Source organism: Campylobacter sp. BCW_4338, from assembly GCF_001763255.1.
GTDB classification, from domain to species: Bacteria; Campylobacterota; Campylobacteria; order Campylobacterales; family Campylobacteraceae; genus Campylobacter_D; species Campylobacter_D jejuni.
The window spans coordinates 1-57,671 of sequence record NZ_MJYJ01000055.1 but is presented as its reverse complement, the minus strand read 5'-3'; the positions used below and the strand labels follow the sequence as shown (position 1 = coordinate 57,671).

Sequence of the window (57,671 nt, the reverse complement as noted above, 5' to 3'; positions counted from 1 at the left end):
ACTAGAATTTATAAAAGCTTCATTTGCTTCAATACCTGAATTTTGCATCAATCCTCGAAAAATAATCCCACTTTGAGAAGTCATAAAATTTGCCCCTCCCAAAGCACCATAGTTTATAGCCATAGCTCCGGCAATTTTACTTAAGCCGATTTTATCGCAAAGTAAAAAAGTAAGTGGTGCCATAAAAGCTAAAACCGTATAAAAACCTGCTCCTAAAGCGGCTATAATAGCACTAACCACAAAAATAACAAAAGGGAGCAAATAAGGATGATTAGCAAAGCGATACATCAAATGTCCAGCTAATTTTTCAAGAGTTCCATTTACGGTTGCAAAATTATAAAACAACGAAACAGCAAAAATAACAAAAAATATAGAAATAGGCCAAAAAGCTATGATTTTTTTAGGAGCTAAATCCATAAAAAAAGCTCCTATAATATAAGCAAAAATCATAGCAAAAATTCCAACATTATGTCTAGTAATATAGCCTAAAATGATGGCTACTATAATACTAGAGATGATTAAAAAAACCATTATCATCCTTTAAAATATTATAGGGCTTATGATATCAAAAAATATATTTTTCAAAGCATAAAAACAAAATCTAAAATTTAAAAAATATCTATTTAGTAACAAATTTACTCATCTTATAAAATATTTTACAGAATATCTTGAATTATAACAAGCAAAAACCCCTTTTAGGCAAAAAACAATACCATAATCCCATCTAAAAATATTTGAAAATAGAAAGAATATTCTCATAAGCTCATCTTTATAATATAGAATTAAAACACTACAGAAAAGTCAAGTTTAAAAATTTAAAAAATGTCTTGAAGAATAAAATAAAGAAAATAAAAAATTGTATAAATTTAAAAAGCTTTGGAATACTCCAAAAGCTTTTTTTATATTATTTGTTCGCTCTTTCTATATACTCACCACGCACAGTATCAACGCGTATAACTTCACCTTCTAGCACATGAAAAGGAATTTGCACTACTGCGCCTGTTTCTAAAGTAGCTGGTTTTTTATTTGATCCTTGAGTATCGCCTTTGAAATTTGGAGCCGTTTCGATGATTTTGAGTTCAACAACTTGTGGAACTTCTACGCCGATAGCCTTGCCATTATGAAAAAGTACATCTACCATCATACCATCAAGCATCCATTTTTTTGCCTCACCCACATCATCATCACTGATAGCTACTTGTTCATATGTTTGTGTATCCATAAATTGGCAATTTTCACCATCATCATAAAGATACTGCATAGTTTTATCTTCTAAATTTGGAGCTTCACATTTATCGCCTGCATGGAAAGTTTTTTCAAGTACTTTACCATCAATAAAAGATTTGATTTTAATACGCACAAAAGCAGGACCTTTACCTGGTTTTACATGCTGATACTCAACTATTTTAAAAGGAATTCCATCGATTTCTATTTTAAGTCCCTTTTTTAAATCACCCATTGAATAAGATGCCATAAATTTCCTTTGTTAAAAAATAAAAAATGATTTTATCAAATTTTGATTGATATCACAATAAAATTATTTTATTTGATAAAAAAATAAGTAAAATTACGCTAAAATTTAAATTTAAAGCATAGTAAATGCTCGCTTCTTTTTAGAAGAGGAAAGTCCGAGCTGCTAAAGACAAGCATTCCATCTAACAGATGGCTAGGGCAACCTAAGGGATAGTGCAACAGAAAGAAAACTACCACACAAGTGGAAAAGGTGAAACGGTGGGGTAAAAGCCTACCAGCGATTTTGGTAACAATTTCGGCTATGTAAACCCAATGTGCAGCAAGAAGGGATGGTTAGCGTCTTTGTTTTAACCCTTCGCTTGATTTTGTTTGTAAAAACAAAACTAGATAAATGAGCATTCAAGACAGAACTCGGCTTATCGCTATGCTTTTTAAGATCTAACATAGGTCAAAGCTTTTTGAAATTTTTGAATTTCAACAGCCTTTGCTTTTTTCTTTTGTTCAATTAGTGCAACAGCTTCTTGCAAAAGAGCTTGAATTTGATAAAATATATCATTTATATTTTCTTTTATAAAGTCTTCTGAGGGCGATCTTTTAGCTAAATTTTTAATAAAAGCTTTCATATCAAGTTTATCAAGCAAATTTTCAAGCTTATTAATATCTTCTTGAATTAACGCGAGTTTAAAATCATTGATCCACTGTTTCATTACTATGCACTTCTCTCCAAGCTTCTAGTAAACCTTTGGTTACATTTATAACTTCATTAATTCTTTCTTCGTTATTTTCTAAATTTGCCAAAGATAAAAGTTGAATTTCTCTTGTATAAAGCCCACTTAAATAATGCGCCACATCTCCACCTTTTTCATAATCTAAAGTATTAATAAGCTCTATAAAAATAGCTGTTGTTCTTTTTACAAAGTATACTCTTTGCTCTATATCCTCGTTTCTTATCGCCACTTTAGCCCTTGCACAAAAACGCAAAATTCCCTCATAGAGCATTTCGATAAGTTTTTGCGGAGATTCTATCCCCGCTTGATTTTGAGAATAAGCATTATAAGCTAAACTATTTTGCATCTTTTTTATCCTTAATTATTAGAATTATTTGCTGCATTGATCATATTAGTCACAGTTGTTAATTGCTGATTAAGTTTATTTAAGATGCTCTCATATTGCAACCATTGATTTGCCATTGTATCATACCTTGTATCAATCAAAGTTTGAGTTGATTCTTTGGTTTGGGTTAAAGACTTAGTATCATTTGTTAAACTCTCATCATATTTTGTTAAAGAGCCATCTTTGCCTGTTATACCTTGTAAAGTTGTTTTAAGTTGTGCAAAAACACCCACACCTTCAACTGCCTCAGCAGCAATGCTCGTTTGGCTTAAGCCAAATTGTTTAAGAAATTCGCTATCTCCTTTTATGGCAAAATCAGAACTTCCGTCGGTTTTAAAATTAAGCTTATATCCTTTTTCTCCACCTTTTTCATAAGTTTCAACTTTAACTGTTAAACCTTCAATACCTTTGCTATTGATGTGATTAGCCAAATTTTGAAGCATTTCTTGTTCTGTACTACCTGTTAGTTTAAAAGTGGTTCCATCGGCATTTTTGGATAAATCATAAGTTTCAAAATTTGTAACAATTTGAAATTTTCCAGATTCAAAACTTATGCCTTTACCTTCTTCATCTTTGCCCCCTAAATACTCATCAAGACTGCCATTTTTAATTAAATCACCAGTATAGTTTATATCCTTGTATTGAGTAATGCCTGAAAAAAAGCTTTCAGTTAAATCAGGATTTTCTTTCATCTTGCTTTCAAAAGTGGAAGAGTCAAAATTTAGAGTTCCTGACTCAGTCATACTTAAACCATAGTCTTGTAAAGAAAGCATTACCTTAGCACTTACTTTATTTCCATTAGTATCTTCTACAGTACCATCAACTGATTGGGTTTTAAAAAGCGCAGAAATAATACTTGAGCGTATAGAGTTTACTTCGGTTACGCCTTGTAAAGAACCTTTGGTTCCTGTTTCGCTGTTATAGTCTGTAGCGGCATTAAGATTTAACACTAAATCATTATAGGCATCAACCATATCTTGCATAGCTTTGGTAACAGACTCACTATCTTGCTGAACATCAAAATTAATTTCACCTGTTTTATTTAAAGTCAAAGTAATACCTACACCAAGATCGGTTATAGTATTGCTCGATCTTGTCATCTTTATGCCATCCATGGTAAATTTAGCATCCTGAGCTTTTTGAATATGCAAAGGATTATCTTCGCTATCAATAATGCCAACACCTTTTTTACTTTTAGCAGGATCAAAATCTTCAGCTTTTAAAGCATCTTCATCGAGTTTCCAACCAAGACTTTCAAAAACACTTTTAGCATTTTCATCAACTTTGTATTTACCATTAGAATCTTTTGCACCCGGATAAAAGCTTATAGCACTATCTTCACCTGTCTCCTTACTCGTTAAGGTTAAGCGATAAGGTGCGTCTTTTTCTCCTGTATTTACCATCTTAGCTACAATTTCTCCACCCGTAGCAGTATTAATCTTATCAACTAAATCACTATAGGTTGTATTTTTATCTATAGTAACGCTATATTCTTTTCCATTAGAAAAAAAAGTTAAATTTGTAGGTTCTCTTAAACTTGCATTGATAATTCCTGTATCATTTACCAAACCCTTGCTTTGATAAACATCTTTTTGGGCAAGTTGAGTTACATTGATATTCATGCTTTGCAAAGCAACACCTGAAGTCACACTAAGGCTTGCAGGAGGATTATCAGTGATACTTGCTATAACCTTTCTTTTTGCAAAAGCCGTAGAGTCTCCTAAAGACGATACAGCTGCTTGAAAAGCAGAAAGCTTGGTTTTAAGCTCGGTTAAATCTTTTTGTTTGGTTGTATTTTCTTCGATTTTTTTAGTATAAGGATCAATACGAGCTTTTTGTTCTGCTTCTTTTAACTTGTCTAAGGTTTCTTGAGTTAAAACCCCAGAACCAAATCCTAAACTAGATAAACTACCAAATGCCATTTTTAACTCTCCTTATCAAATATCATTCCTATCACATCTCTAAAATACTCAGCTAATCTCATAGCTTCTTCGCTAGGAATTTTACGAATTTCCCTTCCAGTACTTTTTTCAGTCACGCTAATATACATAGAATTAATTTTATCACTATAACCAAAACGAACATTAGTATCTAAAGAATCCATTTGTTCATTTAACTTTTTTGTAATATCAGCTAACTTTTCATTCACACCTTGCTGTTGTCCATCATCGCCTCCTTGGCTTTGACTTCTATCGGTTTGAATGTTTGAACTAGCCTGTGTCTCGCTTGTTCTTTGGCTAATGTTTGCCAAAGCTGTATCCATTTGCCCATTTGCCTTCGATATTTCCATTTTAAAATCCTTTTTAAAATTTCTTATTTGCTTATTGCTAGTTACAAGCTTATATCGACAAATTTATAAAATTATGAACACCCTATAAAGAAAAATTTATTTTTCAATATAAAAAACAGTAAGCAAAAACTGTGCCAAAATTTTAAAAATATCTCAACTATCTTAAAAAATTTCAAATTTATTAAAAAGATCTGGATTATTTTCTAAGATATTACGCAAGATTAAATCTTCTATCACGCTTTTAGTGCAATCTGTTTGCTTAGGCCAAGTTCTTAAATAGCCCTCAGCTTCACCCTTAGCACTTGCATCCACTCCAAGTCTTTCTTCTTTGATAAAAATATCTCTTTTAGCATCAATATTATTTACCACACGCCAAACAAGCATATAAGGGTTTTCAAGCTTATTTTCGGTATCCAAAAATACTAAAATCCTAAAATGTTTTTTAAATTCTAAAAGTTTATTAAAACTTTGTTCGATTTTTTCTTTTTTATCAAGCAAAATGCAAACTATAGGACTTTTGCTTTCTTTATAAAATTGCTTTAAATTTAAAAGCTCTACCTTGGTTTTAAAAAGTTCTAACAATTTTTCATCTTCTAAAATTTCAAGCTCTTCTACTTGCGTTTCCTTACAAGCATCAAGTCCTGCTTTACCCCCAAAACAAGCATTAGGCGAAGCATGATCTAATTGATCGCAAATTCCTTCTGAAATTAAAATTTTCTTTGTATCAAAACGATTTAAGATATAAGGAATTAAAGCATCATAATCTTTCAAAGAAGGTGCATTTTTATCTACAAAAATCGCATGTTTAACAAAACTCATTTGCCCTACTCCCCAAAATGCATGCATAATTTGTTGCGCATGAGCGGGATATTTTGCATCGATTTTTGCTAAGATAAGATTATGAAAAACTCCATTTTCAGGCATATTATAATCAATTAAATCAGGTACTGAAGTTTGAAGCAAGGGTAAAAAAATTCTTTCGGTACCAAGTCCCATAATCTTATCTTCTAAAGGAGGCTTTCCTACAACCGTTGCTTGATAGATCGCATCTTTTTTAGTATAAATTTTTTCTACTTTCATCACAGGAAAAAGTTCAGCAGGAGTGTAAAAACCCGTATGATCTCCAAAAGGACCTTCGATTTTAAACTCTTCTAAATCCACATAACCTTCAATAACTACATCGCTATCATAAGGTACAAAAATACCATTTTCACAAGGGGTAAGTTTTGCAGGAGTTTTTTTAATAAAACCATAAAGCAAAAGTTCAAAAATTCCCTTAGGTAAAGGTGCTTGAGAACACCAAATATAAAGTGGATCTCCACCTATAGCTATACTTACAGGCATTTTTTTAAAACCAGCATTTTTGTATTCGTGATAAAAATTTGCCCCATCTTTATGAATTTGCCAATGCATTAAAAGTTCATTTTTATCACTCATTTGCAAACGATACATTCCAAGATTATTTTGAGTTTTATCTAAATTTTGCGTATAAACTTGCCCCATGGTGATAAATTTACCCGCATCATCTTCCCAAGTTCTAAGCACTGGAAGTTCTTCAAGAGAGTTTAAAATTTCATAATCATACAAGGCTTTATTTTTTTTCAGTCTTTTAGGAGGAACATTTTTAAAACTTAACAAATTCATAAAAAAATCCATTTTTGCTTTAAAACTCGTAGGAATATGAAGCTTGGTGAGTTTTGAAATTTCTTCAGCCACCTCTTCATAATCACGCCCAAAAGCTAAATTTAAAGCCTTTTCATTGCAAAAAGTATTCATCAAAACAGGAAATTTATATTGTTTATTTAATTTTTTATCTATAGGATTTTTAAACAATAAAGCCTTACCTTTTTCTCCTTTTTTAGCTTCTATATAGGCTAAATGAGCGATTTCAAGATCTACATCTACAGGCTCTTCAATTACCCTTAAAAGATCATTTTCTTTTAAAATTTGAATAAATTCTTTCATAGCATGCTCTCAGCTTTTTTTAAAAGTTCTTTAGCACCTTTAGCAATAAACTCCTTAGCCAAACTCTCTCCAAAACCTTTAAAATCATCTTTTTTAATCATTCTTTTATCTTTTAAAATTTCTCTTCCATCGGGTAGTCCAAGCACTGCACGCACACAAATTTCATTTCCTAAAAGCTCTGCGTTAATACCTATAGGAACTTGACAACCCCCTTCTAAAGTAGCAATAAATTCTCTTTCAATGCTTGTTTCAATCAAAGCATTTTCATCATTTAAACATTTTAAAAGTTCTAAAATTTTTTCATCATTTATACTTTCTATACCTAAAGCTCCTTGAGAGGCTGCAGGGATTAGTTCATCCTTGCTAAATTCATAAACAAAATTCACTTGCTTATCTAAGTTTAAGCGTTTAATTCCCGCCATTGCCAAAATAATCGCATCAAAATCATTATTTTTTAATTTCTCTATACGAGAATTAACATTACCACGCAAAGAAATAATCTCTAAATCAGGTCTTAACAATAAAAGCTGCATTTTACGTCTAAGACTAGTAGTGCCTATTTTTGCACCTTTTGGCAAAGAAAGAAAATCTTTATAATTTTGACTTAGCATGGCATCATTACTTTGCTCTCTTTTACTTACCGCTGCCAAAACTAAACCTTGAGGAAAAAAACTAGGCACATCTTTTAAACTATGCACCGCCAAATGTGCTTCTTTTCTTAGCATACTTTCTTCAAGTTCTTTTGTAAAAAGTCCTTTGCCGCCAATTTTTGCCAAAGGAGAATCTAGCAAAACATCACCTTTTGTTTTAAAACCTTCTAAAAGCACTTCAATTTGATGTGTATTTTTTAAAATTTGGGCTACATGTTCACTTTGCCAAAGAGCTAATTGACTTTTTCTTGTTGCGATAATAAGCTTCATTTTCTATCCTCTATAATTTCAACATCAATGATTTCTTCATTAGAATTTTGATACTCTTGCTTAGTGTATTGATATTTTGATTTAGTCATTATTTTCAAAGCAATACCAAAGAAAAATACAAAAATTCCAAAAACACTTGTAATAATCCCTGGAACAACAAGTAAAAACCCTGCGATAACAAAAGAAAATTGTGTTAACATACCCTTTAAGCCACCCATTTGAAATTCAAGCATATTTTTCCAAAAAATTCCCAATAAAACCGCACCAAAAATCATACTCAAAAGTATGAAAAACAAAAAATTACCAAAACCAAAAAACACTATAAAAAATATACTTGCAATAATTTCAAGTACAAATAAAGGGCTTAAACTTAATTTATAATTCATAACACTTTCTTTTTAAGAATTTCCATAAGTTCATCAGTTTTTATAAGTTCCTTTACTAAACCTTCTCTTTGGATAAACTCTATTTCATTATTTTCTAATCCTTTACCAATAACTAACGCATAAGGAAAACCCATAAGTTCAAAATCATTCATTTTGACCCCAAAACGCTCATTTCTATCATCAAGCAATACTTCTAATCCAAGATTGGTTAAATCCTCATAAAGCTTATTAGCAAATTCTAAAGCCTTTTCATCTTTGAGATTTGAAACAATAATTTCAAGCACAAAAGGAGCTAAAGTTTTATTCCAAATACATCCTTTTTCATCATGACTTGCTTCAATAGCTACAGCCAACAAGCGTGAAACACCTATGCCGTAACATCCCATATAAAAAGGCTGACTTTTGCCATTTTCATCTAAAAAATTTGCATTCATCGCTTTGGAATATTTTTGCCCTAGTTTAAAAACATGCCCTACTTCTATACCTTTGCTTTGTTTTAATTTTGCTCCACATTTAGCACAGCAATCCCCTTCTTTAACTTCAATCAAATCTTTAAAACGATCTTTGTTTAAATTTACAACATCAATACCGATTAAATGATAATCTTTTTCATTTGCACCTATAATCATTTGCTTTTCGTTTTCAAGCTCAAAATCTATATAAAAATCTATATCTTTTAATCCCACAAAACCTATAAAACCGGCTACCAAACCAGCTTTTTCTAATTCTTCTTCGCTCGCATCAACTAGTTCAAGAGCACTACAAGCATTTTGTGCCTTGATTTCTTGCAAATCATCACTTCCTCTTATAAAAAACACAACTAATTTGCTTTCATTTTCGTAAATAGCTTTTTTTACCACTGCTTTAATCGTATAAAAAGCATTGATTTTAAAAAATTGTGCTAAAGAATCTATAGTTTTAATATTTGGAGTGTGAAATTTACTTGCATAATTTGCTTCAGGACGCTCATCTTGACAAGTTTTTTTAGCTCTTTTTGCAGCTTCAACATTAGCCGCATAATCACAATTTTCACAAATTAAAATATCATCTTCCCCATTTTTTGCTAAAACCATAAATTCCTTAGAACCACTTCCACCAATAGCCCCACTATCAGCTTCAACTGCTCTAAAATCAAGCCCCATTCTTTGTAAAATTTGAGAATAAGTTTTATACATAAGCTCAAACTCACGCCCTAAATCTTCTTCATTAGCATGAAAACTGTATCCATCTTTCATTAAAAATTCACGACATCTTAAAAGCCCAAATCTAGGTCTTGCTTCATCACGAAATTTAAGTCCAATTTGATATAAATGCAAAGGAAGTTGTTTATAGCTTGTGATTTTGTTTTTTACCAAAGAAAGCATAGCTTCTTCATGTGTTGGACCTAAAACAAATTCATTTTCTTTTCTGTCTTTAAAACGCAAAAGCTCTTTTCCAAAAACATTATAACGCCCACTTTCTTGCCACAAACTTGCAGGAGTGATAAAACTAAGATTTACTTCTTGTGCTCCAGCCTTATCCATTTCTTCTTTAACTATATTTTTAATCTTGTCTAAAACTCTTTTTCCCAAAGGCAAGAAATTATAAAGTCCGCTACCAATTTGTTCTACAAAACCTGCACGCGTTAAAAAAATATGACTAGGTAAACTCGCATCTTTTGGCGCTTCTTTTAAGCTTGGTGCATAAAATTTAGTAAATCTCATCATTATTCTCCATATCAAATTCACATTTATATTGATTTAAACCTTCAAGATTATTTTGCAAATCAAAAACATAACGCATAGCTTTAATCACTGTATCGCTTTGCATTTTACCTTGTAAATGCTTCAAATTTACAGTAGGTGTGTGTAAAAAAGCCTTAAAAACTTGATGAATCAACTTTCTAGCCTCTTCTTTGTCGGATTTTTTCAAGTATCCTTTTTTTAACGCAATTTCAAGTTGTTTATCTGCATATTCTTTAGCTTGCAAGCGTATAGCTTTGATAATAGGCATCAAAGCCAAATCGTTTAAATACCTAAAAAATTCACTTGTTTCACGGCCTATTATCCCATAAGCCATGCGAGCTTCTTGTTCTCTTAGTGCTAAATTTTTTTGAACTACAATCTCAAGATCATCTACAGCAAAAACAGATATATTTTCATTTTCATTAATATCAATATCCCTTGGAACTGCAATATCAAAAAAATACCTTTTGTAAGGAAGTTCTTCTATTAAAGAATTTGTAATAATAGCATTTGGTGCATTAGTAGCTGAGAAAAAAAACTCATATTGATTTAAATATTTTTTTAAATTTTCTAAACTATCATATTCGCTTAAAACACCAAGTCTCTCACACAAATCTTTAGCTTTTTGCAAGTCACGATTTAAAATAATCACTTTAGCACCAGCAGCAATTAAATGTTTTGCCGCAAGTTCTCCCATCTCTCCAGCTCCAATAACAACAGCTTTTTTTTGCGTTAAATCTGCAAGTTCTTTTGCTTTTGCTACGGCAACGCTAGCTACAGAAATAGGATTTTTAGAAATTTGAGTTTCATTGCGTACCTTAGCAGCACATTTAAAAGCACTATGTACCGCTCTTGAAAGATGTACTCCGCAAAAATTATTTTTTACAGCAAAAGCAAAGGCATCTTTTAATTGCCCCGCTATCTGAGTTTCTCCAACCACCAAACTATCCAAAGAACTTGCTACGGAAAAAAGATGGTGGATTGCTCCACTATCTTCAAAAATATCAGCTTTTTCAAGTAAAATATCTTTATCCACATCACAAAGCAAAGCCAAAGATTTAACAATAAACTCCGCACAGGCCATTTTTACAAAAGCAACAATTTCAACACGATTGCAAGTGCTTATAACCAAACATTCTTCAATATTTTCATGAGTACTAATGACTTTTAAAAACTCACTTTTTTTAGCTTCATTGGAAAAGCTTAACTTTTCTCTTAAGGTAATATCTGTATTTTTATGAGTAAAAGATATACAATAATACATTAAAATTCCCTATCTATCATAGCTTTAATAATATCATTAAGCTTGTTATTATCATATTTTTCAATCGCTTTACTAGCCTTTTTTGCATAAGTTTTAGCTTTCAAAATAGCTTTTTCCAAAGCTTTTTGTTCTTCAAATTTAGTTTTTAACCATTCTTTTTCATTTTCATTTAAATCTTTTTTAAATAAAGTCTGCAAATATGTCCTATCTTGTTCTTGCAAATTTTCATAAAGATAAATATAGGGTAAGGTAGTTTTACCCTCTTTAAAATCATTCATAGCAGGTTTTCCAAGAATTTTTTCATCGCTCTTAATATCTAAAATATCATCAATCATCTGAAAAGCGAGTCCTAAATTTTTACCATATTCTGCAAAATCTTTTTCATATAATCCAGCCAAAATAGCTCCGCATCTCGCACTTGCTTCGATCAAAACAGCTGTTTTATTATAAATCATTTTCAAATAAGCTTCTTTATTGATATTAAATTTCTCTCCCAAATCAACATCCATAAGTTCGCCTATAGCAAGCTTTACAACAGCATCTGAAATAATACTTGCAAATCTAGCATCCATTTTGCTTAATTCATAAAAGGCTTTGGAATACAAAATATCGCCCAACATAAGAGCATTTTTTGTACCAAATTCAGCATTAACAGATCTTGCTCCACGTCTTAACTCACTCTCATCAATAATATCATCATGTAACAAACTAGCAAGATGTATCAATTCTATAGCTGCGCAAATTTTAAAAGCAATCTCACTCTCATCTGCGATAGCTAATAATAATTTAGAACGTAATTTTTTTCCTGATTTTACATTTGAAAGCATATTTAAAATAGGTTCATAGCCAAGCTCTTGTAAAAACTGTTTTATTAATTCATCTATTTTTTGCACTATCTTTTCCTTGTTAATTACTATTATTATTTTCTTTGCTTGTTAATGGTTTTACCTGAGGTTCGTTAAAATTAATCATAGGAACAACCTGATTATTTTGCGGTGGATTTTGTAAAGCTTTTTTTCTTGGATCTAAAAATTCTACCATTAAGCGAGATTCCTTATCTTCTATATAAACCGTAAAAGTTGCCAAACCTTTATTATAAGCACTAAATTCTAAAATCAGTCTTGCTCTATCAATATGTGGATTAGTATAATCAGGTATTAAAGTTTGAGTTACCCAATCAAAATTTCTTCTTAAACTCATCACAAATTGACGCGGATATTTGCGAAATTTCGAATGTACGATGATATTAGTATTATCAAACAAAGTCCAATAAAAATCAAAATTTTGCACCTTATCTTCATAGCCTATTTCTTTAATCTGCACACTAGCTCTCTCATCTTTTTTAAGTATAAATTTATAAGTATAATCAAAAGTTGGTTCAGATGCTAAAACATTGCTAAAAATAAAAAAAATACAAATTAAACAAGGGCTTATTTTAAACAATTTTAGCCTTCGTGTCCTAAAATTTTTGCGCCTAATTCTATATAAATATCATTTTGCCTTTCTTCTATAAAATCACCATTTTCTAATATGAAATTTTTTACATCCATTTCTGTTAAACCTTGTTTTTCTAAAAGTTCTACCATGGCAATATGATCAGCAAAAAATTCCTCAAAAACTTTTTCTAAGGCTCCTAAATTTCCATTTTGTATAATTTCTATAAATTTTTCTTTTGGAGTTTTATTAAACATTTCATCAAAAAAATCCATTAATTTTCCTTGAAAATATAAGTTTTTGATTATAAAATTTTAATCGTTAAAAGTAGCTAAATTAAAATAATTAAAATTTAAATTTTATTTGCAATATGTAAAATTTTAGAAGTTAAATTCCGCATGGTGCGGAATTTATTATGAATGTGGTTTTGCTTGAGTGGCGTATTTTACACCCAAATCAAAAGCTTTAGCATTTGCATCACGAGTTTTTGCAGGAACCATATGAAGCATAGTTTCCTTTAAAACATCTAAATCTATACATTTGCTCATATAAGCAGCAATTGCAAGTGCTACAACTGATTGAGTAGCCACATTTCCTACCTCATCTTTAGCTATGGTAATAATAGGAATTTCAAAAATTTGCCATTTTTTATAATCTTCACTTTCAGGATGCACCAAATTTGGCTCTACAACTATGATGCCTCCTTCTTTTACACCGCCACGAAAACCTTTATAGCCCTTATCTGCAGTCGAAAGCATAAAGTCTATCTCCCCTTCTACAGCATAAGGAAATAAAATTTCTTTATCATCAATGATAATATCCACTTTAGTAGGACCGCCACGTACTTGTGAAGTATAAGTTGAAGCCTTAAAAGCTTGACGGCCTTCTTTAATGGCTGCTTCTGCTAAAATTTCTCCTGCAGTGATAACACCTTGTCCGCCTTCACCGCCAAATCTTAATTGATATTTCATTTTAAAGCTCCTAAATCCACCATTCTTTTTTCTTTGGCTGCACGACGTACTTCTTCATAAGCGCGGCAGTATTCTGGCTGAGAATTATCTTCATGTAAAATTCCTGTTGGAAATTTATCTTTTCTTTCTTCAAAATCCATGCTTTCAAATTTAGCTTTATCCACAACGCGATTTTTAATCCAATCAAGCATAGCTACAGCTTCGCCCATTTTGTTTTTTCTACCTAGATTGATATGACAATTTGAAAAAACATCTACAAAACTATAACCCTTATGCGCTAAAGCCTTATAAATTAAATTTTCAAGCTTATTAGCTTCGATCACATTACCCCTTGCCACAAAAGAAGCTCCTGCAGCTTTAGTTAATTCACACGCATCAAAATTTGGATCAATATTTCCAAATTGAGCTGTTACTGTATAAAAACCTTTTGGAGTAGTTGGACTTGTTTGAGAATTCGTAAGTCCATAGATAAAATTATTGATCACAATATGTGTTAAATCGATATTTCTACGACAACCATGTATGGTATGATTTCCACCAATTGCCAAAGTATCCCCATCTCCACTTACTACAATAACATGTTTACTAGGATTGGCTAATTTAATACCTGTTGCATAAGCTATGGCTCTACCATGAGTTGTATGAACTGTATTGCAATTTACATAAGAACTCATTCTACCACTACAACCTATACCCGAAACAAGACAAACATCATCCATATTCCAACCAAGTTTTTCTATTGCACGGATAATACATTTTAAAACAACACCATCGCCACATCCCCAGCACCACTGAGTAGGCATTTTATCTACTCTTAGATATTCATCATAATTAAAAGCCATTTATATACTCTCCTTTACCTTAGCAATAATTTCACTTGGAGTGATAGGACGACCATTTGCACGGTGCAAGCTAATAAAATCGCGACGCGAAGTTACTCTTTCAATCTCTTCAAGATATTGCCCCATATTAAGCTCGCTTACCATTACTTTTTTAAATTTGCTTACAACTTCAGCGATTTTTTTCTCAGCCACTGGATAAAGAGTAATTGGACGGAAAAGTCCCACTTTAATCCCTTGTTCTCTTAATCTTTGTATAGCTTCTTTTGCTGAACGACTCACGCTTCCATAAGCAATGATTAAAAATTCAGCATCATCAAGCATATACTCTTCATAAGAACAAATATCTTCTTGATTGTTTTTAATTTTACCTATGAGTCTTTCCATATTTTTTTTCACTATGACTCCATCTTCAGTTGGAAAACCTATATCTCCATGATGAAGTCCTGTAACATGATAACGATAACCTGTAAAGAAAGGATTTAAAGTTGCAGGCTCATTTTCTCCTGCTGCATAAGGTTTATAATCCTTTTTATCTCCTTCAAATTTTTTACGGTTATAAACTTTAATATCTTTTAAATCAGGTAAAACCGCTTTACCATTCATGTGCCCTACAGTTTCATCCATAAGCAAAAATACTGGAGTCATATATTTTTCAGCTAAATTAAACGCTCTAATGGTTTCTATATAAGCTTCTTCAAGACTTGCAGGAGCAATAGCAATACTTGCAAAATCCCCATGAGTTGGTGCTTTAGCTTGAAACAAATCTCCTTGTGCTACACGAGTTGGAAGACCTGTCGAAGGACCACCTCTCATAACATTTACAATCACAAGTGGAATTTCAGCAATAAATGCAAGTCCTATTTGCTCTGCTTTTAAAGAAATTCCTGGACCGCTACTTGCAGTCATGGATTTTACTCCACTCATTGCCGCACCAATAGCCACGCTAATACCTGAAATTTCATCTTCCATTTGTATAAAAGTTCCATCATTTGCAGGAAGCATATGACTTAGCTCGTGAGCTATCTCACTACTAGGGGTAATAGGATAGCCTCCAAAAAATTTACATCCACAATCAATCGCAGCTTTGGCGATTAAAACATTACCTGTTGCTATAACTTCTCTCATTATTTTTCCTATGTTAATTTTTTGTATTTGTTATTTTTTACGGCTACAGCTCTATCTTTAGCCTCAGCAGTAAGTTTGGCAAATTTAAATTCATCTCTTTTTGCCACCATAATAGCAAAATCAGGGCAATGTGTCTCACACTCGGTACAGCCTATACAGGATTCAGGGTGTACCACCTCTATCATTTGTCCTAAAACCGCATGCACATCATCGCGCATAGCTAAAACCCCAGCGGGGCAATAGCTAACACAAATATTACATGCTTTGCATCTATGCTCATCTACCCAAACAGGGGTATCTTTTGGAGCTGTCATACTCATGTTTTTCCTTTATCAACCTAATATTTTTTGAATTTCTTCACCAATTAAAGCCGGAGAATCCACCACATGAATTCCGTAACTTTTCAAAGCTTCTTTTTTAGCCGCAGCACTTTCATCAGCACTTCCTACTATGGCACCTGCATGCCCCATTCTTTTACCTTTTGGAGCAGTTGCGCCTGCAATGAATGCTACCACAGGTTTGCTAATATTTTCTTTAATAAATTTAGCTGCTTCCACTTCCAAACTACCACCAATTTCACCTATCATTACAATAGCTTTAGTTTCATCATCTTTTTGGAATTCACTTAAAAGTTCTTTATAAGCAAGACCTATGATAGGATCACCACCAATTCCTACTGCAGTAGAAATTCCATAACCACCTTGAACTACCTGATTAGCAGCTTCATAAGTTAAAGTTCCACTTTTTGAAATAAGCCCCACGCAACCTTTTTTAAAAATAAAACCTGGCATAATACCTAATTTGCATTCTTCAGAAGTGATAATACCTGGACAATTTGGTCCAATGATTTTCATACCCTTTTTATTGGCATATTGCTTAGCAAACATCATATCTTTTACAGGCGTATGCTCGGTGATTACAACTGCAAGCTTAATACCCGCATCAGCTGCTTCAATCACGCTATCACCCACAGCAAAAGCAGGTACAAAGATCAAGCTCACATCAGCCTTTGTTGCTTTAACCGCATCTACAACGGTATCAAAAACTGGTTTACCTAAATGAGTTTGTCCGCCTTTATGAGGGGTGACACCTCCAACTATATTTGTACCATAAGCCATGCATTGCTCAGCGTGAAAAGTTGCTTCTTTACCTGTAAAACCTTGAACTATTACTTTTGTATTTTTATTAACCAATATACTCATTTTCTATCCTTATCCTACTAAACTTTTTACAAGCTCTGCACCATTTTTAAGATTGGTTGCTGCTTTGATATTTTTAAGATTTGAATTATCTAAAATTGTCTTTGCTTCTGCTGCGTTAGTGCCATCAAGACGCACTACAATTGGAATATTTACCTCAACATTCTTAGTAGCTTCTAAAATTCCATTTGCTATCCTATCACAACGAACAATACCACCAAAGATATTGATAAATATAACTTTTACATTCTTATCTCTTAAAATGATTTCAAAAGCCTTTGCAACAGTTTCAGGAGAAGCTCCCCCGCCTACATCTAAGAAATTTGCAGGTTTTGCACCACTATAATTAATAATATCCATAGTTGCCATTGCTAGACCCGCACCATTTACCATACAAGCTACATCTCCATCTAATTTCACATAGCTTAAGCCAAATTCAGCCGCTTCTCTTTCAGCAGGATTTTCTTCAGTAATATCTCTAAGTTCAGCAATTTCAGGATGACGATAAAGCGCACTATCATCAAAACTGCATTTTGCATCAAGGGCATAAAAATCCCCTTCTGCAGTTTTAATTAAAGGATTGATTTCAAGCATATTCATATCTTTATCCATGTAAAGCTTATAAAGTTTAGCTATCATAGAAATGAGTTTTTTGCCTTCATCTTTATCAAGTCCTAAAACTCTCGCTACTTCAAGTCCATGAAACATTTTAAAACCAATTTGTGGATCAATGCCTACTTTTGCAATTTTTTCAGGACTTTCTTTGGCTACTTTTTCTATATCCATCCCTCCTTCACTTGAAGCGATAATGGTAATTTGCTCTGCCATTCTATTAAATAAAATAGCCAAATAATACTCTTTTACTATATTAGCGCCACTTTCTATATAAAGTTTTTGCACGAGCTTACCTTCAGGTCCTGTTTGATGAGTTACTAAATTCATTCCTAAAATTTTACTTGCATAATCTTTTACCTCATCTAAATTTTTAGCGATTTTAACACCACCACCAAGACCACGGCCTCCTGCATGAATTTGAGCTTTAACCGCCCAAACACTACCGCCTAATTCTTTAGCATTAGCCACAGCTTCATCTACGCTAAATGCAACTTTTCCCTTTAAGGTAGGGATACCATTATCCGCAAAAATTGCTTTTGCTTGATACTCATGTATGTTCATTTATTCTCCTTTATATTGATATTTGATTAAAGATTTTTCCAATTTGTCTTTTTCTTGTGAACTAAGATCTAATCTCATGATTTCAATCACACCTTCAAGTCCTAATCTTGCCATAACTCCCAAGGCTTTGTTTTGCACTCCAAATTCTCCATGTAAAATCACACTCATGGGTAAAAACTCGCCACTTCTTATGGACTCAAGCATTCTTATGCAAGCACTAGCAGGGGCTAAATAAGCTGAAGTTTTAAGATGTTTGATTACTTTAGCTCCACCTGTTTTAACTTCATTTTCCAAATCATCAAATTCTTCTTCATTTAAAAATTCGCTTATATTTTTATTTTTAACACTTGCGTAAGATTTTACCAAAACCATATCATCATTATGAAAACCAATAAGTCTTGTATCCACGCTTGACATTTTGACATTAAGTTTTTTGGCAAGCTCATACTTAAATCTTGCATTGTCTAAAACTCCCGCCATGGCTATAATTTTCTTTGATGAAAAAATTCCGCTTTCATAAAGAGTATTAAGTAGAAAATCCACAGGATTAGTTAAAATAATAAAAAGCGGATCTTCTGTAAAATCTTTAATTTTTTTAGCGCAATCAAGCATAATGTTTGTATTCAACTGAAGCAATTCTTCTCTACTTTGCCCATCTTTTCTAGCAAAACCTGCACTAAAAAGCACTATATCTGAATTTTTGGTATGAGTATAATCTTTAGTGCAAAGTAAATCTATATTTAAATTTAAAGCAGCTATGCTTTGAGTAAGTTCTAGTTCTTTTGCATAAAGTAAATCCTCATTGATATCTACTAAAACAATTTCATTTGCTATTTCTCTTAAAATCAAAGCATAAGCTACGCTTGAGCCCACATTACCAGCCCCTATAACAGTAATTTTCATCTTTGTCCTATTTTTTCTAAAATAGCGTTAAAAGTTGCACTTGGACGCATGATTTTATTTGCTTTTTCATCATCAAATTTATAATATCCACCCAAATCCACTTTCACACCTTGTGCATCATTAAATTCGGCTCTGATTTTTTCTTCATTAGAAGAAAGCTCTAGGGCAATATCTTTAAAAAAGCTTTGAAGCTCCATATCACTTGCTTGTCTTGCTAAATGATTTGCAAAATACATTGCTAAGTAAAAATGACTTGTTCTATTGTCATCTTCTTTAACTTTTCTTGATGGAGCTTTATTATTTTCAAGCCATTCGCCTATAGCCTCATCAAGACATTCTGCTAAAACCTTAGCTTTATGATTACTACACTTATTTGCATAAAATTCCAAACTTGCTTGCAAAGCCAAAAATTCACCCAAACTATCCCAACGCAGATGATTTTCTTCGACTAATTGTTCTACTTGTTTAGGTGCTGAACCCCCTGCTCCTGTTTCAAACATAGCTCCACCCTTTAACATAGGCACAACAGAAAGCATTTTTGCACTTGTTCCAAGCTCTAAAATAGGAAAAAGATCGGTTAAATAATCCCTTAAAACATTACCCGTGATAGAAATAACATCTTTACCTTCTCGGATTAACTCTAAACTTCTTAAACAAGCTTCTTTTGGAGCTAAAATGGCTATATTTCTACCCTTTTCTTTTAAACGATTTTGTACCAAAGTTATCATGATTTTATTACTAGCTCTTTTGCTATCTAACCAAAAAATAGCTTCGGCTCCACTAAGTTCTGATCTTTCTATACCTAAATCAATCCAATTTAGCACCGCATCAAATTTAGCCTGATTGACTCTATAAATATCACCTTTTCTAACCTTATGCTCTAATAAAACTTTACCGTTAGAAACTATTTTAAAAGTTCCTTCTTCTTTAGCCACAAAGGTTTTATCGTGCGAGCCATATTCTTGAGCCTTTTTAGCCATTAAACCTACATTAGATACACTGCCAAGTTTTGAAGGATTTAAAGTACCATTTTTATGCAAATCTTCAATAACCGCCTCATAAATAGTTGCGTAAGTTTGATCAGGAATTACGGCATTTGTGTCCTTTTCCTTACCTTCCTTATCCCACAATCTTGCGCCATTTTTAAGCATTGCAGGCATAGAAGCATCAACAATAACATCGCTTGGAACATGAAGATTTGTAATACCTTTATCTGAATTTACCATAGAAATATCTGCAGATTTAGCTAAAATTTCATTGTATTTTTGTAAAATTTCATCTTTTTTGCTTGAATTTTCGATCTTACTTAAAAGCTCACTTAAACCATTATTTGGATTAATACCTAATTTTTCAAATTCATCTTGAAATTCGATAAATAATTCTTTAAAAAATACTTTTACCGCATAGCCAAAAAGTATAGGATCACTTACTTTCATCATTGTAGCTTTTAAATGCAAAGAAAAAAGCACATCATCATCTTTGCTTGCTTTAATTTCTTTTGCATAAAATTCCTGAAGTTTTTGCACATCCATAAAAGTAGCGTCTAAAATTTCATTTTTTTCAAGTTTTAAGCCCTCTTTTAAAATTTCATTTTTACCATCAACGCTTGTAAATTCTATATTAGCCACACAATCTTGATCGATTAAAACCGCTTTTTCATTAGAGAAAAAATCCCCTTCTTTCATGCAAGAAACACGAGTTTTTGAGTTTGGATTAAACTCAACCACACGATAAGGATTGTTTTTTGCATAGTCTTTTACCGCTTTTGTTGAACGACGATCTGAATTTCCTTGTCTTAATACAGGATTAACCGCTGAACCTAAAACTTTTTGATATTTTGTTTTAATTTGCAATTCTTCATCATTTTTTGGCTCATCTGGGTAATTTGGTAACATGTAACCCTTATCTTGCAATTCTTTAATCGCCGCCTTAAGCTGAGGAATAGAAGCTGAAATATTTGGGGTTTTAATAAGATTTGCATCCGATCTTTTGACAAGCTCGCCTAAAAGCTCTAAAGCATCTTCACATCTTTGCTCCTCTTTTAAATACTCACTAAAAGTAGCTAAAATCCTTCCAGACAAAGAAATATCCGAGGTTTTTACTCCTATATGTGCCCTACTTAAAAAAGCTTTCACTATAGGCAAAAACGAATAAGTCGCAAGAGCTGGAGACTCATCTGTTAAGGTATAAGTAATTTGCATTTTTAGTCCTTTAAAATACTTATTTTATTTTCATTTTTAAGTATATTACAAATAAAAAAAAATGCAAGAGTAAGTTTAAAGTTTGTTTTAGTTTTCAAACAAACTTTAAATATTTTTAATTAAGTAAATTAGCAGGAAGTTGTATGATATTTTTAATAAGATTAAAAGGGGTTTTTAGGGTATCTGTTAAAATTTCGGTATGAAATTTAGGGTCATCTATACTTCCATCTATTTTTAAGTTTGTGCTAATTTCCTGATTTTTGCCTAAAATTACATAATTTAAAATTGGAACCTTGGATATAGCTTCTGAAGCTGATTTTAAAGTTTTAAGCTCTAAACTAAAATCCACTGTATTTAATCTTAAATTTGCCGATCCTAAACCATATATATCTACACTATCGCCATTTAAATTAATAGCCGAAACACTTAAAAGATCTTTTTTTCTATTAAAAATAATCTTTCCATCATGTAAGCTTAAACCTTTTTGATTAAAAGTTGGAGATTTAAACATCAATAAACTTGGTACAGTATCGATAAAGGAAATAAGCTGATTTACACCTTTTAAATCCTTCACATAAGTATTTTTAAAATCGATCTGCCCATCAAAATACTCCAATCCACTTCCTTTTATGCTTAAGTTAAACACTCCATCTTGAACAGCTTGTTTTTGTAAAAACTCATTTAAATAATTATCATCAATATTGCTAACGTTTAAATTTAAATCATTAGAAGAATAATAAAGATCAAATTTTGCATTTCCTCTAGAACCTTTAAGATCCAAAGCATTGCCTTTTAAATCAGCCTCTACCCTATCAAAAGCCAAAGTTTTATTAGAATCTGGCAAAATTAAAGCTACATTTGCTCCACCAAAACTAATATTTTGGGTATTAGTAGAAATATCAAATGTTGAATTTGAAGAGTTGGAATCTTTTCTATAAATATAACTTAAATTTTTCAAATGAATTTCTTTATTATCAGAACTTATTTTAGCACTTGCTGTATCACTTTGAGTATGAATTTCCATAATGCCCTTATTTTTTACAATATCAAAGCTATCATTTTCATAAGGAGTTTGACCGTTGATAAGTAAATTATTTTTAAAATAAGCATCATTAACGCTTGCATTAAAATCTTCGAAATTTAAAGTTTTATAATAAACATTTTTAGCATCGATAAACCCAAACTTTTTAAGCAATGGAGAAAATGAAAATAAAATCTTAGGATTACTAAGATTAGCCTCAAGTCCATCTTTAAAATTTAAAATCAAATTCCACTGAGGAATGCTAATGTTAACATTTTGCGAATAATCTAATTTTACTTCTACATTTTGATTTTTTAAATCTAAAAGCTCCCCATTGTCAAAATAAAGCCTTGAAATCTGAGTATTGAAATTTCCTTGCTGTTTTTGCAAGTCAAATTTAGCATTAAAATCAGCTTTTAAAAAGCCATTTTCAACACTAGCATTTTCTATATTTAAATTATTTTGATTTAATTTGACAAATGCTTTTGTAATATTAAAATCAGTCAAAGAAATACTAGCATTCTCTAAAGCTAAAATACCACTATAAGAAATTTCACCCTTATCATGAAAATCAATTTTAAGCTCTAAATCACTTTTAATTTTTCCGCTTTTTTGATAAAAAGGTAATGAAAAATGATAATCTTCTAAAGCTTTAGCAAGTTTTTCATCAAATTTTAGATTATTAGACTTAATGCGCAAATAAATCCCAGCTTTTTTTTCATCAAATAAATCATATAGATAAACCTTACTAGAACTTAAATCAGCACCATTATAGAAAGCTTTATTAAAGACAAAATCAAGCTTTTGTTTGTTTAAATTTAAATCGAGTTTTGGAATTTCAATAGCATTCATTTTATCATCCAAACGAACTTTGACATTATTAACATAACCTGATGCGCTAATATTGTCTAAATAATAATTATTTTTAGTAAAATCTATAAAGCCCTGCAAATAATCTAAATGATAAAATTCTCCCTTAGCCCTATATGCCATCCAAAGATTTAAACTCTGTGGAAGTTCTATTCTTTTATTAACTCTTTTAAAAATTTCCGTAATATTTCTAATATTTAAATCTTCTATTTTATAAGCTAAATTTTTATCTTTGTAAGAGATACTTGCGTTAAAGTCAAGCAATTCTCCGGTTGCTCTACCTTGAAAATAATAAAACTCGCTCTTAGTATTGATACTTAAATTTCCATCAATATTTAAATCATAATCTTTTAATAAAAGTTTTTTAATACCAGCTATAAGTTCTTTATTTTGACGCTGTAATGTTAATTTTAAAAACAATAAATCATTATCTATAAAAAATTCATTATCTTTAAATAAAATACGCACATGATTATCTTTTATATTTAAATTTTGTATATCAATCTCTTCAACAAAAGTATATAGATATTTTAAATTTTTTGTTATTTTTAAAATCTCTGTTGAAGCATTATCAGAAGAGTGAGTTTGTGATGAAATTTCGGAATTTTGAGTCTCATTTATAGTGATATTTTTTGCTCGTACAATTAATTTTTTATCTAATTTAATATATAATTGTTCTAATTTTAAAAAATCAAATTGGATACTAGAGATGACAATCCCATTTTTAAGCACTATAAACAAAGCTAATATAAGCACAACAAAAAATACAACAATATATAAAATTTTCTTTTTCATACGCAACTTCTTTTTGATATTTATTTTGGGGATTTTTTATTATCTAACTCAGCCTTTAAAAAGCAATTCTGTGGTATTTATTCCCCAAGGTTCAATTTCTCAAATTATAACATATTTAAAGCAAAATAAATATCAGATGAGTAGTATTGATAAATATATTTTATTTTTTTTAGGACACCCTCAATCAGGCTGGATCAACATAGGTACAAAAGATTTAAATAGAGCTGAATTTCTACATAAACTCACTATTGCTAAAGCAGCACTTCAAACCATTACTCTTATCCCAGGGGAAACAAGTGTAATCTTTTTAGAACAAGCAGCCAAACAACTTGGACTTGATAAAGATATACTTTTAAAAGAATTTCAAGCTCAAGCTCCTTATGATGAAGGAGTTTTTTTACCAGAAACTTATAAAATCCCAAAAGGTATTACAGAAAATCTACTCATTCAAATGCTTTTAAACCATGCTGAAATTTCCAATAAAAAAACTTCTGAGAAAATTTTTGGTGATTATAATCCAAAAAAATGGCACCAATATATCATCATCGCTTCTGTAATACAAAAAGAAGCTGCTAATGACAATGAAATGCCTATAGTTGCAAGCGTAATTTATAATCGACTTAAAAAAGGTATGAAGCTTCAAATGGATGGAACTTTAAATTATGGAATTTACTCCCATGTAAAAGTTACCCCACAAAGAATAAGACAAGATAATAGCTCTTATAATACCTATAAATTTACAGGATTGCCTAAAGAAGCGGTTTGTAATGTTTCTTTAGCTGCTATTCGCGCAGCTATTTTTCCTTTAAAGACAGATTATTTATATTTTGTGCGTGATAAAAATACTGGAGTTCATATTTTTAGCACAAATATAGATGATCACAATAAAGCCATAAATTTACAAAAAGGAAAATAATTTTGATATTTTTATACAAAATAGTTAAATTGGAACAGTATTTGCTTGTTAATATTAAAAATTATAAAAAGGATAAAAAATGATTAACCCATTTAAATCAAAAGAACTAGTCACTGGTGCTTTAGCGGGTAGAAATCTAAGAAATCAACTTATCAATGCCAATCTTGCAAATGTTGATACTCCTTTTTATAAAGCAAGAGATATTGAATTTGAAACAGCTTTGGTAAATCGTGCAAATGAAATTTTTAAAAAAAATGATAATAAAGAATTGCAATTAGCTGTAACTGAAGAAGGACATCAAAAACCTTGGAAATTTCCAGATCCTAGTAAATCTACTATTTACTTAAGAGACGGACATTTAGCAAGAAATGATGCAAATACTGTTGATCTAGATGTGGAAACCACAGAAATGAGTAAAAATACAGTTATGATAACAGCTCTTGATGGAGTTTTAAGAAGACAAAGCAATATCTTTAGTTCTATACTTGATGCAAGCTCTAAATTAAGTTAAAGGTAAATTATGGCATACTTAAGTGATTTTGATATTAGTGGTTATGGTTTAAGTGCTCAACGTTTTAGAATGAATGTTATTAGCTCTAATATAGCTAATGCAAACACTACAAGAACAGCTGAGGGTGGGCCTTATAGAAGACGCGAAGTGATCTTTAAAGCAACAGATTTTGATAAGCTTTTAAATGAGCAAATTAACAAAAATAATAATTTTTTAAAATATGAAAATCCTTTAAATGATCCAAGTTCACCAGAACAAGCTAAACCTGCTATTCAAAGTGTTGTAGTGGATAAAGTGGTTAGAGATGATAAAGATTTTCGCATGAAGTATGATCCAAGCCATCCTGATGCAAATGCTGAAGGTTATGTAGCGTATCCAAATGTAAATCCTGTTATTGAAATGGCAGATTTGATTGAAGCTACAAGAGCTTATCAAGCCAATGTAAGTGCTTTTACAAGTGCAAAAACTATAGCTCAAAGTGCGATTGATTTATTAAGAGGATAATAAAAAATGAACAATATTAATGATTTAAGATTAAATAATAATATTTCAAATACCAACAAAAGTCAAAATTCCACAGGAATTGGTGATGAATTTGCCAAGATGCTTAAAAATGAAATCGATGATTTAAATAAAACACAAGAAAGTGGAGAAGCTGCAATGACAGACATTGCCACAGGACAAGTAAAAGATTTACATCAAGCAGCTATAGCTATCACTAAAGCTGAAAGCAGTATGAAATTTATGCTAGAAGTAAGAAATAAAGCGATCAGTGCTTATAAAGAAATCACAAGAACTCAAATTTAAACCCTAATGCAAGAATATAAAAAAAATAGGGTTTCAAAAGTTGCCTTTGCCTACTGCATGGCACTTTTGTTTATGATTATTTTTATCAGCTCTACTTTTTTTCTTACATCAAAACGTCATATACCTAACACTGAAAAAGATCAATACGCTCTTGCTCTAAGAGGATCGATTATAACTAAAGATAATTTTACTATCACAAGTTCTAAACAAATTTATCGCGCTGAAATTGATCTTAGAAGTGTCAACAAAGATAAATTTGATCTATTTTTAAAGCTTTTTCAAATTTATAGTGGGATAAGTAACGATCAAATAGCAGATATTAAAAAAAGAATGCAAAATCAAAAAAAACGCTCTTATAATTTTGTTCTTTTACAAAACTTAGATTCCAAGCAAGCAAGCTACCTTAAAGACCTTGCTAAAAAACTTTATATACAAGGCTTTTTCAAAGCTTTTACAAATAATTCTGGAAGAGTTGAAACAAGAGGATTAAATATCATCGAACATGAAGAAGATAGAATTTACATGTCAAAAGATTCTTTTACTCCTATTATCGGTTATACTAAAATGATATTAGATCCAGAAAGTGGAATTTTAAAAAATATAGGAGTTAAAGGTTTAGAAAAATACTACAATGAATGTCTAAGTCCTGTTCAAAATGAAAAAATTCAAGGACTTAAAGATATAGGTGGAAATATTATTTTAAATCTAAATTCACTACAACAAAAAAAGATCAATGGTTGTGATTTATATTTAAATCTTTCTTTGAAACTACAAAAAAGCATAGAAAAAGCCATAGATCAAAGAAATGAGGATTTAAAAGCCAATGAAATCATCGTTGGGGTAATGGAAAGCAAAACAGGAAGAATTTTAGCTTTAGCAAGCTCAAGGCGCTATGACCCGCAAAATCGTGGAAAAGATCTATCAGTTCTTAATGCAAGCGCTATAGAATACGGCTATGAAGCAGGTTCTGTTATCAAACCTTTTATCTTTACAACAGCCTTAAGACTTGGTAAAATAAAAATGGATGAAGTAATTAATACTTATGGCGGTTCTTATAAGCTAGGACGTTTCACCATCAAAGACGATCACAAAATGGACAAAATGACTATGGAGGAAGTTATAAGATATTCTTCAAATATAGGCATGATACAAATTGCTAAAAGACTTAACAATATAGAAATCGTATCAGGACTTAAAATATTTAAATTTGGCGAAAAAAGTGGTATTGACCTACCCTATGAACAAAAAGGAGAAATTCCAAATCCTAAGCGCTTAAGAGATATAGAAAAATCTGTTTTAAGTTATGGTTATGGACTTAAAACAACCTTTATACAACTCCTTGCAGCTTATAATGTTTTCAACAATGATGGGTTTTATATCACACCGCGTTTAGCTGAAAAATTCTATCAAAATGGACGCTTTACAAATCTTGATAATGATGTAAAAAAAGAAAAAATTCTTTCTAGTGAAGCTGCTAAAACGATGCAAAATGTTCTTATAAATGTTATAGAAAAAGGAACAGGAAAAAAGGCAATTACACAAGGTATTATTGCAGGAGGTAAAACAGGAACGGCAAGAATAGCCGAAAGACAAGGTTACACCTCAAATCGCTACAATGCATCCTTTTTTGGTTTTGCAAATGATTTAAATCACGCCTATACCATAGGAGTTCTCGTAAGACATCCTACTAAACCTTATAGTTATTATGCTGCACAAAGCGCTTTGCCTATGTTTAAAGATGTTGTTGATATTTTAATCAATGAAGAATTTCTAACGCCTATACAAGACAATAACCAAACTAGCACAAACAACTAGTTTGATATATCTTTAGAAAATATCACCTCAACAGCACCTATAAGTTCTTCAGCAATCTTAGCAGCAAAAGTTGTATCATTAAGTATTGAAATTCCTTCAGCTGTTGTGATTTTTCTTACTGAAATAAGATGTTCAACATTGCTCAAGGTTAAAGTATCGATTTCTTTTAAAATTTCTTTTCCTTTTTGAAGATTTTTAATAATCAAATAAAGCTTTTCACGATCTTCAACCACTCTAAGCTCTTCGATACTTCTTAAAAGCTCTCCTAAATTCGATCTAATTTTATTATACTCTAAAGCCAAAAATTCATTAGAAGAACTAGAATATTTCTTAATATTTGCTTGGATAATTTTTAAATTTTTAGTTGTTTCGGCTAAATTTTTAGCTGCCATCTTAAAGGTAAAAATTTTATGATTCTTTGTTTCATCGTTAATATAAACTTGTGCTTTAGTTGAAAAATCAATAATAGCTTCAAAAAGAACCTTTATCCTAGTTTGATACAAATAGTCCAAATCCACATTTTTACTAAACCACCTTTTATTTTCTAAAATTTCTTTAAAACTTTTATCACTTTGTATATCTTTACGACTAAAACCTATAGCATGAGCAACAATTGCATAGGTATTGTTATAAAGATGCTCGCTTTCTTTCCTTAAAGCTTCGATGGCTGTGTCACTAAACTTAACCAAACTACTATCAAGATATAAAGGTTTGTCTTTATTCTTATCTTTAGGAGCTTTTACCAACTTATTTAAAAAAAGAACAATTTGAGGAGTAAAGAATGAAAAAAACACAACACCAATTAAATTGAACAAAGTGTGAAATAATGCTACTTTCAAAGCTATATCTTCTATGTTTAATGCAATGGATAAAAAATTAAGAAAATGTATAAAATAAGGAAAAATAAGCACTATTAAAAAAGCTATACCAAAATTAAAAATACAATTTGCAAACGCTAATTTCTTTCCTTCAATATTGGTACTTAAAGAAGCTAAAACAGCCGTTACAACCCCTCCAACACTAGTACCTAAAGTTGCTGCTAAGGAATTTTCCAAACTGATTTGTCCAGCAAGTAAAGCAGCAACAATAATAGCCATTGTAGCTGTGCTTGATTGTATAACTCCTGTAAGCAAAGCACCTAATCCTAAAAAAACAAAAACTCCTTTAAAACCAGCAAAATCAAAGCGAGAAAGATCAATTATATGTTTAAAATTTTCAAAACCACTTTTAATATAATCCACACCCAAAAAGAAAAATCCTATACCAATAAAAATATTACCCAAACCCTTTAAAACACTATCTTTTTGAAAGAAAAATAATACTCCAATAATCAAAAGTGGGATAGCTAACATTGAAATTTTAATATTTGTCAAACCAACAATCAGCCAAGAACTTGCCGTATTTCCTAAATTTGCTCCAAAAATAATCCCTATGCCCGCACCTAAAGAAATAAGCCCTGCACTCAAAAAAGAAATCGTAATAATAGAAACTAAAGTTGAAGATTGCATAATTAAAGTACTTAAAGTACCAAAAAGTATACTTTTTATCTTTGTATCAGTTGACTTTGCTAAAATTTTTTCAAGCAAACCACCACTAAAAGCTTTAAAACCTATACCTAAATTAGTCATTCCAATAAGAAGTATTGCCACTCCTGCTAAAAGATTGGCAAGCCCATCATAACGAATTAAAATAAAAATCAGAACTAAAGTAAAAATGCTCCATGAAATAAATTTAAAATATTTTAAAGAATTTCTTTCCTCTTGCAATACCTAACCTTTTAATTTTTCAAATTCATTCATCAGAAATTCTCTTAAATTTTCAGCTTCTTCCTCCCCTTTTTCTAGATACTCAAGTAATAAATTTTCCAATTCCTTTAAAAAAGAAAAAAGTTCATTTTGCCAGATACTATCGTTTTTATTACTCAAATTCATGGTTTGTATGAAAGTCAGCTCCCTGCTTAAATCCCCAAGTTTTTCTAAAAATTCATCTTTTTGATCAGAAATTTTTAATGCTAAATTAGCATTTTGGATATTTTCTTTAAATTCTCTGATTTTTTCATCGATTAAATCACAAAATTTCGGATAAATATCCATTTTAATAGGCTCTAAAAGAGTTCGCTCATCTATATTTAAAGTAAGCTTTTTAACAGCAAAATAAAGAGCTAAAAAAGACAAAGCTGCTATGAGTAAATAAATTCCTAGCATTAATAACCCTTAAGGGCTAGCATTCCGCCATCTAAATTGATGCTTTCAAGTCCCAATTTTTCAGCTATAAATTCAGCTGCAACCATGCTTCTATGACCACTACGACAAATAAAAGCAAGTTTTTTATTTTCATCTCTTTTGCTTTGAAATTCATCTAAAAATTTAGCATTTAAAAGCCCTTGATTATCATATAAAGCTACACATTGCGCATTAGGTAAAATGCCTTCTTCCCATTCTAAAGGAGTACGCACATCAAAAATTTGATATGCGTTTAAATCTTGCTTTGTCCAAAGACTCGCAGGGATATTTTCTATCATGAAAAAGCCTTGTTGATGATTTTTGTAAGGCTTGCATTAAATTCAGCAGGATTATCCACACCCATACCTTCGCTTAGTTTTGCCATATTTAAAACCAAAGTTGCTATATCTGCACTAAAGGTTTCGTTATTTTTAAGACCTGTAAAAATAGCGTGTTTTGGATTGATTTCTAAAATAGGTTTGAAATTTTGTTCTTGACCCATTTGTTTTAAGAGTTGTTGCATAGCAAAATCAGGTTTATTTTTATCATAAACTATACAACTTGGGCTATCTTTTAAACGACTGGTTAGTCTTACATCTTCAACTTGATCTTTTAGAAGTTCTTTAAATTTAGCTACAAGTGGAGCAAAAGTATTTTTTTCTTCATCGCTTAGTTCATTTTTATCTTCTACTTGATTGATGGCTACAAATTTCAAACCTTCAAATTCTAGCATAGGAGTTACTAAAGAATCAATCTCATCGTCCATGAGTAAAACTTCTATATTTTTTTGTTTATACTCTTCAAGTAAAGGAGAGGTTCTTAATAAACTTTCATTATTTCCTGCTATATAAAAAATTTCCTTTTGTTCGCCTTGAAGGTCATTTTTATACTCCTCTAAAGAGCGTAAATTTTCACCTTTAGTGCTTTTATAAAGCATGAGTTTTAAAAGACCATCTTTTTCTCCACCAAAACCATAAAGTCCTTCTTTTAATACCTTGCCAAAGGTTTTAAAGAAAGATAAGTATTTTTCTTTATCATTGTTTTTTAGTTTTTCAAGTTCACCTAAAATCTTTTTAACGCTAGCTTCTTTAACACCTTTTAAAATTTGATTTTCTTGTAAAATTTCACGGCTTACATTAAGCGGCAAATCTTCTACATCGATAATCCCACGCACAAAACGCAAATAAGTTGGTAAAAGTTCTTTATCGTCATCACTGATAAATACGCGTTTTACATAAAGTTTTAAGCCACTTTGATAATCCACACGGAATAAATCAAAAGGTGCATTTTGTGGTATGAAAAATAAAGAATTGTATTCTAATTTTCCTTCGCTTTTAGTGTGAAGATAAAGTAAAGGTTTGTTTGAATCATGAAAATTTTGCTCATAAAATCTTTCATAATCTTCTGCTTTAAGGCTTGATTTTTGCATTCTCCATAAAGCATTGGCTTTATTGATTTGAGAAATTTTAAGTTCAGTTTTCCCTTCTTCTTCGCCTTCTTTAGCAGGAGTAAATTCTTCTTTTTCCATGAAAATTGGAAATTGAATATGATTAGAATATTTTTCAATAATGCTTTCGATTTTATAAGTATTAGCAAACTCATCATCTTTTAAATATAAAGTAATGCTTGTTCCTTGTTCTTCTTTGTTTGCGTCATCAATCTCATAACCATTTGCATCAGAACTCCAAAGATAAGCTTTATCATCTAAAGCTTTTTTACTTAAAACTTCGATTTTACTAGCCACCATAAAAGCAGAATAAAAACCTACTCCGAATTGTCCTATGAGTTGAGAATCTTTTTTAGCATCACCGCTCAAATTTTCTAAAAAGCTTTTAGTACCGCTTTTTGCTATGGTTCCAAGGTTGTTGATAAGATCATCTTTATCCATACCTATACCATTATCACTAATGCTTAAAGTTTTTTTATCTTTGTCAATTTTGATTTCAATTTTAGGTTCGAATTTTAAGCTTTTATATTTATCATCACTTACGCTCAAAAAATTAAGCTTATCTAAAGCGTCGCTTGCGTTTGAAATAAGTTCTCTTAAAAAAATTTCTTTATTAGAATATAAAGAGTGTATCATAAGCTGTAAAAGCTGATTTACTTCGGTTTGAAATTGCATTTTAATCTCCTTTGTAATTTTTTAAAGTGGTATTTTAGCAAAAAATACAAATTCTAAAGTAAATTTAAAGATTTATTTGAAAATTATAAAACCAAGCCATGCGGCAAATAAGCAAAGAAAGACATTTAAGAGAATATTTAACGCAAAATAAAGATAATTTCCACTTTGCAAAAGAAGTAAATTTTGATAAGAAAAAGTAGAAAAAGTTGTAAAAGCTCCTAAAAAACCTGTACTTATAAAGCTTTTAAGCAAAGGAGATAAACCTTTATTTTGGGCATAAGAAAACAAAAGTCCTATGATAAAAGAACCCAAAACATTAACAAAAAGAGTTCCAAGGCTGATAGAATAAGGAAAAAATTTATTCACTAAATTTATAGAAAGCATTCTTAAGATTGCCCCTATAAATCCCCCAAAACCAACAACTAAAAGGGTATTTAGCAAAGCTTAGCTCTTTCTTGCTCGAGCAATTCTTGCATTTTTTTTCTGGTGTTTTCAAGCCATTTTTCATCATTTGTATCGACTAAATCCATACAAATGATTTTAAGTACTCCACTGCTTGCACTAAAACTTTTTGTGTCTAAAATTTTTGCAGAATCCACAATTAAAATAGGCTGAACTTTAAGATTTAATTTTTCACTTAAAATTTTTGCTCCACTTTGAAATTTAAGCATTTTTTCATTTTTAGATCTAGTTCCTTCTGGAAAAATAGCCAAAACCCTATCTTCGCTAATTCTTTCTTTTGCTTCTTTTAAAACTCGTACCAAATCACGCGGATTTTTTCTATCTATACAAAGAAGTTTTGGTTTTTTCATAGCGACTTTGAAAATAGGAATTTCTCCTAATTCTTTTTTGGCAATCCAGCATAAATTTTTAGGATATAATTCTTCTAAAGCAATGATATCTAAAGCACTTTGATGATTCATTAAAATCATCTGAGCTTGTGGATTAAAAGTACCAATGATTTCTTGTTTATAAGAGATGGTATATCTTTGAAATTTAGCCCAAATTTTGCGGATTTTCCAAAGTGTGTTTTGAGATTTTGTAAAGTAAAAACAAAAAACCACCAAAGCAACGCTTAAAACAAAAAAAATCCAAAAATAAAGAGCTTTAATTTTTTTGTAAATCATCTTTATTAACCCAACCTATTTTTCCATCAGAAAACAGTACTTTAATATAATTTTGTCTTTTGCCTAAAACTTCTACTTTTTCATCTGCATTTGCCGTATAAAAATAAGTTGAAGGCTCTGTAGGTAAAATTTTAGCCCTAGAACCAGCCTTGATAATTGCATTTTGAGTATTGGTATCTACAAGAAAACTAAGCGCAAAACAAACAACTGCCAAAGCCAGAATAATGTAATTTTTTCTCCATACAAATAAAGCTCCAAATAAAACCGCTAAAAACCATAAGGTATATTGTTTATAAATATTTAAGTCTTTATTTACAGGATTTAAATCACTCTGAGTGCTGATCTCATCGTCACTAATTTTTAGTTTTAAATTTATATTTTCAAGCTTTTTACTGTCCTTATTGAAATACGAAAATTCAAAATTTGTTTTACTTAATGGCAAAATAGCATAATAAAAAGCACTAGAAGCATTAAAATCCCCTTTTAAATTTTCAATGCCTTGCTTTTGAATTCCTTCTATAAAAAAGCTTTTAAGATTTGCATTGGTTGCGTTTAGTTCTACCATCATAATGATATTAGCATCATCAAAATAACTCGCTTTAACTTTTTTAATTTCCAAAGAACTTGCCACAAGGTGTGAAAAATCTTTATTGGATAAAGTATTTTCAAATTTGATAGGATTAAGATTGATATCAGCCTCTTGAAAAGCTTCATTATTTCTAAGAAGTTTGATAGAAATTTTACTCAAACTAGCATTTGAATTTTTAGCTTCAAACCATAAAGTTGTTTTATATTCGTTATTGATAAATTCCCATTTTACATCTGGATTTAAAAAAGATAAATTAGTTTTTTCTACGCTTATATTAAAATCAAATTTTGTATTTTCCGTAGTGCGAGCATAGATCGTAATAGGAAAAACTTCTCCAACATATACCCTACTTGGATATTCATCATTTGTAAGAACCAAACTCCCTTTAGCTACAAAAGGATCATCTACATTGCTTTCAAAGTCATTATTTTCATCGCTTGGCGGAATATTTTGATAAATTTTTTGTTCTTCTTGGGGTAATTTTTGTAATTCTTTTTGCATATTTTCATCTTGGCCGCTAAATACAGAAATTTCACCTCTGCCAAACAATACAACAACACTAAAAATTAAAGTTAATAAAATTTTCAAAATAAAAAGCCTTTAAGCATTTTCAAACCTAGATCATTACCTAGAACTTTTTCACAAGCACGCTCAGGATGTGGCATGAGTCCAAAGATTTTTTTGTTTTCATCACAAATTCCTGCGATATCAAATACAGAACCATTTGGATTTGACTCGTATTTTAGAGTAATAAGATCTTTATCTTGCAATTCTTTTAAAGTAGCCTCATCAGCGTAATAATTTCCCTCTCCATGGGCAATTGGTAAATTAATAATTTCATCTTTTTTGAAATTTTTCAAAAAGGCATTATCATTAGAAACTACTCTTAAATTTTGGTTTTTTGAGATAAAACTAAGATTGTTGTTATGCTTCATTGCACCTTTTAAAAGACCGCTTTCAAGTAAAATTTGAAAACCATTACAAATACCTAAGATATATCCTCCCTTTTTTGCATGATTAAAAACACCTTGCATAACAGGAGCAAGTTTTGCAATAGCTGCACATCTTAGATAATCTCCATAAGAAAATCCGCCTGGCAAAACAACTAAATCTGTATCAAATTCTTTTTCTTCATGCCAAACAATCTGCGTTTTTACTCCAAGTTTTTCAAAGGCATAAGCTGTATCAAATTCACAATTTGTCCCTGGAAATCTAATAATAGCAACTTTCATTTTACTCTTTCTCAATTATAAGCTCATAATCTTCAATGACGCTATTTACCAACAACTCTTCACACATTTTTTTGACTTGTTCTTTGGCTAATTTTTCATCTTTCTCATCAAGAGAAATTTTGATTTGTTTTGCTATTTTTACTTCTTTTACGCTATTAAAATTTAAAGAATGCAAAGCTTTTTCCACCGCTTTGCCCTGTGGATCTAAAACCCCATTTTTTAAAGAAATATTTACAATAACTTCCATATTTTTCCTTAATTTAATATTCTTTTTAAAACTTCTTCATAAGCCATTTTTACATTACCTAGATCTTGACGAAATCTATCTTTGTCTAATTTTTCATTATTAAATTTATCCCAAAATCTACAACTATCAGGACTTATTTCATCAGCTAAAACAAGTTCATTATCTTTAGTTAAACCCAGTTCGATTTTAAAGTCAATCAGCCTTAAATTCTTATTGTCAAAAAATGGAGTTAAAATAGAGTTAATCTTTCTAGCTATATTTTTAATTTCACTAATTTGAGCTTCATTTTGCACTAAATTTAAAATCAAACAATGCTCATCATTGATAAAAGGATCGCCTAAGGCATCATCTTTAAGACAAAATTCCACCAAAGCAAAAGGTAGTACAGTGCCATCTTTAATGCCCAGTCTTTTTGTAAGAGAACCTGTTGCAACATTGCGTACTATAACTTCAATAGGAACAATTTTACATTTTTTAACCACTTGTTCTGTATCGCTTATAGTTTCTACCAAATGGGTTTTAATCCCATTTTTTTCAAGCAAATGAAAAATTTCAGTACTGATTTTACAGTTTAATGCGCCTTTTCCACTTTCATTGCCTCTTTTTTCTGCATTAAAAGCAGTTAAATCATCTTTAAACTCACTAATTAGTAAATTTTCATCATCAGTTTTGAAAAGTTTTTTACCTTTTCCTTCGTAGAGCATTTCTTTTTTTGTCATTTTATTGTCCTTGTTTGATATTTAAAATTTTAATAGTATCAATAGCTGATTTTAACTGTGCGTCATCATTGATTTGTTTTTGACTGATTAGATTTTTATTGTCTTTATTTTCTTGTTTATCTTCTTTTTTATTTTTATCTATTTTTTCAAGCTCACTTTCTAAATGTTGTTTTAAGTCGCTTTCTTTTATAGAAAAACCATCTTCTTGAGTATTTACTTTACCTGGAAAAACTTCAATATCAGGTTTTACACCCACTGCTTGAATAGTACGTCCGCTTGGAAGATAATATCTTGCAATAGTAAGCCTTAAAGCTTCAGTTTTATTAATAGGTATGATTTGTTGAACACTACCTTTTCCAAAAGTATTTTCACCCACAATAACACCGCGTTTAAGATCTTGTAAAGCTCCGCTTACGATTTCACTTGCACTAGCACTTCCACCATTTACAAGCACAACCAAAGAAGCATTAGAAATTTTGTTTTTAGGATCGGCTTTATATTCTTGATTTTCACTTGCAATGCGTCCTTTTTGAGAAACAATAACACCTTTATCTACAAATAAATTTACAAGTCCTATAGCTTGATTTAAAAGTCCACCAGGATTATTTCTAAGATCTAAAATAACCCCTTTAACATTAGGATATTTTTTAAGTTCTTTACTTGCCACATCTACAACATTTTTATCAAAATTTGTAACTCTAAGATAAAGAATGTTTTCATTTTCTATCATTTTTGCATAAACACTTTCTATCTTAATAATTTCTCTTGTAAGTGTAACATCAAAAGGTTTTGTTGCACCTTTTCTAAAAATGGTTAAAGTGATTTGAGTTTTTGGCTTACCACGCATTTTATCTACAGCATCATTGAGATTAATTCCTAAAGTGGCCTCATCATTAATTTTTAAAATAATATCTCCTGATTTTATCCCTGCTTTATCTGCTGGCGTTCCTTCTATAGGAGAAACAACTGTTAAAGCGCCATCTTTCATACCTACGGTTATACCAAGGCCACCAAATTCACCATTGGTTTGAATTTTCATATCATTAAAATCTTTTTCATTTAAAAAAGAAGAATGCGCATCAAGATTGCTTAAAAGCCCTGATAAAGATTTATCCACCAAATCGCTGATATTTTGATCATCCACATAATATTGCTCTACTATGGCAAGAGTTTTTGTAAGCTTATCTAAAGCTTCTAGGCGTTTTTGAACCTGCTCTTCTTTTTGATCAACTTTAGCTTGTAAATGACTCGTTAAAAATAGACATAAAATAAAAGTAGTGGCAAAGCCTGCAAGACCTGCAAAAAATCGTTTTGTTTTCAAAATAAGCTCCATTATTGAGTTTTAGTTTAAAGAGTAAATTTTAATAAAAATTACTTAAAACTTCGTAAATAAATTTAAATTCTTAAAAATATGTTAAAATAGACTAAAAATTCCAAAAAGAAAGTTAATACAATGTGCCAAGAAAAACATACTCATACACATTCTCAAAAACATCTTAAAGCAGTTTGCAATCGTCTAAGTAGAACCATAGGGCATTTAAGTGCTATTAAAAGAATGGTTGAAAATGACAAAGACTGTAGTGAAATTTTAATCCAGCTTGCTGCCGTAAAAGCCGAAGTTAACAATACCGCAAAAGTAGTTTTAAAAGAACATTTAGCTCATTGTATGGTACATGCTATAGAAGAAAATGATATTCAAAGCATAGAAGAATTAAACAAGGCTATAGATATGTTTATGAAATAATCTAAAATTAGTCATTTGTCCTATTATTTAAAAAATTTTACTCAATTAACTTGACATTATATGACTAAAGTTATATAATAGCAAGTATATAAACTAAATAAAGGATAAAACATGGCAAATATACAAGATTTTTTAACTGATAATATGCTTTCAAACCTTGAAAGTGCAGCATCTTTAGCTATACATTCTAAAAATAATGAAGTTGTACCTTTACATCTTTTATGGGCTTTAAGCGTAGATAGTACAAGTATTTTAAATCAAATTTTAAATAAATTAAATATTTCTAAAGAAGCCTTAGAGCTTGAAATTAAAAGCAGAATTTCAAAACTTGCAACGAGTTCAAATGTAAGCCGTGAAAATATACGCTTTTCCAATGAACTTATAAATTCATTAGAAAATGCTAAAGGATTGATGAGTGCTAATGGAGATAGTTATTTAAGTGTGGATACTTGGCTTATAAGTGAAAGTCAAAAAAGTCCTATTAAAGAAATTTTGGCGCAATTTTTAGATTTAAGAGAATTTCAAAAAGAGCTTGAAAGTCTAAGAGCGGGACGCAAAATCGATAGCAAAACAAGCGATGAAACCTTAGACAGCTTAAATAAATTTGGTATAGATTTAACCTTAAAAGCAAGTGAGGGTAAACTTGATCCTGTTATAGGCAGAGAAGAAGAAATCGAACGTTTGATGCAAATTTTAATACGCAAAACCAAAAACAACCCTATACTTTTAGGTGAACCAGGCGTAGGAAAAACAGCTATAGTAGAAGCTTTAGCACAAAGAATTATTAAAAAAGATGTTCCAAAATCTTTACAAAATAAAAAAGTCATCGCTCTTGATATGAGTGCTTTAATTGCAGGCGCAAAATACAGAGGAGAATTTGAAGACAGATTAAAAGCTGTGGTTAATGAAGTGATAAAAAGTGAAAATATCATTCTTTTTATCGATGAAATTCACACTATAGTAGGGGCTGGAGCGAGTGAAGGTAGCATGGATGCGGCAAATATTTTAAAACCCGCTCTTGCAAGAGGTGAACTCCATACCATAGGCGCAACCACTTTAAAAGAATATCGTAAATATTTTGAAAAAGATGCGGCCTTGCAGCGCCGTTTTCAACCTGTAAATGTGGGCGAACCAAGTGTTAATGAGGCTTTGGCCATGTTAAGGGGTATAAAAGAAAAGCTTGAAATTCATCATAATGTAACCATAAATGATAGTGCTTTAGTAGCCGCGGCTAAACTTTCAAAGCGTTATATAGCAGATCGTTTTTTACCTGATAAGGCTATTGATTTAATCGATGAAGCTGCAGCTGAACTGAAAATGCAAATTGAAAGTGAACCAAGTTCTTTAAGAAAAGTACGCAAAGATATAGAAACTTTAGAAGTTGAAAATGAAGCTTTAAAAATGGAAAATGATGAGAAAAATCAAAAAAGACTCGATGAAATCGCAAAAGAACTAGCTAATTTAAAAGAAAAACAAAATGCCCTAAATTCACAGTTTGAAAATGAAAAAAGTGTTTTTGATGATATAAGCACTAAGAAAAAAGAAATTGATCTACTTAAAAATGAAGCTTCTTTAGCTAAAGCTAGAGGTGAATTTCAAAAAGCAGCTGAGTTAGAGTATGGAAAAATTCCAAGTCTTGAAAAAGAAGTAGAAATTTTAGAAGATAAATGGAAAAAAATGAGCGAAAATGGAGTTTTACTTAAAAATCAAGTAGATGAGGATTTGGTTGCTGGAATTTTAAGCAAATGGACAGGTATTAGCGTGCAAAAAATGCTAACTTCCGAAAAACAAAAATTCTTAGAAGTGGAAAAACATTTAAAAGAAAGTGTCATAGGACAAGATAAGGCCTTAAGTGCTTTAGCTAGAGCTATTAAACGCAACAAAGCAGGACTTAATACAGACAATAAACCTATAGGAAGCTTTTTATTTTTAGGGCCAACAGGGGTAGGAAAAACACAATCAGCTAAAGCTTTGGCGAAATTTTTATTTGATGATGAAAAAGCAATGATTCGCTTTGATATGAGTGAATTTATGGAAAAACATAGTGTTTCAAGACTCTTAGGTGCGCCTCCAGGATACATAGGTCATGAAGAAGGTGGAGAGCTTACTGAAGCTGTGCGTAGAAAACCTTATAGCGTGCTTTTGTTTGATGAAGTTGAAAAAGCGCATAAAGATGTATTTAATGTGCTTTTAGGGATTTTAGATGATGGTAGAGCAACCGATAGCAAAGGTGTAACAGTGGATTTTAAAAATACCATTATCATTTTAACTTCTAATATCGCCTCAAGTGCTATTATGAATTTAAGTGGAAAAGAACAAGAAGATGCGGTAAAAAATGAGTTAAAAAATTTCTTTAAACCTGAGTTTTTAAACCGTTTAGATGATATTATCACCTTTAATCCACTTGGAAAAGATGAAGCTTATGAAATAGTCAAGCTTTTATTTAAAGATTTACAAATAAGCTTAGAAAACAAGGGGATAAAAGCAAGTTTAAGCGAAAATGCAGCCCTTTTAATCGCTAAAGATGGTTTTAACCCTGATTTTGGTGCTAGACCTTTAAGAAGAGCTATTTATGATCTTATAGAAGATAAATTAAGCGATATGATACTTGCTGATGAACTTCATGAAAATGATAGCATTATCATTGATGCAAAAGATGATGAAATAATCATCAAAAAAGCTTAATCATTTTGAAAGTAGAAAGGAACTACTTTCAAAATATAATCTCACTTTCATTAAATTTCATATTTACTTTTGGTAATGGTGATTTGGTGGTATAATAAGCACTTTCTCCTTTATAATTTCCACGATAAACTCCATTAGGAATGCTAAATTTTCTAGTTGTATCAGGGAATTTTTCTATATATTGAGTTAAAAATTCTCTAAACACAGGAGCAGCCGTTCTAGCGCCACCTTCTGTATAACGCATAGGCTTGTTGTTATCATTTCCATACCAAATGATTGCTTCTATTTCAGGCGTAAGTCCACAAAACCAAGCATCAACACTTTTATTCGTTGTTCCTGTTTTTCCTGCTATTTCTATATCTTTTACTCTTGCATTACGCCCTGTGCCTTTTTCAACAACATTTCTCATCATATCTAAAACCAGAAAACTTTGCGCTTCATCGCTGACTTTACGCTCATTTGAGTTAAATTCCATGATGGTTTTACCGGTTTTATCCTGAACTTGTCTGATAATTTGAGGATCTTTAATTATACCATAGTTCCCAAACATGGTATAAAATTTCGAATACTCCAAAGGAGAAATACCAAAACTTCCCAATACGATTGATAAATTAGGCGGTATATCTTTAAATCCAAATTCCATTAGTTTAGAGTAAAGAACATCAAGCCCCATATCAAGTGCGAGATTAATGGTAGCTAAATTTCTTGATCTTGTTAAAGCTTCTTTTAAGGTAATTAAACCTAAAAATTTACCCCCTTCATTTTTAGGTTTCCAATCCTCATTATTACCCGCTCCACCTTCAAAAATTCTAGAAATATCAGCAATTTCACTCATAGGCGAATATCCTAAATTAATCGCCACTTGATACACAAAAGGTTTAAAAGAGCTTCCAGGTTGACGCATACTTTGAGTAGCGCGGTTATAATTACTTTTTTCATAATCAACCCCACCTACCAAAGCTAAAACATCACCACTTTGATGATTTACCACGACCATGGCTCCGTTTAAAGTGCTTAAATTTGCATCTTTATCGCGTTTTACTATCTCATCATAACCAAATTTCAAAGCATTCTGCGCCATATTTTGAACATCTAAGTCTATATTTAAAATGATTTTATATCCACCTGTTTTTAAGTCTTTGATATTAGGGCTTAATTGTTTAATCACTTCATCTACGACATAAGGAGCAGTATTTTGAGTAAGCGTATCATCATAAACTTGCGGAATTTCTTTGATGGCCGTATCATAATCTGCTTTTGAAATCCAACCTAGATTATACATTCTTGAAATAACATTATTTGCTCTTGAAATGGAAAGATCTAAATGCTTTGTAGGATCATAACTGCTAGGTGCTTTTGGCATACCTACTAGCATAGCAATCTCTTTAAGGCTTAATTCATTTAAATTTTTATGAAAATACCCCAAAGCTGCGGTTTTTACTCCATAATACCCATGTCCAAAAAAGATAAAATTTAAATATCTTTCTAAAATTTGCTCTTTAGTTAAAATGGTTTCCATTTTATAAGCAAGCAAAGCTTCGCGAATTTTACGCGTAATAGTTCTTTCAGGGGTTAATTCCGTATTTTTAATAAATTGCTGGGTAAGAGTGGAAGCTCCTTCCATGGTTTTTCCACCGCTTTTTATGATTTTTACAGCAGCTCTAAAAATGGCATCGATATTAACTCCATTATGTTCAAAAAAGCTTGTATCTTCTATAGCAACCAAAGCTTCTATAAGGCGTGGAGGAAGCTCTTCATAAGGAGCGTAAAAACGATGTTGTTCAAAAATATTAGCCACGAGCTTGCCATTTCTATCGTAAATTTGTGTTGTAAGAGGAGGTTTGTATTCTTTAAAAGTATAACCCTCAGTATCAGCACTTGTGAAAAGATAAGCCACATAAATAAATCCAGCTATAAACAAAAGAGTAAAAAATGAAAAAATATATTTTAATATTTTCATAAATAAGCCTTTAAAGTTTGGATATCAAGCCCTAAAGCAGTGCTTAGATTTCCTACTTGTTGGGTGATGAAATTTTGATGAAAACCCTCACACATAATACAACCCGCCTTGCCTTTATAAAGATCATTTTCTACATAATCTCTTAAAGCATTTTCATCAAAATTTTTAAAATAAAGCGTAGTTTTTGAAAGAGAAAAAACTCTTTTTTCAGGTTTTACAAGCAAAAAAGCCGATAAAATACTTGCATACTTGCCATTTTGCAAGGCAAGCATTTCATAGGCTTCTTTTTTATCCTTTGCTTTGGTAAGAATTTTTTCATCTATACAAACTATACTATCTGCAAAAAGTAAATTTTGGTTTTGAAAATCTTTGCCTAAAGCACTTAAAAATTGTTTTTCTTTTTCAAGAACTATTTTTTGAACATATAAAAAAGGTGAAATATTTTTATTTAAATTTTCATCATAATCAAAACTAACTTGCCTAAAATCAATCTTTGCGGTTTTAAGCAAGTTAACCCTTGAAATGGAACTTGAAGCAAGAATTAACATTAAAGTGCTTTTTCTATCGTTTCTAAGCTTTGTTTTAAAGCTTCATCAATTTTGTTTAAATCTTTTCCACCTGCAGTAGCAAAATCATCTCTTCCGCCACCATTTCCACCTAAAATTTGCGCCGCTTCTTTAACTAAAGCTCCTGCTTTTAAAGGCGCATCTTTAACACCAGCTGCTAAAGTGATTTTTTCATCTTTTACTTGGATAAGTAAAATCACCGCTTTAGCAAATTTGTTTTTAAAATCATCAATCATAGCTTTAATATCGCCATTATCTATACGCTTTACGCAAATTTCAACACCTTGGATATTTTTAGAATCAAGCTCGGTTTTACTTGAGTTTTTAAGCTCATTTTTTAAACTTAAAATTTCATTTTTAAGTTTCTTAATCCCGCTTAAAATATCATTATTTTTAAGCTCATTTTTTGCTTTAGAAAGTTCTTCAAGTTGATTTTTTACAAATTCTAAAGCCGCTTTAGAAACCACAGCTTCAATGCGTCTAACTCCAGCACTCACACCACTTTCTTTAACTATGTAAAAACTTCCTATTTGAGCAGTATTTTTAACATGAGTTCCTCCGCAAAGTTCCTTGCTTTCACCTAGAGTTAAAACACGCACATTGCCTTGATATTTTTCATTAAACAATGCTATGGCACCGCTTTTTTTAGCTTCTTCTAAAGGCATATTTTCTAATATAGCTTCACTTGAGTTTATAATCATTTCATTCACTCTTTTTTCAATGCTTTCTAGCTCTTCTTTGCTTAAAGCTTTATGATGAGTAAAATCAAATCTTAGTTTATTGCTTTCAACCAAAGATCCTGCTTGGCTTACATGAGAACCTAAAATTTCTCTTAAAGCATGGTGCAAAAGATGAGTAGCTGAGTGGTGGCGTGCGATTTGCTCTCTTTTTTCTGTATCGATTTTTGCATGAACCGTATCGCCAACTTTTAGTTCTTCACCTGCTTTTACAAAGCTAAGATTGAGATTAAAAAACTTTTGCGTATCTAAAACTTCACACTTAGCTATAAACCCACTATCAGCACTTTGCCCCCCACTTGTCGCATAAAAAGGTGTGTTTTCAAGCATCACCCAACCCGCATCTTTAAGGGTAGAAACTTCTTTAAAATCTTCATCTAAAAGGGCTAAAATTTTACTTTCGCATTCTGCTTTTTCATAACCTATGAAATGATTTTCTCCAAATTTTTCAAGCAAGTTTTTAAAATCTCCGCTTGCAGTTTTATCTCCACTTCCTTTCCAAGAAGCCTTAGCGCGTGCTTTTTGCTCATTCATTAAAAGTTCAAATTTTTCTTCATCAACTTTGAGGTTTTTTTCCCTTAGCATATCAGCCGTTAAATCAAGCGGAAAACCATAAGTATCATAAAGCTTAAAGGCTACTTCTCCGCTAAAAATTTCTTTGGTGTTTTTAAGCTCTTCATTAAAAATTTCAATTCCATTTTCTATAGTGCTTAAAAATCTTTCCTCTTCAAGGCGAATTTGTTCTTTTATAAAGTCTTTTTTCTCATTAAGATAGGTATAATGTCCACCCATTAAATCGCATACAACATCAACTAGTTTATACATAAAAGCTTGTTTAAAACCTAGCAAATATCCATGCCTTAAAGCACGACGCAAAATACGACGCAAAACATAGCCTCTGCCTTCTTTGTCAAAACTTACCCCTTGCGCAAGTAAAAATACACTTGATCTTATATGATCGGCTATTACTCTAAAACTTGCTCCACTTTCATAAACATAAGTTTTATTACAAAGTTTTGAAATTTCATTGATGATTGGCATAAAAAGCGAGCTATCAAAATTGCTAAATTTACCTTCTTTAATCGCTGTTACCCTTTCAAGCCCCATTCCTGTATCAATACTTGGCTTTGGCAGTGGGCTAAGCACTCCATCAGCGCTTCTTTCGTATTGCATAAAAACAAGATTCCAGATTTCTAAAAATCTATCTCCATCTCCACCCATATAATCTTCGCTTGAGTTAAAATGCTCTTGTCCTTGGTCATAAAAAATCTCACTACAAGGACCACAAGGACCAGTATCGCCCATTTGCCAGAAATTATCTTTATCACCAAATTTGTAAATTCTTTCTTTTTGGATGTGTTTTTGCCATAGATTAAAAGCTTCATCATCGTTTTCATGCACGGTTACATAAAGTCTGTCTTTAGGTAGTTTTAAAACTTCAGTTACAAATTCCCAAGCATAAGCTATGGCTTGTTCTTTAAAATAATCTCCAAAGCTAAAATTTCCAAGCATTTCAAAAAAAGTATGATGGCGTGCGGTATATCCTACATTATCTAAGTCATTGTGTTTTCCACCCGCTCTTATACAAGTTTGACAGCTTGTTTTGCGTGGAGGGTTTGGGCGTGGAATTTCTCCTGTAAATATACTTTTAAAAGGCACCATACCCGCATTAGTAAAAAGTAAAGTTGCATCATCAGGAACTAAAGGACTTGACGGGGTTATCTCATGTCCTTTTGATGCAAAAAAATCCAAATAAGCTTTTCTAATATCCATGAATTTTCCTAAAGAAATTTTTATAAAAACATATCATACCAAAATTACTTTAAATTAAGTAAAACTAAAATACAATAAACATTTTTATTTAATTTTATTTCTCTAAGGTTTTTTATGAATTTTATCAATCTTCAAGCCCAATATCTCGCATACAAAGATGAAATCAATACTGAAATTGAAAGTGTTTTATCAAGCTCTTCTTTTATAGGCGGTGCAAAGCTTAACGAATTTGAGCAAAATTTATCTCATTTTTTAGGTGTTAAACACGCTATAGGTTGTTCAAGTGGAACCAGTGCTTTATATCTTGCCTTAAGAGCCTTAGATATTGGCAAAGATGATGAAGTTATAGTGCCTAGTTTTACTTTCATAGCAACAGCTGAAGTTGTGGCCTTAACAGGCGCAAAACCTGTTTTTGTAGATATAAATTTATCAAATTACAATCTTGATTTTGAAGCAGTGCAAAAAGCAATAACCCCAAAAACTAAAGCTGTTATAGCAGTAAGTATGTTTGGACAAATGAGTGATTTAAGGGCTTTAGAAGAAATTTTAAAAGATAAAAATATCACTTTGATCGAAGATGGTGCACAAAGTTTTGGCGCAAGTTTCAAAGGAGAAAAATCCTGCTCTATAGCTAAAATTTCATGCACAAGCTTTTTTCCTTCAAAACCTTTGGGAGCTTATGGCGATGGTGGGGCTATTTTTTGCCATGATGATGAAATTGCTAAAAAAATAAGAATTTTACTCAATCACGGACAAACTCAGCGTTATAAACATGAATTTATAGGTATAAATGGACGCCTTGACACCTTGCAAGCGGCGATTTTAAATGTTAAGTTAAAATACCTAGAAAAAGAATTAGACAAAAGACAAAAATTAGCACAAACTTATAATGCAAATTTAAAAAACTGCCAAATTCCACAAATTGATCCAAATGCTTTTAGCGCTTATGCGCAATACAGCGTTTTAGTTGAAGATAGAGCTAGTGTATTGCAAAAATTCGAAAAAACTAATATACCTTATGCTATACACTATCCAACCCCTTTGCATAAACAACCTTGCTTTAGTGAGTTTTCAAATTTAGAACTTAAAAATTCAGAATATGCAAGCAAACACATCTTATCTTTGCCTTTTTCACCTTTTTTAAGTGAAGAAGAGCAAGAGCAAGTTATTTGTATTTTTAAAGATTAATTCCATGAAAATAGGTATCATAGGCCTTGGAAAAATGGGGCAAAACCACTTAAATGAACTTAGTAAAAATTCTCATTTTAAACTTAATGCACTTTTTGATCTTTGCAAAAATCCAAATCTAAATATTTTTGATGATATTTTTTATGATGATTTGGATAAATTTTTAAATCAAAATAATGATATTATCATCATAGCAACACCTACAAATTCACATTTAGCAATAGCAAAAAAAATTTTTAAACAATGCAAATGCGTTTTAATCGAAAAGCCTTTAGCTCTAAATTTAAAAGAAATAGACGAAATTTCAAATTTAGCTAAAGAATACAGCGTAAAAGTAGGCGTAGGTTTTTGTGAAAGATTTAATCCTGCGGTTTTAGCCCTAAAAAAAGAGCTTGAAAATGAAGAAATTATCAGCATTAACATACAAAGATTTTCACCCTACCCGCAAAGAATCGGCGATGTAGGAATTTTGCAAGATTTGGCTGTGCATGATCTTGATTTGCTTTGTTTTTTAAGCAAACAAGAAATAACAAAAACCAATTTGCTTAAAAAATACACCCAAGATCAAACAAGAGAAAGTGAAAGCATTATTCTATGTGAGCTTGAAAAATGTATTGCTAGCATACATCAAAGTTGGAATAGCACACAAAAACTAAGAAAAATTCATCTTATTACTAAAAATCATTTTTATGAAGCCAATTTAAATGATTTTTCTTTATTAAAAGATGGAAATTTTATAGAACTTACTCAACAAAGTCCACTTTTTTCAGAACACGAAGCTTTGTTAAAACTTATCGATAATCAACCCAATCATCTAGCCAGTACGAGCGATGCTTACAAAGTTCAAGAAATTTTAGAAAGGTTTGCGTGAAATTAGTTTTATTTTTAAATATGGGCGGAGCTACAAATTTACAAGATTGTGAAGTTTTTTTAAAAAATATGTTTAATGATCCTTATATTTTAGGAATCAAAAATCGATTTTTAAGAAAATTTGTAGCATGGATCATAACAAAGGCTCGCGTTAAAGCCATGCAAGAAAACTATAGAAAAATGGGTGGAAAATCCCCTTTAAACGAACTTACTCAAAGCCTGTGTAATAAACTTAATTTAAAACAAGATGAATTTAAATTTGATTTTGTAAATCTTTATGTGCCTCCTTTTGCCACAGAAATTTTGCAAAAATACACTTTAAATGAAAATGATGAAATTATTCTTTTTCCACTTTATCCGCACCATTCTTGCACCACAGTAACTTCATCTTTAGAAGTTCTGCAAAATGAAATTTCAAAGCAAAAAATTCAAGCAAAAGTAAAAACTATAGATATTTTTTACAAAAATGAGCTTTATAATGAGATGATAGTTTCGCACATTTTGGATAAAAAAAGTAAATTTGATGCCAAAATTTTGATTTTTTCAGCGCATTCTTTACCACAAAGCATTATTGATAAGGGTGATTTATACGAAAAGCATGTAAATAATCATGTAGAAATTTTAAAAGAAAAATTAAAAGATCATTTTGATGAATTTATTTTAGCTTATCAGTCCAAACTAGGCCCTGTAAAATGGCTTGAACCAAATACAAGCGATATTTTGGCAAATTTAAACGATAAAGCTTTGATTTATCCTATTTCTTTTTGCATTGATTGTTCTGAAACGATTTTTGAACTAGGTATGGAGTATAAACATTTAGCAAAATGTGATTATGATTTAATAAGTTGTCCTAATGATAGTGATGAATTTATGGAATTTATTTTAAAATATTTATCTGATCTTAACCAAGAATGAATTTGAGACCCTTGTCTATCATTTTTTTAAAGATTAACAAGGACTTTTTGGTAAAAATTTAGTTGACTAAGCCAAAGTATAAGCTTTTTCTCCGCGCAAACTCACATCTAAGCCTTTTTGTTCTACTTCTTCTTTCGCTCTTAAGTCTACAAAATAAGAAATGATCTTAAAAATAATAAAGCTTATGAGAGCTGAAAAACATACAAATCATAATAGCAAGAATTTGCTCTTTTAAAAGCTCTAAACTTCCACTGATAAAAAATCTCGCCAAGCGCATTTTAAGCAATCACATTAGGATTTACTTTAGCACTTGCAAAAAGCCCTGTAGCAATTCCTCCCCAAACACCTCCGATTCCGTGTAAAGAAAAAGTATCTAAAGAATCATCCCATTTGAGTTTGTATTTAATAAAACTCAAACCAAAATAACAAAATACAGAAAGACAAAGCTCCTATAACAAGAGAAGCATAAATATCTACATAACCGCAAGCTGGAGTAATCCCTACAAGCCCGCTAAGTCCACCTAAAATAGTTGGTTTTTTCATGGATGAGCCACTCAAGCACTACCTAAGATAAAAAGCCACAAGCTGCTGATATAATACTTAACTATAAAAGCATTGATAGTATTACCATTCATTTCACCAACGCTTCCAGCATTAAAACCCAGCCATCCTATAAAAAGCAAAATCGCACCTAAGAAAGCATAAGAATAGAATGCGCGTTTTTATCCTCATCATCGCTTTTTCCAGCACCCACCATCAAAGCTCCTACAAGTCCAGCAACCCCAGAGCCAATATGCACAACACCATCCCCAGTAAAATCAAGACTTCCTCTTTTAAGCAAAAACCCCTCGCTACTCCGAATCATATGCACTAACACATCATAAAATAAAGTACTCCAAAAAAGCAAAAATATCACCAAAACACCCAGTTTAATTCTTCCTACCAAAGAGCCTGTTATGATGTCAGATGCAATAAGTGCAAACATCATTTAAAAAATCACAAAAAGAATATTTAGAACACCTGAAGCATTGTATCCGCTAATACCCTCTAAGAGAAAATTCTCGAAATTTCCTACAAGCCAAAGTCCTTCATCTTTACCAAAAGAAAGGCTAAATCCAAGCACTACCCATTGTAAAGCAATGACACTAAAAACAATAAAGCAATTCATTATGGTATTGAATGTATTTTTACTTCTTACCATACCCAAATAAAACATTGCTAAAGCTGGAGTCATAAGCAAAACTAGCAGAGTACACAATACAATAAAACTTGAATTTACCGCATTCGCTTACCTACCCTTTCTTACAAAATATAATTACAAGATAATTATATTTAAAATGATTTAAAAAATATAAATTTAAGAAATATTTTATATATTTTTTTATAAAATATTTCTTAAATTTATATTTTTATTTTAAATTACTATAAATAGGGATTTAAAAAATATTTTACTTCTCTATGATTCAAATTTACTAGCATTAAAATACAAATTTGGGCCAAGCTAAAAAACAACAAAGATAAAAAAGGATTATTGTAAGATGATGAACAAAAAATTTGATTATTTAATAAAATTATCTAATATTAAAAAAGTAATTGCGCTTTAAAATGATCTAAAAGCTCTTCTTGAGCTTTTAAAATATCATCGGTATTTAACTCAAAATCAATCTTGTCTGGTTTTTTATAAGTTTTATCATAATATTCCAAAAGTATAATAATAAGCTTTTGCCATTCTTTTTTCTCATAACTTTGAAGCAAATCTTGGCGTAAATTTAAGCTGATATAAGGACTGATTTTTTGCACACATTGTTGAAATTTTAAAGAAGTCATTTTCTCTTGGTAAATTTTTTGTATTCTTTTAACGCGATTTTCCAAAGAACAAAAACAATAAATTTTAAAAGCCTTTTGCATTTTTTCATAAAATTTCAAAGGTAAGATGATATCCCCTATTTTGCGACTTTCACTTTCTATGAAAGCAAAATTTTCTAAATTTTGCATATTGTGAAAAAGTTCTGCTTCAAAAGCTTTTTGCGTTGGTTGTTTTCCTAAAATATCACCAAAAGATGAGCCTAAATGATTTGCCATTTTTTCCAAATTTATAGCTTGTGGGAGTTGTTCTAAGAGCTCTGTTTTTCCACATCCTGTATTGCCGCAAAGAGCAAAAAAATCAAAATTTATTTCATTTTCAAAATAACGCGTTACAAAAGTTCTATAAGCTTTAAAACCACCTTTTAAACGCACCACTCTAAAACCAAGCTCACTTAAAATCACTGCGATAGATTTTGAACGCAAACCCCCACGAGAACAATAAATCCCCACCTTTTCTCCTATGCGAAAATTTTGGGTGATTTCTAATATATGTTTAGCGGTATTTTGACAAATACAACTCGCACCCCTAGCCTTGGCTAAAGCTTGATTTTTCTTATAAATCGTTCCTATTTCTTGATATTCTTCATCATTGAGTGCATAAAAATTTAAAGCTCCTATCAAGTGAGAATGTAAAAATTCTCTAGGGCTTCTTGCATCGATTAAAAGAGAGAAATTTTCTTTTTGAAACTCCGCAAATTCAAGTTCACTGAGCATTTTTAAAAGCCAAAACAAGTTTTTGATAAACTTGCTCTATATTAGTGCCACAAACCCTAGTTTCTCCTATGGTTGTGATAAAATTTGTATCTCCTGACCAGCGTGGCACTAGATGATAATGACAATGAAAAGCTATGCCAGCTCCTGCATCTTTGCTTAAATTCATACCGATATTCACCCCATTTGCATGAATTTGCTCTTTTAAAATTTTCACCCCCAAACGCACAAAATGGCTCATTTCTCGCCAAATTTCATCGCTTAAATTTTCTATATGCTCTTCATGTACATAAGGAATCACCATAAAATGCCCCGCAGAATAAGGATAGCGGTTCATCACTCCAAAACAATGCTTTGCTCTAAAAATCACGCCTAATTCTTTATCGCTTTTGATCTTATTAGCACAATCACAAAATGGACAAACGCTTTTTTCTTTTTCAAAATACTCACTCCGCCATGGTGCATACAAATACTGCATTTTCCCTCCTTAAAGCAAAGCTTTTAAAGCCTTTCCTTCATCTTCCTCACGCATAAAATATTCGCCGATTAAAAAAGCATCAACGCCTAAATTTTGCAAATGCTCTAAAAATTCTTTATTTTCTAAACCACTTTCTGCAATGATGATTTTTGAATTTGGGATTTGTGGGATAAGTTTTTCACACAAACTCATATCCATAGTAAAATCCTCTAAATTACGATGATTGATACCAATGATATCCGCTCCAGCAAAAATTGCCTTACTCAAATCCTCTTTGTCATGGATTTCAACCAAAGCCTCAAGACCTAAATGTCTTGCAAACTCAAGCAGTTTTTTAAGCTCTTTCATGCTTAGCATTTTAGCGATTAACAATACAAAATCCGCCCCATAAACCAAAGCTTCTAAAATTTGATACTCATCAAAGATAAAATCTTTTCTAAGTAAAGGAATTTGCGTATAACGGCGTATAAGACTTAAGTATTCTAAAGAACCTTTAAAAAAATGTGGCTCAGTCAAAACAGAAATCGCCGCAGCTTTGTTCTTCTCATAATTTAAGGCAATACTCAAAGGATCAAAGTCTTCTCTAATGACTCCCTTGCTAGGGCTTGCTTTTTTTACTTCTGCTATGATTTTAACTTCTTTTTCTACTCTTTTTAAAGCCTTCATCACATCTTTTGGAAAGAAAGAATTTGAAGCTAAAGAACGCCCTAGCATATCATAAGGAAGTTTTAGTTTGCGTTCTTTTAAATCTTCTTTTGTTTTTTCAAAAATTTTATCCAATATCATGGTTTTATACACGCCTTTATCGCTTTTATATGAGCTTTACTCTCATCAGAATTTGCAAATTCTTTATCATCTAATGTTTGTTTTAAAATTTCCCATGCTTGCTTACAATTGCCTAGTTTATAATACCCCCAAGCTAAAGAATCCAAATAATACAAATTCTGCGGATCTTTTTCTAAAGCAAGTTTCACAAGCTCTATACCTTTTTTAACATCTAAATCATAATCTATAAGCAAATATCCATAGTAGTTTAAATACAAAGCATTGCTATCTTTATCGATAGCTTGTTCGAATTTTTCTTTTACAGAATCAATTACTTTTGGAGTGATTTTTTTAGCTTCATTTGCAGATTCAAATTCAAAAACTGCCGCTCGTAGAAGATATTCTTTATTTTTTGTTTTATGATAAAGAGCTAAACTCATTTTTTTAGCATCATCAAAGCGTTTTAAATTCTGATACAAAGCGAGTTTAATATCATCATCTAAATCATACTGCAAAGAAATTTTTAAAGCTTCTTCTGTTTTGCCTTGAGAATTTAAAAGCTCAACCAAAGCCAATGCAAAACTTTTATTTTTGGTAAGTTGATAAAGCTCTTTATATATACTTTTTAAAGCTTCGATATTTTTTTCATCAAAATAAATTTTAGTAAGCAAGACGCAAGTTTTGAGAGTGCAACCATTGGTTTTTCTTGAAAATTCTAAAACATTTTTAATATTTAAAGTATCATTTAAAATCGCATAAATTCCTATGAGTTTAAATAAAATTTCTTCATTTTGCACTTGATTATAAGCAGATCTATAGTACTTTGTGGCATTTTTTAAATCATTTTTTTTAACCAAAATATCTCCGTAAAGCTCTAAATTTCTAGGATCACTATCCTTTTTTGTTAAAAGCTCTTTCATAAGTTTTTGAGCATTATTGATATCATTTGAATTTAAAGCATAAAGAGCACTAAGTCGCTTAAGATTGTCATTTTGATTTAAATAAGGCTTTGCTAGATTATTTAACTCTGCTTGCTTGTCAAGATTGTTTGCCAAAGTAAGTAAAAATGCATTTTCTAAAAAATGAGTATTATTGTAATCTTGATAAAGACTTAAAAATTCATCTCTGGCTTTTTTGTATTGTTTATAATACTCATAATTATAAGCCTTCACAACCCTTAAATCAAAATCATTGCTTTTATATTTTGTATAATCAGGATAAACAACATTGATTTTTGAACTTCCACAAGCTGCCAAAAAAAAGGCTACTAAGACAAATAACAAATACCTATACATTCTTTTTCTAATTCCTTTTGATGTGTTTTAAAATATTCCCAAAATGGAAAAGTTCTGCATTGTTTTGGACGAAAATCGTAGATACTGCAATTTCTTTTTTGAGTATCAAAAAAAATGCAAGCAAAGCCATCTTCAAATTCGACTTCCTTAAAACTCATTTTAAAGCCCACTTTTCTCAAGTATTTTTCAGCAAATTCTTTGCTTTCTAAATTTAAATGCTTTCTTAATGCTTCTAATTCTTCCATGCTCGCAAAAATATTGCCACTTTCTCCAGTGCAACACTTTCCACCGCATTTCTCACAAGCATTTTCATCAAAAGCATAAGAAAAATTTTTATCAAATATCATAACTTTTTAACCTAAATCTTAAGTGAATTTCTTGCATTTGTTTGCTTAAAATTTCATTTTCATATACAAAAAAAGGAGGTAAAATCTCACAAGGCGATTTTGAACCTTTTTTTACCTGTATCAAAACAAGTCTTGCTTTTTTATTTTGATGTGTATGTACAAAGCAAAGCTTTGTTATTTTTATTTTCATATCTTTTAAAATAAAACAAATTTCATCTAAAGCTAAAGCTTCATAGCAAAAATACAAAGTACCATTTGGCTTAAGCATAGAATTTGCTTTAGTTAAAAAGCTATGCAAGGGTAAAAATTCCTGAAATTTACTTATAGCTTTATGCTGATCTTCACTCTTGTAAGCTCCTTGTCTATAAAATGGAGGATTGCAAACTATGAAGTCAAATTTTTTTATGCTTTGAAATTGATTGAAATCATCATGAAAAATATCGCCTTGTATTTGGTTGGATTTTAAATTTTTTTCAATCAATTTTATATTTTCTTTTTGAATATCAATCAAAGATAAACTTAAATTTGCAATATTTTTTTTAAGTAAAATACCTATGATACCACAGCCTGCACCTACATCAAAAACAGCGCCTTTAATTCCTTGTTTTAAAATAAAATCAGCTAAAATTAAAGAATCACTATTGTAACGATACCCTTGTGATAATTGTGCTAGCGTAATCAAATCTGACATATATTTTAATGCGTTGGAATTTTAATGCGTTTTGGAGGTTGTTCTTTAAATATATTTTGTTCTTTTGTTATATTATTATCTTCTTTAAAATTTACTGGGCTTTGTGCTGTCAAAAAAGAAATTACAAAAGTTATAAAAAAAGCAATTTTTATCATAATAACACCTCATAAAATGGTGTCCACGGCGAACACCTAACAATAACTATAAAATACCATAAAATATAAATTTTAAATATTTCAAATTTAATTTGGCTACAAAATGGCTACAAAAATTAAAATATAAAAATAGGTTTTTCTTTCTTTTCTATTTTTTCATTTAATATATCTGCAGTTTCAAAATTATACCATAAAGTTGGATTAATTGCATCTTTTGCTAATTCTTCAGTTTCGCTTCCATTTCCACCTTCATTATCAGAATCATCGCTTTGCTCATTTATCATATCAGGAGTATCTGCTGTAATGCTTTGAACAACATCAAAAATCTTACTAGCTCCACTTAGTAAATTTCCAATAATATTTAAAGTTGATTCAAAAGTTGTCATTTCTTGTGCTGCTTGTGCTGTATTTTTTGTAAAATCTGCAGCTAAATTCCAATTATTAGCACCCCAAGCACCTAAAAAATTAACCAAACCCCAAACAGCATTAAGAATTGAAAATAATTTATTTCCAGTAAGTGAACCCACGGCTAAACCTAAGCTAATTCCTAGTGTGATACCCGCAGCTACATTCTCACTCACTCCTATCAATGTTCCTAGCCATGCACCTTGTCCGCCAATCCACCAAGTAGCTACAGCCAAAATAATAGTAACAATAGGTGCCAAAAAGCTTAAAATTCCTTTGCTTGATTTTTCGTATACATAAAGATAATAAAAACTATCCCATAATGCAAACCATCTATCTCTACGCCCATAAGGCAAATTTGAACTTTTTCTATATAGCGGATATACGCTTGGCGTAACACTTGTATCTTTTTTTCCAAAGCTTTGATTATTGAGGTAAGAATAAGAATAAGCAATATAAGGCTCTTCATAACAAACTAAATTAAAACCATTATAAAAACATAAAGGAGTTGCATATTTGCATTTATAATTTTCTTTGATAGAATTAAATACTTCAAAAAAAGATATCTTTTTGCTTGTTAAAGTATAATATATTTTACTCGGATCACTTTCCCTAGTTTTTTGTGCTTTCTCATATACACTATAGGTTATTTCTACTTTTTCAATTCTAAATATACTCTCATTTAACTCCTTAAAATCACTAAAAAATTTTTCAACATCAATGCATAATTTTTTATAAGGTTTTCCAAAAGTTGGTTTAAATTCAACATTTTCTACTTTAATTTCTGGTATTTTAATATCATCAATACTAGGATATATCCATTCATTATTTTTTTGGATGGTTTGAGAAAAAATAACTACTTCTATATCATTTATAAGCATTTCATAATTTATATTTTCCAATGCCTTATTTAATATATCTTTGAAATTTATTTTTTCATCAATATAAAAAAATCCTTTTCCATTATATTTCCAAGCTTTTTCTTTTTCAAATAAAAGAGCTAAATTATTTGGAAAACCATAATAATACTGCATACTTCCTAAATTATAATTAGTTCTTATTTCGCAAATATCATGATATATTCCATTTTCACTACTAGGATCTCCCTGATAAGGTTTGTATGGATCTTGCCCTACGAAAAATTGGTTAAGTCCTAAATCATTATAGTTTTCCTTATTATAAGGTGCAGTGCTAGAACTTTTAATGTTATATTTTTTCACTATATACGAATTTTTAAATAGCGGATGGTTTATATTTTGAATTTGACTTCTACCTTTTCTTACAAGTTGTTTATGTAAAAGCTCAACATATTTATTTACCCCTATCATAGCATAGGTAAACCATTGTTTATATACTTCTTGTGTATCCAATTCTCCTATGTTTGATGGATAAGCAGGCTTAAGAGTATAATTTCTCATAAGCCTTTTTTCATCTATAAGCATTATGAAGACTTTTCTATATTTTCTATCTTTTCTTTAACAAGCTTCATAATTTCTTGTGGTATATCAAGACCACCGGTACAATATCCAAATTGAACACTCTGTGTAACTTTTGCAGCTTCTATTCTTAAATTATCATCTATCTGTGAAGTTTGTCTAGCTATTAATGCAGGTTTTGCTTTTTCTGTTTCTGTTTGAGCTCTTAAAAGTAAAGCTTTTTCAGCGTTAAGCTCGTTTTCATCGCCTTGTAAAATCATGGATAAAGCTGTATTTTGACTTTGTGCTACTATGGTTTGTCCAACACTTACTAATGCTTGTGCTAAGCTTTGAAATTGTTGGTCATTTCTTATAACATTATCGTTTCCAAATTGTTCTAAAAGCTTTTTAAATTCTCCAAATGGAGATTTTTCTGCTAAACTCATTTCTAAAATTTGCGGATAAATTTCTTTAAATGCTTCAAGTCTTTTGTTGTAATCAACATTTGTATTACTCATTATTTAGCTCCTTTATTTTACTTATCTGAATTTCACATTGTCTGTATTTATAGAAAAGCATAGAATAGGCATTTAAAATATCTAGTTCATTTTTTGCTATTGGCTTTTCAAGTGGGCTTAATGTTAGTAGTTCTTGCGGAATTCTTACTTTTTGAATTTCTATTTTGGTTACTACTTGTTGAGTTTGCATCCCACAACCTATCAACGACATTGTTAAAAAGCTTGGTAATATTATTTTCATTGCTTTTATAAATGTATTCTTTAACATATTCTATCCTTTCTTTAACTTCGTTTTTTTGATTGTTTGCTTCATTGATTGCTTTTAATTCTGCTTTATGAATTTGCGTAAGTTCTTTTAGCCTTGCTTCGTTGTTTTTATTAATCTCTAAAGCTAAGGCTAAATCATTTTGACTTTTTTCTAATTTTACCTTTGTGCTATCAAGTCTTAGATAAAAATATCCTGTTAAGATTGCCATTAAAGCTAAGGCTATATAAAGCTTTGCATTTCCAAATAAAAGATTTATCATATTTGTTTTAGAAGTTTAAGTAAGGTTTTTGTATAATACCCCTAAGGGTTAGCCGTAGGTCTGACCCCCTATGGCTAAATT

General features: G+C 30.8%; 57 protein-coding genes, 1 other RNA gene and 2 pseudogenes (1 of these 60 running past the window's edge). 11 read left to right on the top strand and 49 right to left on the bottom strand.

Annotated elements, in window-relative coordinates:
* Together AJN69_RS06155 and efp are read right to left on the bottom strand one after the other, a co-directional pair.
* Positions 1 to 537: the start of an SLC13 family permease gene (locus AJN69_RS06155; RefSeq protein WP_074469924.1), read on the bottom strand. 756 nt of this gene lie to the left of the window's left edge; only the first 537 of its 1,293 coding nucleotides appear in the window; the start codon lies at positions 535 to 537; its stop codon lies off the left edge, out of view.
* A gap of 367 nt (positions 538 to 904) precedes the next feature.
* Complete coding sequence (gene efp / locus AJN69_RS06150; protein ID WP_002855210.1) at positions 905 to 1,474, bottom strand: elongation factor P; 570 nt, start codon at positions 1,472 to 1,474, stop codon at positions 905 to 907.
* A gap of 113 nt (positions 1,475 to 1,587) precedes the next feature.
* On the opposite strand from efp, the gene rnpB reads away from it, so the two are divergent.
* An RNA gene (gene rnpB / locus AJN69_RS06145) (RNase P RNA component class A) lies at positions 1,588 to 1,908 on the top strand.
* Here the strand turns inward: rnpB and AJN69_RS06140 are convergent.
* From AJN69_RS06140 to AJN69_RS06040, 21 genes are all read right to left on the bottom strand, one after another.
* Positions 1,905 to 2,180, bottom strand: a complete 276-nt coding sequence (locus AJN69_RS06140) for a hypothetical protein (protein ID WP_002861272.1) — start codon at positions 2,178 to 2,180, stop codon at positions 1,905 to 1,907. The genes rnpB and AJN69_RS06140 overlap by 4 nt on opposite strands.
* Complete coding sequence (fliS, locus tag AJN69_RS06135) at positions 2,161 to 2,547, bottom strand: flagellar export chaperone FliS (RefSeq protein ID WP_002861271.1); 387 nt, start codon at positions 2,545 to 2,547, stop codon at positions 2,161 to 2,163. Before fliS ends, AJN69_RS06140 begins: the two co-directional genes overlap by 20 nt.
* Before the next feature lie 11 nt (positions 2,548 to 2,558).
* Positions 2,559 to 4,508 carry a flagellar filament capping protein FliD gene (gene fliD / locus AJN69_RS06130; RefSeq protein ID WP_070276560.1) on the bottom strand — a complete coding sequence of 650 codons (1,950 nt, stop codon included), beginning with the start codon at positions 4,506 to 4,508 and terminating at the stop codon, positions 2,559 to 2,561.
* A 2-nt stretch (positions 4,509 to 4,510) separates the two neighbouring features.
* On the bottom strand, positions 4,511 to 4,876 hold the full coding sequence (locus AJN69_RS06125) for a FlaG family protein (RefSeq protein ID WP_070287649.1): 366 nt from the start codon (positions 4,874 to 4,876) through the stop codon (positions 4,511 to 4,513).
* Positions 4,877 to 5,038: 162 nt separating this feature from the next.
* The gene (locus AJN69_RS06120; RefSeq protein ID WP_070276562.1) at positions 5,039 to 6,841 is read right to left on the bottom strand and encodes a menaquinone biosynthesis decarboxylase; all 1,803 of its coding nucleotides are present in this window, start codon (positions 6,839 to 6,841) and stop codon (positions 5,039 to 5,041) included.
* Entirely contained in the window at positions 6,838 to 7,761 is a 924-nt protein-coding gene (gene hemC / locus AJN69_RS06115) for a hydroxymethylbilane synthase (protein ID WP_070287406.1), read from the bottom strand. The genes AJN69_RS06120 and hemC overlap by 4 nt, the downstream gene beginning before the upstream one ends.
* Complete coding sequence (gene fxsA, locus AJN69_RS06110) at positions 7,758 to 8,147, bottom strand: FxsA family membrane protein (protein WP_070287405.1); 390 nt, start codon at positions 8,145 to 8,147, stop codon at positions 7,758 to 7,760. The genes hemC and fxsA overlap by 4 nt, the downstream gene beginning before the upstream one ends.
* Entirely contained in the window at positions 8,144 to 9,853 is a 1,710-nt protein-coding gene (locus AJN69_RS06105) for a proline--tRNA ligase (protein ID WP_083262294.1), read from the bottom strand. Before AJN69_RS06105 ends, fxsA begins: the two co-directional genes overlap by 4 nt.
* The gene (gene hemA / locus AJN69_RS06100) at positions 9,837 to 11,135 is read right to left on the bottom strand and encodes a glutamyl-tRNA reductase (RefSeq protein WP_070287403.1); all 1,299 of its coding nucleotides are present in this window, start codon (positions 11,133 to 11,135) and stop codon (positions 9,837 to 9,839) included. The genes AJN69_RS06105 and hemA overlap by 17 nt, the downstream gene beginning before the upstream one ends.
* Complete coding sequence (locus tag AJN69_RS06095; protein ID WP_044778758.1) at positions 11,135 to 12,028, bottom strand: hexaprenyl-diphosphate synthase; 894 nt, start codon at positions 12,026 to 12,028, stop codon at positions 11,135 to 11,137. Before AJN69_RS06095 ends, hemA begins: the two co-directional genes overlap by 1 nt.
* Before the next feature lie 13 nt (positions 12,029 to 12,041).
* Positions 12,042 to 12,578 (bottom strand): exporting protein, encoded by a 537-nt coding sequence (locus AJN69_RS06090; protein WP_070287650.1) that lies wholly within the window; start codon positions 12,576 to 12,578, stop codon positions 12,042 to 12,044.
* A 2-nt stretch (positions 12,579 to 12,580) separates the two neighbouring features.
* Positions 12,581 to 12,844: a DUF2018 family protein gene (locus AJN69_RS06085; RefSeq protein ID WP_002854834.1), complete on the bottom strand. Its 264-nt coding sequence runs from the start codon at positions 12,842 to 12,844 to the stop codon at positions 12,581 to 12,583.
* Positions 12,845 to 12,982: 138 nt separating this feature from the next.
* Positions 12,983 to 13,540 carry a 2-oxoacid:acceptor oxidoreductase family protein gene (locus tag AJN69_RS06080; RefSeq protein ID WP_002870949.1) on the bottom strand — a complete coding sequence of 186 codons (558 nt, stop codon included), beginning with the start codon at positions 13,538 to 13,540 and terminating at the stop codon, positions 12,983 to 12,985.
* A complete protein-coding gene (locus tag AJN69_RS06075; RefSeq protein ID WP_070240561.1) occupies positions 13,537 to 14,382 on the bottom strand; it encodes a 2-oxoglutarate ferredoxin oxidoreductase subunit beta in 846 nt (281 codons plus the stop codon). The genes AJN69_RS06080 and AJN69_RS06075 overlap by 4 nt, the downstream gene beginning before the upstream one ends.
* Entirely contained in the window at positions 14,383 to 15,507 is a 1,125-nt protein-coding gene (locus AJN69_RS06070) for a 2-oxoglutarate synthase subunit alpha (RefSeq protein WP_070276566.1), read from the bottom strand.
* An 8-nt stretch (positions 15,508 to 15,515) separates the two neighbouring features.
* Positions 15,516 to 15,827, bottom strand: a complete 312-nt coding sequence (locus tag AJN69_RS06065; protein ID WP_070276568.1) for a 4Fe-4S binding protein — start codon at positions 15,825 to 15,827, stop codon at positions 15,516 to 15,518.
* A gap of 12 nt (positions 15,828 to 15,839) precedes the next feature.
* Positions 15,840 to 16,709 (bottom strand): succinate--CoA ligase subunit alpha, encoded by an 870-nt coding sequence (gene sucD, locus AJN69_RS06060; protein WP_044779927.1) that lies wholly within the window; start codon positions 16,707 to 16,709, stop codon positions 15,840 to 15,842.
* Between the two features lie 9 nt (positions 16,710 to 16,718).
* Positions 16,719 to 17,882 carry an ADP-forming succinate--CoA ligase subunit beta gene (sucC, locus tag AJN69_RS06055; RefSeq protein WP_002855069.1) on the bottom strand — a complete coding sequence of 388 codons (1,164 nt, stop codon included), beginning with the start codon at positions 17,880 to 17,882 and terminating at the stop codon, positions 16,719 to 16,721.
* Positions 17,883 to 18,785, bottom strand: a complete 903-nt coding sequence (locus tag AJN69_RS06050; protein WP_053872536.1) for a malate dehydrogenase — start codon at positions 18,783 to 18,785, stop codon at positions 17,883 to 17,885.
* A complete protein-coding gene (locus AJN69_RS06045; RefSeq protein ID WP_070287651.1) occupies positions 18,782 to 20,986 on the bottom strand; it encodes an NADP-dependent isocitrate dehydrogenase in 2,205 nt (734 codons plus the stop codon). The genes AJN69_RS06050 and AJN69_RS06045 overlap by 4 nt, the downstream gene beginning before the upstream one ends.
* A 115-nt stretch (positions 20,987 to 21,101) precedes the next feature.
* Entirely contained in the window at positions 21,102 to 23,672 is a 2,571-nt protein-coding gene (locus tag AJN69_RS06040) for a DUF3971 domain-containing protein (RefSeq protein WP_070287652.1), read from the bottom strand.
* Here AJN69_RS06040 and mltG point away from each other — a divergent pair.
* The 5 genes from mltG (at position 23,587) to AJN69_RS06015 (ending at position 27,721) form a co-directional block, all read left to right on the top strand.
* A complete protein-coding gene (gene mltG, locus AJN69_RS06035; protein ID WP_070287653.1) occupies positions 23,587 to 24,588 on the top strand; it encodes an endolytic transglycosylase MltG in 1,002 nt (333 codons plus the stop codon). The genes AJN69_RS06040 and mltG overlap by 86 nt on opposite strands.
* Before the next feature lie 79 nt (positions 24,589 to 24,667).
* Positions 24,668 to 25,099 (top strand): flagellar basal body rod protein FlgB, encoded by a 432-nt coding sequence (gene flgB / locus AJN69_RS06030; protein ID WP_002854879.1) that lies wholly within the window; start codon positions 24,668 to 24,670, stop codon positions 25,097 to 25,099.
* A gap of 9 nt (positions 25,100 to 25,108) precedes the next feature.
* On the top strand, positions 25,109 to 25,603 hold the full coding sequence (gene flgC, locus AJN69_RS06025) for a flagellar basal body rod protein FlgC (protein ID WP_070287654.1): 495 nt from the start codon (positions 25,109 to 25,111) through the stop codon (positions 25,601 to 25,603).
* 6 nt (positions 25,604 to 25,609) lie between these two features.
* Positions 25,610 to 25,906 (top strand): flagellar hook-basal body complex protein FliE, encoded by a 297-nt coding sequence (fliE, locus tag AJN69_RS06020; RefSeq protein WP_070287655.1) that lies wholly within the window; start codon positions 25,610 to 25,612, stop codon positions 25,904 to 25,906.
* Positions 25,907 to 25,912: 6 nt separating this feature from the next.
* Positions 25,913 to 27,721 (top strand): penicillin-binding protein 2, encoded by a 1,809-nt coding sequence (locus AJN69_RS06015; protein WP_070287656.1) that lies wholly within the window; start codon positions 25,913 to 25,915, stop codon positions 27,719 to 27,721.
* Here AJN69_RS06015 and AJN69_RS06010 read toward each other — a convergent pair.
* The 11 genes and pseudogenes from AJN69_RS06010 to AJN69_RS05960 all read right to left on the bottom strand — a co-directional run bounded on the left by AJN69_RS06010 (position 27,718) and on the right by AJN69_RS05960 (position 37,315).
* Complete coding sequence (locus AJN69_RS06010) at positions 27,718 to 29,487, bottom strand: Na/Pi cotransporter family protein (RefSeq protein WP_070287657.1); 1,770 nt, start codon at positions 29,485 to 29,487, stop codon at positions 27,718 to 27,720. The two genes, AJN69_RS06015 and AJN69_RS06010, sit on opposite strands and share 4 nt — an antisense overlap.
* A 3-nt stretch (positions 29,488 to 29,490) precedes the next feature.
* Complete coding sequence (locus tag AJN69_RS06005) at positions 29,491 to 29,925, bottom strand: hypothetical protein (protein ID WP_044778764.1); 435 nt, start codon at positions 29,923 to 29,925, stop codon at positions 29,491 to 29,493.
* Complete coding sequence (locus AJN69_RS06000; protein ID WP_002872637.1) at positions 29,925 to 30,242, bottom strand: rhodanese-like domain-containing protein; 318 nt, start codon at positions 30,240 to 30,242, stop codon at positions 29,925 to 29,927. The genes AJN69_RS06005 and AJN69_RS06000 overlap by 1 nt, the downstream gene beginning before the upstream one ends.
* Positions 30,239 to 32,065 carry a molecular chaperone HtpG gene (gene htpG, locus AJN69_RS05995; RefSeq protein WP_002921604.1) on the bottom strand — a complete coding sequence of 609 codons (1,827 nt, stop codon included), beginning with the start codon at positions 32,063 to 32,065 and terminating at the stop codon, positions 30,239 to 30,241. The genes AJN69_RS06000 and htpG overlap by 4 nt, the downstream gene beginning before the upstream one ends.
* Before the next feature lie 72 nt (positions 32,066 to 32,137).
* A complete protein-coding gene (crcB, locus tag AJN69_RS05990) occupies positions 32,138 to 32,506 on the bottom strand; it encodes a fluoride efflux transporter CrcB (RefSeq protein WP_002861248.1) in 369 nt (122 codons plus the stop codon).
* Positions 32,500 to 33,192: a lysophospholipid acyltransferase family protein gene (locus tag AJN69_RS05985; protein ID WP_044778765.1), complete on the bottom strand. Its 693-nt coding sequence runs from the start codon at positions 33,190 to 33,192 to the stop codon at positions 32,500 to 32,502. Before AJN69_RS05985 ends, crcB begins: the two co-directional genes overlap by 7 nt.
* A complete protein-coding gene (locus AJN69_RS05980) occupies positions 33,173 to 34,369 on the bottom strand; it encodes an SH3 domain-containing protein (RefSeq protein WP_070287658.1) in 1,197 nt (398 codons plus the stop codon). Before AJN69_RS05980 ends, AJN69_RS05985 begins: the two co-directional genes overlap by 20 nt.
* Positions 34,341 to 35,013 (bottom strand): annotated as a pseudogene (purQ, locus tag AJN69_RS05975) (phosphoribosylformylglycinamidine synthase I). The gene AJN69_RS05980 and the pseudogene purQ overlap by 29 nt, the downstream one beginning before the upstream one ends.
* A 1-nt stretch (position 35,014) precedes the next feature.
* The gene (gene purS / locus AJN69_RS05970; protein WP_002858611.1) at positions 35,015 to 35,260 is read right to left on the bottom strand and encodes a phosphoribosylformylglycinamidine synthase subunit PurS; all 246 of its coding nucleotides are present in this window, start codon (positions 35,258 to 35,260) and stop codon (positions 35,015 to 35,017) included.
* Positions 35,261 to 35,268: 8 nt separating this feature from the next.
* Positions 35,269 to 35,979, bottom strand: a complete 711-nt coding sequence (gene purC / locus AJN69_RS05965; protein WP_002861244.1) for a phosphoribosylaminoimidazolesuccinocarboxamide synthase — start codon at positions 35,977 to 35,979, stop codon at positions 35,269 to 35,271.
* A gap of 1 nt (position 35,980) precedes the next feature.
* Positions 35,981 to 37,315, bottom strand: a complete 1,335-nt coding sequence (locus tag AJN69_RS05960) for a S41 family peptidase (protein ID WP_002856815.1) — start codon at positions 37,313 to 37,315, stop codon at positions 35,981 to 35,983.
* Positions 37,316 to 37,432: 117 nt separating this feature from the next.
* Between AJN69_RS05960 and AJN69_RS05955 the strand changes: the two genes are divergently transcribed.
* Complete coding sequence (locus AJN69_RS05955) at positions 37,433 to 37,723, top strand: metal-sensing transcriptional repressor (RefSeq protein ID WP_002859054.1); 291 nt, start codon at positions 37,433 to 37,435, stop codon at positions 37,721 to 37,723.
* Positions 37,724 to 37,834: 111 nt separating this feature from the next.
* On the top strand, positions 37,835 to 40,408 hold the full coding sequence (locus AJN69_RS05950) for an ATP-dependent Clp protease ATP-binding subunit (RefSeq protein ID WP_070287659.1): 2,574 nt from the start codon (positions 37,835 to 37,837) through the stop codon (positions 40,406 to 40,408).
* Between the two features lie 28 nt (positions 40,409 to 40,436).
* On the opposite strand, the gene AJN69_RS05945 is transcribed toward AJN69_RS05950, so the two are convergent.
* From AJN69_RS05945 to alaS, 3 genes are read right to left on the bottom strand one after another with little or no spacing between them, the layout of a single operon-like run.
* Complete coding sequence (locus AJN69_RS05945; RefSeq protein WP_070209762.1) at positions 40,437 to 42,368, bottom strand: penicillin-binding protein 1A; 1,932 nt, start codon at positions 42,366 to 42,368, stop codon at positions 40,437 to 40,439.
* Positions 42,365 to 42,916, bottom strand: a complete 552-nt coding sequence (gene maf, locus AJN69_RS05940) for a septum formation inhibitor Maf (protein ID WP_044779938.1) — start codon at positions 42,914 to 42,916, stop codon at positions 42,365 to 42,367. Before maf ends, AJN69_RS05945 begins: the two co-directional genes overlap by 4 nt.
* The gene (gene alaS, locus AJN69_RS05935; RefSeq protein WP_070280811.1) at positions 42,916 to 45,444 is read right to left on the bottom strand and encodes an alanine--tRNA ligase; all 2,529 of its coding nucleotides are present in this window, start codon (positions 45,442 to 45,444) and stop codon (positions 42,916 to 42,918) included. Before alaS ends, maf begins: the two co-directional genes overlap by 1 nt.
* Before the next feature lie 114 nt (positions 45,445 to 45,558).
* Here alaS and AJN69_RS05930 point away from each other — a divergent pair, with 114 nt between their 5' ends.
* The 3 genes from AJN69_RS05930 to hemH are packed head-to-tail and all read left to right on the top strand — an operon-like array spanning position 45,559 to position 48,417.
* Positions 45,559 to 46,632, top strand: a complete 1,074-nt coding sequence (locus AJN69_RS05930; RefSeq protein WP_070209760.1) for a DegT/DnrJ/EryC1/StrS aminotransferase family protein — start codon at positions 45,559 to 45,561, stop codon at positions 46,630 to 46,632.
* A 4-nt stretch (positions 46,633 to 46,636) separates the two neighbouring features.
* Positions 46,637 to 47,503, top strand: a complete 867-nt coding sequence (locus tag AJN69_RS05925; protein ID WP_070209759.1) for a Gfo/Idh/MocA family protein — start codon at positions 46,637 to 46,639, stop codon at positions 47,501 to 47,503.
* Positions 47,500 to 48,417 carry a ferrochelatase gene (gene hemH, locus AJN69_RS05920; protein ID WP_002861236.1) on the top strand — a complete coding sequence of 306 codons (918 nt, stop codon included), beginning with the start codon at positions 47,500 to 47,502 and terminating at the stop codon, positions 48,415 to 48,417. The genes AJN69_RS05925 and hemH overlap by 4 nt, the downstream gene beginning before the upstream one ends.
* A 66-nt stretch (positions 48,418 to 48,483) precedes the next feature.
* Here hemH and AJN69_RS10380 read toward each other — a convergent pair.
* The 12 genes and pseudogenes from AJN69_RS10380 to AJN69_RS05860 all read right to left on the bottom strand — a co-directional run bounded on the left by AJN69_RS10380 (position 48,484) and on the right by AJN69_RS05860 (position 57,590).
* Positions 48,484 to 49,651, bottom strand: a pseudogene (locus AJN69_RS10380) (ammonium transporter).
* A gap of 347 nt (positions 49,652 to 49,998) precedes the next feature.
* Positions 49,999 to 50,997: a tRNA 2-selenouridine(34) synthase MnmH gene (gene mnmH / locus AJN69_RS05905; RefSeq protein ID WP_070287665.1), complete on the bottom strand. Its 999-nt coding sequence runs from the start codon at positions 50,995 to 50,997 to the stop codon at positions 49,999 to 50,001.
* On the bottom strand, positions 50,987 to 51,472 hold the full coding sequence (locus tag AJN69_RS05900) for an HIT domain-containing protein (RefSeq protein WP_070287660.1): 486 nt from the start codon (positions 51,470 to 51,472) through the stop codon (positions 50,987 to 50,989). Before AJN69_RS05900 ends, mnmH begins: the two co-directional genes overlap by 11 nt.
* A 9-nt stretch (positions 51,473 to 51,481) precedes the next feature.
* A complete protein-coding gene (gene trpC, locus AJN69_RS05895; RefSeq protein ID WP_070287661.1) occupies positions 51,482 to 52,258 on the bottom strand; it encodes an indole-3-glycerol phosphate synthase TrpC in 777 nt (258 codons plus the stop codon).
* Entirely contained in the window at positions 52,255 to 53,532 is a 1,278-nt protein-coding gene (locus AJN69_RS05890; protein ID WP_070287662.1) for a lipopolysaccharide assembly protein LapB, read from the bottom strand. The genes trpC and AJN69_RS05890 overlap by 4 nt, the downstream gene beginning before the upstream one ends.
* The gene (locus AJN69_RS05885) at positions 53,505 to 53,879 is read right to left on the bottom strand and encodes a YkgJ family cysteine cluster protein (RefSeq protein WP_002881237.1); all 375 of its coding nucleotides are present in this window, start codon (positions 53,877 to 53,879) and stop codon (positions 53,505 to 53,507) included. Before AJN69_RS05885 ends, AJN69_RS05890 begins: the two co-directional genes overlap by 28 nt.
* Entirely contained in the window at positions 53,869 to 54,570 is a 702-nt protein-coding gene (locus AJN69_RS05880; RefSeq protein ID WP_002861225.1) for a tRNA1(Val) (adenine(37)-N6)-methyltransferase, read from the bottom strand. The genes AJN69_RS05885 and AJN69_RS05880 overlap by 11 nt, the downstream gene beginning before the upstream one ends.
* A 5-nt stretch (positions 54,571 to 54,575) precedes the next feature.
* Entirely contained in the window at positions 54,576 to 54,725 is a 150-nt protein-coding gene (locus AJN69_RS05875) for a hypothetical protein (RefSeq protein ID WP_002857548.1), read from the bottom strand.
* A gap of 116 nt (positions 54,726 to 54,841) precedes the next feature.
* Complete coding sequence (locus tag AJN69_RS05870; protein ID WP_070274465.1) at positions 54,842 to 56,572, bottom strand: hypothetical protein; 1,731 nt, start codon at positions 56,570 to 56,572, stop codon at positions 54,842 to 54,844.
* Positions 56,572 to 57,063, bottom strand: a complete 492-nt coding sequence (locus tag AJN69_RS05865) for a hypothetical protein (RefSeq protein ID WP_002861686.1) — start codon at positions 57,061 to 57,063, stop codon at positions 56,572 to 56,574. The genes AJN69_RS05870 and AJN69_RS05865 overlap by 1 nt, the downstream gene beginning before the upstream one ends.
* Complete coding sequence (locus AJN69_RS09715) at positions 57,056 to 57,253, bottom strand: hypothetical protein (RefSeq protein WP_070293817.1); 198 nt, start codon at positions 57,251 to 57,253, stop codon at positions 57,056 to 57,058. Before AJN69_RS09715 ends, AJN69_RS05865 begins: the two co-directional genes overlap by 8 nt.
* Positions 57,171 to 57,590, bottom strand: a complete 420-nt coding sequence (locus AJN69_RS05860; RefSeq protein ID WP_070290213.1) for a hypothetical protein — start codon at positions 57,588 to 57,590, stop codon at positions 57,171 to 57,173. Before AJN69_RS05860 ends, AJN69_RS09715 begins: the two co-directional genes overlap by 83 nt.
* Between the last annotated feature and the right edge of the window lie 81 nt (positions 57,591 to 57,671).

Coding starts and splice junctions, on each gene's coding strand:
- efp (WP_002855210.1), bottom strand. CDS start 1,474: ATGGCATCTTATTCAATGGGTGATTTAAAAAAGGGACTTAAAATAGAA.
- AJN69_RS06140 (WP_002861272.1), bottom strand. CDS start 2,180: ATGAAACAGTGGATCAATGATTTTAAACTCGCGTTAATTCAAGAAGAT.
- fliS (WP_002861271.1), bottom strand. CDS start 2,547: ATGCAAAATAGTTTAGCTTATAATGCTTATTCTCAAAATCAAGCGGGG.
- fliD (WP_070276560.1), bottom strand. CDS start 4,508: ATGGCATTTGGTAGTTTATCTAGTTTAGGATTTGGTTCTGGGGTTTTA.
- AJN69_RS06125 (WP_070287649.1), bottom strand. CDS start 4,876: ATGGAAATATCGAAGGCAAATGGGCAAATGGATACAGCTTTGGCAAAC.
- AJN69_RS06120 (WP_070276562.1), bottom strand. CDS start 6,841: ATGAAAGAATTTATTCAAATTTTAAAAGAAAATGATCTTTTAAGGGTA.
- hemC (WP_070287406.1), bottom strand. CDS start 7,761: ATGAAGCTTATTATCGCAACAAGAAAAAGTCAATTAGCTCTTTGGCAA.
- fxsA (WP_070287405.1), bottom strand. CDS start 8,147: ATGAATTATAAATTAAGTTTAAGCCCTTTATTTGTACTTGAAATTATT.
- AJN69_RS06105 (WP_083262294.1), bottom strand. CDS start 9,853: ATGATGAGATTTACTAAATTTTATGCACCAAGCTTAAAAGAAGCGCCA.
- hemA (WP_070287403.1), bottom strand. CDS start 11,135: ATGTATTATTGTATATCTTTTACTCATAAAAATACAGATATTACCTTA.
- AJN69_RS06085 (WP_002854834.1), bottom strand. CDS start 12,844: ATGGATTTTTTTGATGAAATGTTTAATAAAACTCCAAAAGAAAAATTT.
- AJN69_RS06080 (WP_002870949.1), bottom strand. CDS start 13,540: ATGAAATATCAATTAAGATTTGGCGGTGAAGGCGGACAAGGTGTTATC.
- AJN69_RS06075 (WP_070240561.1), bottom strand. CDS start 14,382: ATGGCTTTTAATTATGATGAATATCTAAGAGTAGATAAAATGCCTACT.
- AJN69_RS06070 (WP_070276566.1), bottom strand. CDS start 15,507: ATGAGAGAAGTTATAGCAACAGGTAATGTTTTAATCGCCAAAGCTGCG.
- AJN69_RS06065 (WP_070276568.1), bottom strand. CDS start 15,827: ATGAGTATGACAGCTCCAAAAGATACCCCTGTTTGGGTAGATGAGCAT.
- sucD (WP_044779927.1), bottom strand. CDS start 16,709: ATGAGTATATTGGTTAATAAAAATACAAAAGTAATAGTTCAAGGTTTT.
- sucC (WP_002855069.1), bottom strand. CDS start 17,882: ATGAACATACATGAGTATCAAGCAAAAGCAATTTTTGCGGATAATGGT.
- AJN69_RS06050 (WP_053872536.1), bottom strand. CDS start 18,785: ATGAAAATTACTGTTATAGGGGCTGGTAATGTGGGCTCAAGCGTAGCT.
- AJN69_RS06045 (WP_070287651.1), bottom strand. CDS start 20,986: ATGCAAATTACTTATACCTTAACAGATGAGTCTCCAGCTCTTGCGACT.
- mltG (WP_070287653.1), top strand. CDS start 23,587: ATGACAATCCCATTTTTAAGCACTATAAACAAAGCTAATATAAGCACA.
- AJN69_RS06040 (WP_070287652.1), bottom strand. CDS start 23,672: ATGAAAAAGAAAATTTTATATATTGTTGTATTTTTTGTTGTGCTTATA.
- flgB (WP_002854879.1), top strand. CDS start 24,668: ATGATTAACCCATTTAAATCAAAAGAACTAGTCACTGGTGCTTTAGCG.
- flgC (WP_070287654.1), top strand. CDS start 25,109: ATGGCATACTTAAGTGATTTTGATATTAGTGGTTATGGTTTAAGTGCT.
- fliE (WP_070287655.1), top strand. CDS start 25,610: ATGAACAATATTAATGATTTAAGATTAAATAATAATATTTCAAATACC.
- AJN69_RS06015 (WP_070287656.1), top strand. CDS start 25,913: ATGCAAGAATATAAAAAAAATAGGGTTTCAAAAGTTGCCTTTGCCTAC.
- AJN69_RS06005 (WP_044778764.1), bottom strand. CDS start 29,925: ATGCTAGGAATTTATTTACTCATAGCAGCTTTGTCTTTTTTAGCTCTT.
- AJN69_RS06000 (WP_002872637.1), bottom strand. CDS start 30,242: ATGATAGAAAATATCCCTGCGAGTCTTTGGACAAAGCAAGATTTAAAC.
- htpG (WP_002921604.1), bottom strand. CDS start 32,065: ATGCAATTTCAAACCGAAGTAAATCAGCTTTTACAGCTTATGATACAC.
- AJN69_RS05985 (WP_044778765.1), bottom strand. CDS start 33,192: ATGATTTACAAAAAAATTAAAGCTCTTTATTTTTGGATTTTTTTTGTT.
- purS (WP_002858611.1), bottom strand. CDS start 35,260: ATGGAAGTTATTGTAAATATTTCTTTAAAAAATGGGGTTTTAGATCCA.
- purC (WP_002861244.1), bottom strand. CDS start 35,979: ATGACAAAAAAAGAAATGCTCTACGAAGGAAAAGGTAAAAAACTTTTC.
- AJN69_RS05955 (WP_002859054.1), top strand. CDS start 37,433: ATGTGCCAAGAAAAACATACTCATACACATTCTCAAAAACATCTTAAA.
- AJN69_RS05950 (WP_070287659.1), top strand. CDS start 37,835: ATGGCAAATATACAAGATTTTTTAACTGATAATATGCTTTCAAACCTT.
- AJN69_RS05945 (WP_070209762.1), bottom strand. CDS start 42,368: ATGAAAATATTAAAATATATTTTTTCATTTTTTACTCTTTTGTTTATA.
- maf (WP_044779938.1), bottom strand. CDS start 42,916: ATGTTAATTCTTGCTTCAAGTTCCATTTCAAGGGTTAACTTGCTTAAA.
- alaS (WP_070280811.1), bottom strand. CDS start 45,444: ATGGATATTAGAAAAGCTTATTTGGATTTTTTTGCATCAAAAGGACAT.
- AJN69_RS05930 (WP_070209760.1), top strand. CDS start 45,559: ATGAATTTTATCAATCTTCAAGCCCAATATCTCGCATACAAAGATGAA.
- AJN69_RS05925 (WP_070209759.1), top strand. CDS start 46,637: ATGAAAATAGGTATCATAGGCCTTGGAAAAATGGGGCAAAACCACTTA.
- mnmH (WP_070287665.1), bottom strand. CDS start 50,997: ATGCTCAGTGAACTTGAATTTGCGGAGTTTCAAAAAGAAAATTTCTCT.
- AJN69_RS05900 (WP_070287660.1), bottom strand. CDS start 51,472: ATGCAGTATTTGTATGCACCATGGCGGAGTGAGTATTTTGAAAAAGAA.
- trpC (WP_070287661.1), bottom strand. CDS start 52,258: ATGATATTGGATAAAATTTTTGAAAAAACAAAAGAAGATTTAAAAGAA.
- AJN69_RS05890 (WP_070287662.1), bottom strand. CDS start 53,532: ATGTATAGGTATTTGTTATTTGTCTTAGTAGCCTTTTTTTTGGCAGCT.
- AJN69_RS05885 (WP_002881237.1), bottom strand. CDS start 53,879: ATGATATTTGATAAAAATTTTTCTTATGCTTTTGATGAAAATGCTTGT.
- AJN69_RS05880 (WP_002861225.1), bottom strand. CDS start 54,570: ATGTCAGATTTGATTACGCTAGCACAATTATCACAAGGGTATCGTTAC.
- AJN69_RS05875 (WP_002857548.1), bottom strand. CDS start 54,725: ATGATAAAAATTGCTTTTTTTATAACTTTTGTAATTTCTTTTTTGACA.
- AJN69_RS05870 (WP_070274465.1), bottom strand. CDS start 56,572: ATGCTTATAGATGAAAAAAGGCTTATGAGAAATTATACTCTTAAGCCT.
- AJN69_RS05865 (WP_002861686.1), bottom strand. CDS start 57,063: ATGAGTAATACAAATGTTGATTACAACAAAAGACTTGAAGCATTTAAA.
- AJN69_RS09715 (WP_070293817.1), bottom strand. CDS start 57,253: ATGCAAACTCAACAAGTAGTAACCAAAATAGAAATTCAAAAAGTAAGA.
- AJN69_RS05860 (WP_070290213.1), bottom strand. CDS start 57,590: ATGATAAATCTTTTATTTGGAAATGCAAAGCTTTATATAGCCTTAGCT.